Below are 53,903 nucleotides of genomic sequence, written 5' to 3'. Positions count from 1 at the left end.
CGGCAGTGAGATGCAAGCGCTCAGTGACGACGAGCTGGCACTGCGTGTGAAAAGTGCGACCGTGTTCGCGCGCATCATGCCCGAACAGAAACTTCGCATCGTCAGCGCGCTGAAGTCGAGCGGTGAAATCGTCGCCATGACTGGGGACGGGGTCAATGACGCGCCGTCCCTCAAGGCAGCCAATATCGGGATTGCCATGGGTGGCCGCGGCACCGACGTCGCGCGCGAGGCGTCGTCGATCGTGCTGCTCGACGACGATTTCGGTTCGATCGTCAAAGCCGTTCGGCTTGGCCGCCGCATCTTCGACAATCTGCGCAAGGCCATGGGGTTCATCTTCGCGGTCCATGTGCCGATCGCGGGTCTCTCGCTGCTGCCGTTGCTGTTTGGCCTGCCGATCCTGTTCGGGCCGATACATATCGCCTTTCTGGAGATGGTGATCGATCCGGTGTGCTCGCTGGTCTTCGAGGCTGAAAGCGAAGAAGACGATGTCATGCGCCGTCCGCCTCGCAATCCGGACTCGCCACTGTTCTCCGGGGCGTTGATCGGGTGGGGACTGATCCAGGGGGCGCTCGCCTTCGCGCTTCTCGCGGCCATTTACCTTGTCGCCCTGAGACAGGGCATGGCTGAGAACGAAGTCCGCGCCCTGATTTTTTTCTCGCTGGTGCTGACAATCGTGGGGCTGATTTTTGTCAACCGCTCCTTCAGCGCGTCGCTCTTGACCGCGCTCATCAGGCCGAACCGGTCGCTCATGATCGTTGTCGTGGCCGTTGCTTCAATGCTGGGCGGTACCCTTCTGTGGCCGTTTGCCACCAGTCTCTTCCGCTTCGGACCGCTACACCTCGACGATCTGGTGGTAACGCTTGCCGCGGGATCCGCCGTGCTGGCATGCTTGGAGTTGCTGAAGCCATTCTGGGGGGAGCGGCTGAAGGCCTAGCCGCGGATTCAATGAGCCGATCCACGAGTCGTCGGTTGGAGAAGAGTTGGATGTCAACAAGGGTTGGATACGTGAAGGAAATCCCCGGACGAACCGTTTCGGTGCTGGCAAGATGAACGCCGACAATCCACGAGTTCGTGGAAGCCATGTGGGCACACTTGTACTGGCCGCCGCCGCGATCGGCGGGATTGTCGTCTGCGTGCTTTTGGCCGAGCCATTCTTGGGCGCGATCACATGGGCGTTGGCCCTGGCAATCCTCTTTGTCCGTTTCCATGCCTGGATCGAGACGAAGTTGAAACACCCCAACGTTGCGGCGATGGTTTCGGTCTTGACGATAGTACTGCTCGTCGTTGTCCCGGCGGCTTTCCTGGTAGAGCGCTTGGTGGAGGAAGCTGCTTCCGGGGCAGCCTCCGTCCGAACCCGGGTGGCCGATGGAGAGCTCCAACGTCTCCTGGACGCCCATCCCGGCATCGCACCCATTGGAAGGTGGATCAATCAACAGATCGATCTGCCGTCGATTATGGCGAGCCTCGCAACATGGCTGAGCAACGCCGGTGCGACGTTCGTCAAGGGTTCCGTGTTGCAGGTGGCGGAAGTCCTCCTGACGTTCTACATGCTGTTCTATTTCTTGCGTGATCGGAACGCAATCGCGCGCCTGTTTCGCGATTGGATACCGCTGGAGAACGCAGACACCGAGCGACTGTTTCAGCGGGTGTTCGATACCGTCCATGCCACGGTATACGGGACGCTCGCCGTGGCGGCAGTTCAGGGTTCCTTGGGCGGGCTGATGTTCTGGATCCTCGGGTTGCCGACGCCCCTTCTTTGGGGCGTGGTGATGAGTCTGCTTTCCGTCGTGCCAGTGTTGGGTTCGTTCGTCGTGTGGATACCGGCAGCAATCCTCCTCTTGCTTGATGGTGATTGGGGCAAGGCCCTAATCCTCTCGGGCTGGGGCGGTATTGTTGTAGGCGGCATCGACAACGTCCTTCGTCCGATGTTGGTCGGAAACCAGCTGAGGCTTCACACAATTCCCGCTTTCATATCGATGATAGGTGGGCTCGCCCTGTTCGGGGCTCCAGGATTCATACTGGGACCCCTGGCTGTCACGGTGACGATGCTGCTCATCGAGGTATGGGCCGCGCGCGATAAGATCAGCAGCGGCAAGAAACAGGAATGACCTCTGGATCTTGGGGTCGGGCGTCTACACCGCGGTGCCGACCAGCGCGCCGATGCCCGCGGTGAGCGCCATGGCGAAGGCGCCCCAGAAGGTGACGCGCAGCGTTGCGCGAAGGATGTTGGCGCCGCCCGCCCTGGCGCCGATGGCGCCCAGCAAGGCAAGGAAGAGCAGGGACGCAAGCGAGACCGCCAGCACCAGCATGGAGGCCGGCGCGACCAGCACCATGAGCAGCGGCATCGCCGCGCCCACGCTGAAGGTCGCCGCGGAGGTCAGCGCCGCCTGGATCGGCCGCGCCGTGGTCATTTCCGAAATGCCGAGTTCGTCATGGGCATGCGCGGCCAGCGCGTCCCTGGCCATCAGCTGATCGGCGACCTGCCGCGCCAGGCCCTTATCGAGCCCGCGCTTGACGTAGATGTTGGCGAGTTCCTCGCGCTCGAATTCCGGCTGCGTCCTGAGTTCCTCGCGCTCCCGGGCGAGGTCGGCATTCTCGGTGTCCGATTGGGAGCTGACCGAGACATATTCGCCGGCAGCCATCGACATGGCGCCGGCGACCAGCCCGGCTATCCCGGCGACCAGAACCTGCGAAGTCGGCGCGGCGGCCGACGCCACGCCGACGATCAGGCTCGCGGTCGAGACGATCCCGTCATTGGCTCCCAGCACGGCGGCGCGCAGCCAGCCGATGCGCGACACGAGGTGGTTTTCGACATGCAGGCGGCTCATGCTTTTCTCCTGATCGTGCCTTCGAGTTTGGTGGCGGCGGCGACTGTGTTGGAAATCGTGCCGTACTTGCGGACGTTCTTGTGCAGCAGCTCCAGCCGCTGGTCGGTTTCATCGGTGTCTACGACAAGCTCGTAGTCGATCGAGGCAATCCCCGGCGGGCTGTCGCGCCGAACGGCATGCAACGCGACCCTGACGCCGCGCAGCTTGAAACCGAGCATCGGGGTGACGCGCTCGATGCCCTTGATCATGCAGGCGGCGATCGCCGCCAGAAGCAGTTCGGCCGGATTGAAGGCATCGGCCCGGCCCTCGAGACAGGTGTCGAGAACAAGCGTGGCGTTCTTGGTGGTGGCCACGCTGCCTCGTGCATCGGTCCGTCTGGCTTCAACGCTGTATTCGAACATGGTGCTGCTTGCCTTGTCTGCCCTGTCACCTCGTTGAAGTGAACCCTTTTAGCACCGCATCGGGAGTATGATCTTGATCCACGTCAGGTCCGGATTGGATGTTAAAGCGCTGACGAGGGCCAGCCATGATCCTGCGGCGGCGAAATGGCGTGCGGCTGATTGCCCTTACTGGAGCTTGACCTTGCGCCCCTCCGCAAGGCTAGCAGGTGGATAGACGACGACGATCTCGCCAGGGTGCAAGCCCTGCGCAACGGCGGCGATGCGAGCCGATAGGCGCGCAACCTGGATTTCTCGGAGATGAACGCGGTCGGCCTCGACAACGAAGACGCTCCAGGCATCGCCGCGCCGGAACAGGGCTCCGATCGGCACGACGATTGCCTGGTCGTTCTCGTCGACCACGATCTTGACCTCGACGCGGTAGCCATCCCCCAAGCTGGCCCACGTCTCTCGTGGCGAGGTTATGTCGACGATGACCCAGACGCGCTGTTCCTCGACGCCGAGCGCCGATATTTTGGTGAAGCCGGAGGGCTCGACACGCCGCACGGCCCCATGCAAATCCGTGGGGCCGCCCCAGCGCTCGATGATCACCTTGTCGCCCTCCCTTATTCGGGCGGCATCGGTCGTCAAAACGTCGACGGCAATTTCGAGATCGCCAGGATCACCCAACTCGAGCAACGGGGCTGCCTGCGCGACAATGGTCTCGCTCTCCTGCATGACCCTGAGAACGCGGCCGTCGATGGGGGAGGATACCGGGAAACTCTCGCTGGCCTCGGAATTGTCGGCGGAGTTCAGTGCCGCGCGCGCCTGTTCCAGAAGATGGGTGGCCGCGTGCCAGCGCCGCTCGGCGGCATCGGTTTGTCGCTGCGTGGAGCGGAACAGGAATTCCTCGCGCTCCAGTTGAGCCGCCGCCGCCACCTTGCGCTTGACGAGCTCTCTCGTGCGTTCGAGATCGGCACTGGCTTGGGCCAGCAGCACCTTGGCCTGCTCGTGAAGCGATGCCGTCTCCTCGACTGCCGCCTCGGCGGCTCCGACCTGGGCCTCGAGCTCCAGCCGCACGCGGGGGTCGAGAAGCGGCGAAACTGGCGGCGTAATGGTCGCCAGCTTTTGTCCCGTCCGCACGGTATCGCCGGCCTTGAGTGCCAACCTCTGGATCCGCCCGGACAAAGGCGCCGAAACCAGGTAGCGATCCCGCACGCGCGTGCGTCCGTCCTCTTCAACAATGTCCTGGAAGCGCGAGGTCATCACCTCGGCGGTTTCGACAAGGATCGGTTGCGGCATCAGGAGCCAGTAGAAACCCAGTGCCGCAAGCGCCAGCCCCAGTGCGCCCACGATCGAAATTGTTCGACGCTTCATGTTCAGTCCCTCGTTTTCAGGACAGCCACGAGATCGAGCCTGTCGATCCTGCGGCGGATTGTGATGAAACTGGCGATGGCCGCGCCGATGACCAGGAGCGCGGCGATGGCATAACTGCTGCGATCGATCACAGCGGGGATCTGAAACGACTCGCTCGCACGCGCCGACGCGATCAACTCGATCAGGTACCGTCCGATCAGGAGCCCTGCGGGGATGGCCACAATCAGCTCCACGGCAAGCTCGCTGATAATGACGGCGGATACCTCACGCCGCGTCAGTCCGATGATGCGCAGGCTGGCCAATTCCCAGGCGCGCTCCTGCAGGGCGATGCGGGCACTGTTGTAGACCACGCCTATGGCGATCAGCATTCCAAACCCCGAGAGGACCAGCGCGCCGATAACCACCATTCCGCCGATCGTTTCGTTGAACAAGGCAAACCACAGGACCTTGACCGAGCTTCCCTCGATCTTCGGCATTGACCTTATCCTGGACCAGAGCAGTTCAGATTGACCCGGATCGATCCTGAAGGTCGCGACATTCGCAACGGAACCCTCCCGCATCAGGCGATTGAGTGCGGTGCGCTCCATCGTCACGGACGCCCCCAAAATATCGTCCGAAATCCTGCGGACGGTGACTTCTCTCACGGCTCGGCTGCCTTCGAGCACCTCGATCGTGACACTGTCACCGACATTGAGATCGAGCTGCCTCGCGATCGTCCGGCTGAGCATGATGCCATCGGAGGGTACGGCAATCGGCCGTAGCGCGCTGTCTCTCAGCACCTTGAGCTCGGAACCGGAATCCAGACCAGTCGCCGAGGTGCGATAGGCGCGATGCCCAGCTCGCAATGTGATCGGCACGACTCGCTGGACTTCAGCCTCAAGCACGCCAGGTATCGCCCGCAACTCGTAGAGTGCATCCGCCGAGACCGGTTCCGTGAAAGTAACAAACGCGTCACCGCGCTCGATGCGTCCAAAACTTACATCGATCATGTAGTCGATGGCGTCGAACCAGTAGAGCCCGAACAGAATGAGCGGAATGGCCAGCGCGATTCCGACGGTCGTCAACAGCGTCCTCACGGGCCGTCCGAGAATCGTGCGCGCCGCTATCACGTACTGGAGCGGAATTCGCTGGCTTCCAATCGTCTGCAGCCAGCTGAATGTGTGCAACGCGGGCGGCGTCTCGGGACGCATGGCTTCGGCGGGAGCAAGCATGGCAATCCGGTATACCGCCGATGCCGCGGCAAGGTTCGCCGCGCCGACGCTGACAAGGGTCGCCGCAACGAGCAGCCATGGCTCCAGTGGCGCCTCCAGCGATGGAAACCGGAAGAAGGCGGCATAGCTCCCGACAACCCCGATCGCGAACCAGCACCCCATGACCAGACCCATCGCCGATCCCAGCAATGCGATGGCGGTGACCAGCTTGAAGTAGTGGAAGGCGATGGTGCGGTTCGCAAACCCCAACGCCTTCAGCGAAGCGATCTGCCCCCTTTGTGCCTCCACCATCCTGCCGATGACGACGTTGAGCAGCAACGCCGCGATGCCGAAGAAGACCGATGGCATGACGATGCTCAGGGTTTCCTGCTCCGCCAGTTCGTCCTTGAGAAAACGGTGCGACGGCTGATCGCTCCGGCCATAGGCTCCGGTGCCGCCGTATGGCGCCAGCAACCGATCGACCTCTTCCAGGACATGTTGTGACCCCGCGCCGGGCGCCAGAAGTCATCAGCGCGTCGTTGAAGGCGCCTTTCATGTCGAATGCGCTTGCCACCGCATCCTCGTTTGCCCACACCACCACGAAATTCCGATCGTCCGGAAGCGGCACCGCGGCGCGGGTGGCAAAGATGAATTCGGGTGACAGGGCGGTGCCCACGACGCGGAAGCCTTGCAGCCGGCCGTTGAGTACCACCTCGATGGTTTCTCCGCTCCGCACGGCGCGCGCCTCGGCATACGCCGCGTTGATGATGACTTCTTCCGGATGCAGCGGATCGGGCCAGCGTCCCTGCACGAGATGCAGGCGGTTGAGCAACGGCTGACCCGCGGCAGGGAGCGAGATGACGCGCCCCGAGATCGGGAGGTTGGTGTCCTCGCGGATCACGCGCACTGGCTCGGCGACGCGCGGCTCCACGATGCCAATGCCGTTGATTTCGCGCAGCCGATCCACGATCGAGAGCGGCGCGCGCGTCATGCCCACGAAGATGTCGGCGAAACGTTCGTTGCGGTAGTGTGCCTCCATGGCGCCGATCAGCGCCTGGTAGTTCGACACCGACATCACGAAGACGGCCACGCCGGCCGCGACGAGCAGCGCGATGCTGAGGACCTGAAGCCGCATCGACCAGAGGTCGCGCGCCACCTTGATGTCCAGGACGTTCACCACGTCACATCCTCGGCCCGTATGCGCCGCGGATTGGGTTCTTCCTCGACGATGCGCCCGCCGCTCAGCCGCAACACGCGATGAGCCATCCCCGCGATTGCCGAGTTGTGAGTGATCACGGCGGTCGTCGTGTTCAGCTCCGCATTGACCTTGGCGATTGCCGCAAGAACCAGCCTGCCAGTGTCGACGTCGAGCGCGCCGGTCGGCTCGTCGCAGAGCAGGATATCCGGCCGTTTCACGATTGCGCGTGCCACCGCGACGCGCTGCTGTTCTCCACCGGACAATTGTGAAGGAAAGTGACCAGCGCGATGTGACAGTCCGACGAGTTCGAGCGCTTCGGCTGGTGTCATCGGATTGCTGGCGATCTGCGCGACCAGCCGCACGTTCTCCTCGACAGTGAGGCTCGGTATCAGGTTGTAGAATTGAAATACGAAGCCGACATGCTCGCGCCTGTATGTCGTCAGCTGCTCGTCGCTGGCTCCGGTCAGTTCGTGATCTCGCCAGGTCGCCGTGCCTGACGTTGGCGCGTCCAATCCGCCGAGGATGTTGAGCAGGGTCGATTTGCCTGACCCGGAAGGGCCGAGAAGTACGATGAATTCGCCTTGTCGGATATCGAGGTCGACGTCCTTCAGCGCCACGACACGTGAATCGCCCGCGCCATAGACCTTGGTCAATCCCCGGGCGACGAATACCGGGGCCAGGGGCTGCATGGCTGAACTCTCTACGTCTGGTCTCTGGACTGGCATGCGGACTCCGGTTCCGGCCCACGCCGGACAGGTCCTAAAGCCTCGACGGCCTGATCACCTTGACTCTTGTCAAGTTCGGAACCGTGGTGCGCAAACCGCAAATCCCCGATGCCGAGCGCGGCATCCCATTTTCCGCGTCGACCAGGCTCTGTTTGTGAACCTGGTGTTGATCCAGATCAGAATCCGGTCGCTTGGTCCCTGTGCATGTATGGCCAAGCCCTGTCTGGACCTTATGTTGCCACAATCGGACAATGCGATGGAGCAGGTATCAGCGATGGGGCCGCTAAAGTGAAGAGCGCCGTATTTCCTGCCGCCGTGCTGCTCGCCGGCATGACGGTGCCGGCATGGGCCGATGCGGTATGCATGGCCAACACGGGACGTTTTGAGCCCGGGCAGTATGCCTGCCTGAGGGCCGGCGAGACGAGCCATCTGGCCCGTTGCGAGATGAACCTCAACATCTTGTCCTGGAACGAGGTTCTTGACCATTGCCCGGGCGATCCGGCGCCGGGGCCCGCGCCGGCTACATCCGTCTGTCGTGCCAATGGCCAGTTCATCCCGGAGGGCGGGTTTGCCTGCCTCGTCGTGGCCGGCGGCGCGCACCTCGCGCGCTGCGACACCGTGCTCAATGCTCCGTCCTGGACCAAGGTTCAGGACGGCTGCCCCGGCCCGCCGATGCCTGAAGTCATCCCGGATGCCCAGGTGCCTCCATTGCTCGAGCATCCGTTGTCTGGTCCTCGACGCCTGATTGAACGATTGCGTGACGCGCTTTGATGTCGGTAAGCGGCGAGATTGGCGTCGACATCAAGGTGAAGGACTTTGCCTGAAGTTGACCTTATGGTCGAAACCGCCCTGCATCGCGTCCCTGCTTGCACTCGGGTTCGCGCCGCCGGTGTACGGGCGGAAACCTGTGTGGAGTTCTGGAAGAAGCGGTCGTCCGCGGGAATCAAATCGTGTCACGCCTTCGGCGCCAGGCGATTTCACGATAAAGCGCCTCGGGACTGACACCTACTTCACGGGCCAACGTTGACCAGTGTCCCCTGGCGGGAAGGCTCCCATGCCAGGACACCCACGCATCGAGGCGGGCCGCGACTGTCTTGAGGGACAAGATCTCCGACTGCAATCGCGCCTGCTGGACCTCGTGGGCGAGATGGCGCGCCCACGCGCTCGCCAGCTCCGTGTCTTCCTCGATCCGGGTGAGCAGGCCGGCGCGCGGAATGGCCCAGGTCACGGCTGCAACCTCTGTTCGGGCCGCGCAATGGTAAGAGGCTGAATACAACGAGGCTTCGGCCAGGATGGAATTTGGACCCGCACGTTGAAGGATCAGGGCCGTTCCATTGTCCTGATGCCTGACCAGATGAACGACGCCCGAACGCACGACGTGAATGAACCGGACGGGATCACCCAGATGAAACACCGGTGCTCCCGCCGCGAACTCGATCTCGCGGCCTTCCAAACGGTCGAGCAAGGCAATTAGCGGTGGCGACATGATTTCTATCATGTAGCGTTGCTCGAGGCTGTGGCAAGCATGGCTGGTCAACGGAGCAATTGCCATGATACGCGCCCTCGCGGTCGCCGCCTGCCTGGTTTCTTCCACGGCCTGTGCCCAGCAAGCCCAGTCAGGCGGAATGGACCATAAGATGCATATGCGGATGATGAGCGGGCAAGCCACAGGTGCCGAGGTTCCGACGGAGCCCGGCCAAGGTGCGTTCGCGGCGATCCAGGAGATCGTGGCGATCCTTGAGGCTGATCCTCACACGGATTGGTCCAAAGTGGACATCGACGCCCTGCGCGCGCATCTCGTCGACATGAACGCGGTTACTTTGGCCGCCGATGTGAAGAGCGAGCCGGTCGTGGGCGGAACCCGCTTCCTGGTCACGGGTTCGGGAGCCGTTCGGGATTCCGTGCGCCGGATGGTGAAGGCCCATGCGGCGACGATGAACGGGGTAGACGGTTGGCGTTTCGACGCTTCCGATATCGACGGCGGCGCATCCCTGACGGTGTGGCCCCCGGCGGCGGATGCCGCCAAACTGCGCGGCCTCGGGTTCTTCGGGCTCATGGCTCAGGGGATGCACCATCAGCGCCATCACATGATGATCGCGCGAGGCGAAGACCCTCATCCCTGAAACGGGAGCTGGAAAATTCTTCACCTGAATATTTTCGCGTGATCCAGGTCATAATCCGGCCCTCCGGCACCTTCACGTGCGCAGCACCCGGTAGATCGCGGGGATGACCAGCACCGTCAGCAGCGTCGAGGAGGCGAGGCCGAACAGCAGCGAAATCGCCAGGCCCTGGAAGATCGGATCGGTCAGGATCACCGCGGCGCCGATCATGGCGGCAAGTGCGGTGAGCAGGATCGGCTTGAACCGGATCGCGCCGGCCTCGATCAGGACCTCGCGCAACGGCCTGTCGGGCGAGGCGGCGTGACGGATGAAATCGACCAGCAGGATCGAATTGCGCACGATGATGCCGGCCAGCGCGATGAAGCCGATCATCGAGGTGGCGGTGAACGGCGCTCCGAACAGCCAGTGTCCGCCGAGGATACCGATGAAGGTCAGCGGGATCGGCGTCAGGATCACCAGCGGCACCTTGAACGAGCCGAACTGGGCGACGACCAGGATGTAGATGCCGAGCAGGGCGACGCCGAAGGCCGCCCCCATATCGCGGAAGGTCACCCAGGTGACTTCCCATTCGCCGTCCCACAGAAGCGCCGGCCGGCTTTCATCCTCCGGCTGGCCATGCAGCGAGATCGCGGGCTTTTGCAATCCGGTCCAGTCCTGCGCGTCGATGGCCTTGCTGACGGCGAGCATGCCGTAAAGTGGCGCCTCGAAGCTGCCGGCAAGCTCGGCCGTCACCATTTCGGCGGCGCGGCCATTGTGCCTGAACACCGGGAATGAGGCGCGCTCCGGCGTCACCCGCACAACATCTCCGAGTTCGACCACGCCGCGGTCGCCGGGCAGGACATTGGTCGGAATGGGCGTGGTCAGGAAGCGCTCGTCGAGCGTCCTTTCGCCCTTCGGCCGCTCGATGCGGATCGGGATCGGCTGGCGGCCACCGCCGCGATGCGAATAACCGACGGTCTTGCCGCCATTGAGGATGGCGAGCGTGTCGAAGACGTCGCTTTCCTCGACATGGAAGAACTCCGCATCGTCGGTGGAAATCGTGGCGCGCAGCCGGCGCGCCGGCTGTCCCCAGGAATTGTCGACGTCGACGATGAAGGGCACGGAGCGGAATGCCGTCTCGATCTTTTCGGCGACCTTGCGGCGCGTCTCGCCGTCGGGTCCGTAGACCTCCGCCAGCAGGGTTGCCATCACGGGCGGACCGGGCGGCGGCTCGACCACCTTCAGGCTGGTGCCTTGCGGCACCGGGATCGTGGCGATGCGCTGGCGCACGTCGAGCGCGATCTCGTGGCTGGAGCGGGTACGGCTCGCTTTCGGCAGCAGGTTGAGCGCCACGTCTCCCTGCTGCGGCTCGGTGCGCAGGACGGCATGGCGCACGAGGCCGTTGAAATTGAAGGGCGCCGCTGTTGCGGCATGTGTCTGGACCGATCGAACCTCCTTCAGCTCGAGAACCCTGGCGGCGACGGCCTGTGCAACCGCATCGGTCGCCTCGACGGAAGACCCTTCCGGCAGGTCGATGGTGACCGACAATTCGGACTTGTTGTCGAAGGGCAGGAGCTTGACCGTGACATGCTCGGTGTAGAACAGCGCGAGCGAGCCGAGCGTCAGCAGGCCGACGGCGAGCAGGAAGGCCCAGCTCGCCTTCTTCGAGGCCAGGATAGGCCGGGCGACGGCTGTGTAGGCGCGGCCGAGCGGACCGCCATTGCCATGGTCCCCATGGGCATGCACCGGCGCGCGCCCGGCGAGTTTGAGCATCAGCCACGGCGTCACCATCACCGCGACGAAGAAGGAGAAGATCATCGCCGCCGAGGCGTTGGCCGGGATCGGGCTCATATAAGGCCCCATCATTCCCGAGACGAACAGCATCGGCAGCAGTGCGGCGACCACGGTCAAGGTGGCCACGATGGTCGGGTTGCCGACTTCGGCCACCGCCTCGATCGCCGCCTGCCGGCGGTCGCGCCCGCCGCCCATGGCCCAGTGGCGCGAGATGTTCTCGATCACCACGATAGCATCGTCGACGAGGATGCCGATGGAAAAGATCAGCGCGAACAGCGAGACGCGGTTCAGCGTGTAGCCCATGACGCGCGAGGCAAACAGCGTGAGCAGGATGGTCACCGGAATGACGACGGCCACGACCATGGCTTCGCGGCGGCCGATGGCGACCCAGACCAGCAGGATGATCGAGATCGTCGCCAGGCCGAGATGATAAAGAAGCTCGTTGGCCTTGTCGTTGGCGGTCTCGCCGTAGTTGCGCGTCACGTCGATCGCGATATCGCCCGGGATCAGTCCGCCCTGGAGCAGGGCGACCCGGTGCAGGATGGCGTCGGCGACCGCGACCGCGTTCGATCCGGCGCGCTTGGCGATGGCGAGCGTGACCGACGGCACGCGCTCCACGCCGGCGCCAGCCCTGGTGACCGTGGACACCAGCGCATCACCGGTGTCGGTGGCGAAGGCGACGTCGGCGACGTCGCGAACATAGACGGGGCGGTTGTCGCGCGAGGTCAGGAGCAGGTTGCCGATCTGGTCCGGCGAGGCCAGCGTTTCGCCGGCGACGATGTCGATCTGCTCGCCCCGGTCGCGCACGCGTCCGGCCGGAAAGGCCTTGTTGGCGCCTGACACCTTGGCGGCGAGCTGCTGCAAGGTGACGCCGTAAAGGGCGAGCTTTTCCGGGTTCGGATCGACGCGGATGATCTCTCCGGTGTCGCCGACCAGGTAGGTCAGGCCGACATTGTCGATCTTGGCGATCTCGGTGCGCAGTTCGCGCGCGATGCGGGTTAGGTCGTTCGGCGTCATGCGCGCGGCCGCCTCCGGCTTCGGCGACAGTGTCAGCGTGACGATCGCGACGTCGTCGATGCCGCGGCCGACGATCAGCGGCTCGGGCACGCCGACGGGAATGCGATCCATGTTGGCGCGCACCTTGTCGTGGACGCGCAGCAAGGCAGCGTCCGACGAGGTGCCGACGACGAAGCGGGCGGTGACCATCACCTGGTCGTCGCGCGTCTGCGAATAGACATGCTCGACGCCGTCGATGCCCTTGACGATCGTCTCCAGCGGCTCGGTGATGAGCTTGACGGCATCGTCGGCCTTCAGCCCGTCGGCGCGCACGAAGATGTCGACCATCGGCACCGAGATCTGCGGTTCCTCCTCGCGCGGCAGCGTGAGCAGCGCCACCAGCCCGAAGACGAAGGCGGCGACCAGGAACAGCGGCGTCAGCGGCGACGCGATGAAAGCCCGCGTCAGCGCGCCGGCGATACCGAACGAGGCAGGACCCTTCATGGCGTGACCACGACATCGCCGGCCGCGAGGCCCGTCAGGATCTCGACATAGTCGCCGTCGGCGCGCTTGGTCCGCTCGCCGGTGACCACCGCTCGTTCGGCCTGTGCGCCGCCGGCGGTGACGCGGACGAAATCGATGCCCGAGCGGGTTGCGATCGCCGACGCCGGCACCAGCAACGCGGAGCGCTCGGCGACCGGCAGCTCGACCAGGACTCGCGCATCGATGAAATTGGTATCGAGATTGTCGACCTCGACGTCGGCGATGACGCGGCCGTTGTCGATCTGCGGATAGATCTTGGCGAGGCGGCCGGCGGCTCCCTTGCCGCCGGCATTGATGCGGATGGCGGCTCCCTCCCTCAGGGACGCAGCGTAACGCTCCGGAACGGCCAGCCGCAGGAACACGCCGCCGCCGCCGATGGTGGCGACCACTTCACCGGCCATGATGACGGCGCCGCGCGTCACCGGAACGGTCAGCACGCGGCCGTCGCCGGGAGCAAAGACATCGCCTTCGGCGCCCTGCTGCACGATGACCGATCGCTGCGCCTCGGTCGCGGCAAGCTGGTTGCGCGCGACGTCGACCTCGGTGCGCAGCTGGTCAAGACGCTGCGCGGTCATGACACCCTTGTCGACCAGCGTCTGGCCGCGGGTGAGTTCTGATTGCGCGGTGTCCAGCTGTGCCTGCAGCGCGCGCAACTGGGCGTCCAGCGCCGCGACCTGGAAGGCGATCTTGTCGTCCTGAACGGTGGCGATCTTCTGCCCAGCCTTGACCAGTTCGCCCTCGGTGACGGCGAGGTCGACGATCAGCCCGCCGATGCGGGCGCGCGCCGGAACGGTGTCGCGCGCCTCGACACGGCCATAGACCGCCTTCCATTCGGTCACGGTCGTCGGCGCCAGCGTCAGCGTGCCGGCAAGCGCTGGAGAGGTTGCCAGCAACGCGGCGACCAAAAGGGGCATGCGCATGCGGGTCATCCTTAGAATGCGCATCCCGGCTTGACGCCGAGCTTGCGGAAGACCATCGCCGCCGGACAGAAGCCGGTGAACGCCGATTGCAGCATGTTCAAGCCGACGAAGACCGTCAGCCAGACAAACAGCGGCGAGACAAAGGCGGTAAGCACCACGGACAAAAGCACCATGGTGCCGGCGAAGGCGAGAACGGAACGGTCGAGGGACATCGTCATCTCCATTTGTATGTGATCATATTTAGATATATGAATGTTATCGTTGGCTGCAAGGGGTGGCGCCGACTTTGCCGCCGGCGGTTGCGGGCCTTCGATCGGGCCGCCAGCCGCTGTCCGCCCGAGGGCCAGCCGCGGTGGCTTGCCCCGGTCAGGCAACCGGTACATCCGGCGGCGCCTCGACCTTGATCTGCTTGAGCTTGTCGATGCCCAGCGCCTGCAGCGCGAGGCGCTCGTAGAAGGGCTCGGACTTGCCGGTCCTGATCTTGTGCAGGAAATACTTCTCGAAGCCGACCTTGGCGGTGTGCACCCATTTGCCGGAGGACGACCAGTTGACGTTGCGCGGCGGGATCTGCGGCTGCGCCACGAAGGCGACGCCGGAATCGCCGAAATCGGCGAGGCAGACCGCATTCCACGTGCCCTGGGCATCGGGCTCCTCGCCCTTCACCAGCCGGCCGATGTTGCGCGCCGTCGCCGTGACCATGGATTCGATCATGAAGCCGGTCTTGGGCACGCCCACAGGAACCGGTGTCTTGCCGATCGGCGGGATGGCGACGCAGACGCCGACCGCGAATATTTCGGGGAAGGCCGGGTTGCGCTGGTGCTTGTCGACGACGATGAAGCCGCGCGGATTGGTGAGCCCCTCGATGCCGAGCACCGCCGCCACGCCACGGAAGGCCGGCAGCATCATCGCAAAGGCGTGCGGCAATTCATGCGCCTGCCTGACCGACCCATCGTCGGCGATTTCCTGGACGAACATCTTGCCCGGCTCGACCTTGTCGACCCTGGCGTTGCAGATCCACTTGATGTGATGCTGGCGCATCTCGCTCTCGAGCAGGCCCTTGGTGTCGCCGACGCCGTCGAGGCCGAGATGGCCGATATAGGGTTCCGAGGTGACGAAGGTCATGGGCACGCGGTCGCGCACCCTGGCGTCGCGCAACGCCTTGTCGAGGATGAAGGTGAATTCGTAGGCCGGTCCGAAGCAGGACGCGCCCTGGACCGCGCCGATGACGACCGGACCCGGCTTGGCGACGAGCGCGTCGAAGGCCGTCTTGGCCTTGAGGGCGTGATCGATGTGGCAGACCGACTGGGTGTTGTGCTCCGGCCCGAGCCCCTCGATCTCGTCGAAAGCGAGTTCGGGGCCGGTGGCGATCACCAGATAGTCATAGGAGAGGGACGAGCCGTCGTTGAGTTCCACCGTGCGTTCGGCCGGGTGGACGCGCTTGGCTCCTTGCGGATGAAAACCGATGTTGCGCCGAGCGAGCACCGGAGCAAGGTCGATCTCGACCGCCTGCCTGTCGCGCCAGCCCACGGCGACCCAAGGGTTGGATGGCACGAATGAATAGTGGCTGCCATTGTTGATTACAGAGACCTTGTGTTCCCCGGCCAGTTCGTCGCGAAGCTCATAGGCCATGATGGTGCCCCCCAGTCCGGCACCAAGGACGACAACATGCGCCATGCTCTTTCCTCCTTCGCGGCGCGGCCTTTGGCGCAACGCCGACATTGCGATTCCCACGTAGGGAGCGGCATTGGCTGATCCTGCGCCATTATGGCCGGCCGCGACTTGATGCGGATCAAACGAGCGCGCTGGCGTGAATCTCCAGCGTATCGATCCATCGGCTTGACAGGCGCCGGCGTCAGGCTAATATTATTTGTAACTCTTAATATGATAATGTGTTCATATGCGCAACATAAAAATAGCCGAACTGGACAAGCGAGCGCGCGAAGCGTCCGAACTGCTCGCCGCGATGGCAAATGAAAAACGGCTGATGATCCTGTGCCATCTGCTGGACGGCGAGACGAGTGTGAACGAACTGGCCGAACTGGTTGCGATGAACCAGTCGGCGCTGTCGCAGCAACTTTCAAAGTTGCGCGCGCTCAAGCTCGTGGACACGAGGCGCGACGCCCAGCAGGTCTACTACCGGTTGGCTTCGGTGGAGGTCGAGCGAATCCTGCAGACGCTCTACGGCATCTATTGCGATCCGCGGACAAGGATCGCCAAGATCGGCAGCCGGTAGGCTGCCGATCGGCAGCAGGAACCGCCTTATGCCGCTTGCTCGGCTTCACTGCCGATCCCGTTCAGCACATCGATCGCCTCGCGCGGCAGGTCGAGTTCGGCCGCCGCCAGGTTCTCGCGGAGATGGCCGACCGAGGAGGTGCCGGGGATGAGCAGGATGTTGGGCGAGCGCTGCAACAGCCAGGCGAGCGCCACCTGCATGGGGGTCGCGCCAAGTTTGCGGGCGACATTGGCCAGCGTGTCCGACTGCAGCGGCGTGAAGCCGCCGAGCGGGAAGAAGGGCACATAGGCGATGCCGTCGGCGGCCAGCTCGTCGATCAGCGCGTCATCCTCGCGATGCGCGATGTTGTACTGGTTCTGCACGCAGACGATATCGGCGATGCCGCGCCCCTGAGCGATCTGGGCGCGGGTGACATTGCTCATGCCGATATGGCGCACCAGGCCCTGGCGCTGCAATTCGGCGAGCGTGTTCAATTGCGGCTCCAGCGACCCTTCGGCGGGGCCGTGGATGCCATGCATGGAGCGCAGGTTCACCACCTCGATCACGTCCAGGCCAAGATTGCGCAGATTGTCATGCACGGCCTGCGTCAGCTCCGGCGGCGACATTGCGGGGAGCCACGATGCATCGGCGCCGCGCCGGGCACTGATCTTGGTGACGATGGTGAGGTTGGCGGGGTAGGGGTGCAGCGCCTCACGGATGATCTGGTTGGTGACATGCGGGCCATAGAAATCCGATGTGTCGATATGGTCGACGCCGCTGGCGATCGCCTCGCGCAGCACGGCGAGGGCGCCATCGTGGTCTTTCGGCGGACCGAAGACGCCCGGTCCCGCCAGTTGCATGGCGCCGTAGCCGAGGCGCTTCACGGTGCGGTCGCCGAGTTTGAAGGTTCCGGCCTTGCTGATGTCTGTCATTGTCTCATCTCCTTTGGATCGGCCCAATGTAGACAAAGCGTGCCTGCACGATAATATGGTGCAATCAGCACACCCTGTGCGGAAAGGCGAACAATGGCGACGGATCTCGGCGACCTCCAGGCGTTCATGGCGGTGGCGCGCGCCGGCGGCTTTCGCGAAGCGGCACGGGTGGGCGGCGTCAGCGCCTCCAGCCTCAGCGAAACGGTGCGGCGGCTGGAGAGCGGGCTCGGCGTGCGGCTGTTCAACCGCACCACGCGCAGTGTGGCGCCCACCGAGGCCGGGGCCCGGCTGCTCGAGCGGCTCGGCCCCGCGCTCGGCGAGGTCGAGGCCGCGCTCGACGTGGTCAACGGCTTTCGCGGACGCCCGGCCGGCACACTGCGGCTCAACGTGCCCGTCGTCGCGGCGAAACTGGTGCTGCCGCGCCTGTTGCCGCCGTTCCTCGCCGCCTATCCCGAGATCCGCATGGAAGTGACCGCCGAGGACAGTTTCGTCGACATACTGGCGAGCGGCTGCGACGCCGGCATCCGCTATGACGAGCGGCTGGAGCAGGACATGATCGCCGTGCCGATCGGTCCGCGCCGGCAGCGCTTCGCCACCGCCGCCGCTCCGGCCTATCTCGACAGGCACGGCCGGCCCGGGCACCCGCGCGACCTGCTCGACCATGCCTGCCTGCGCGGCCGCTTCACCAGCGGCCTGACGCCGGCCTGGGAATTCGAACGCGACGGCGAGGTGGTGAGCGTCGAACCGACCGGGCCGCTGCTGGTCAGCACCGGCACGGCAATGGCCCTTGCGCTTGAAGTGTCGGTTGCCGGCGGCGGCATCGTCTCGCTGTTCGAGGACTGGCTGCGGCCCTATTTCGACGATGGCCGGCTGGAGCCTGTGCTGGAGCCCTGGTGGCAGGAATTTTCCGGGCCGTTCCTCTACTATCCCGGCCGCCGCCTCACGCCGGCACCGCTGCGCGCCTTCATCGATTTCGTCGGCACGATGCGCTGGGGGTGAGGCCCGCGCCCATGCAACTTGCTGGCACATCCGGACAATCCAAACGCGAACCGTAACACTTTGTTTCCTTGCCCGCCGTATCCACGGGGGCAGCGTCCCCAATGGCGGACGCACCCTCGACGCATGAAAGAAGGGGGACGCGCAGGAAAATGGGTTCGCCCTGGTCCGAACTGCTGGCCAATCTCGCGGTCGTTGCGATGTTCGTTTCGGTCTGGATCCACACGCATGTGTGGCTGGATCGCAGCCCGGCCGCGATAAAGGCGGCGGCCTTCGGCCTGCTGATGGGCGCCGGCGCCATCATCCTGATGCTGACGCCCATGCAGTTGCAGCCGGGCGTCCTGGTCGATCTCAGGGCGACGATGATTGCCGTTGCCGGCTTCTTCGGCGGTCCTGTCGCCGGTATCGTCGCGGGGGTAATGGCCGGGGCCTTCCGCTCTTTCGAGGGCGGTGTCGGCGCCTTGGCGGGCGCGGTCGGCATCGCGGCCACCATGCTGGTCGGTATTGCCGGTAACCTTGCGCTCAGGGGCCGTTCGCCCGGCATGGGCGATATCATGATCCTGGGTGCTGCCACCGCATGCGGATCGCTGCTTGGCCTCAGCGTCCTGCCGCAGCCTGTCGTGCAGACGGTTCTGCCGAAAGTGGTGTTTCCCTCCACATTGCTCATCTTTGTCTCCGTGGCGATGTCCGGGCTTGCGATCTACCAGGAGCGGCGGCGCCTCGAAGCGCTGCAGTCGAGGCGCATCTTCAAGGCGGTGGTCGAGACCTTGCCCGACTGCCTCAATGTCAAGGACCTCGATGGACGGTTCATCGCCGCCAATCCCGCAACGGCCGAACTGATGCAGGCGGCTGATGCCAAGGCACTCATCGGCAAGACGGATTTCGACTTCTATCCGGCTGAAACGGCGCAGGAATTCCGCGAGGACGAGCTTGCGGTGCTGGCGTCCGGCGTCTCCTCCACCATCGAACAGCGCCTGCACCATGAGGATGGCACCGATGCCTGGCTGGCGACGCTGAAGGCGCCGTTTCGCGACAGGACGGGCGCCATCATCGGCCTGATCACGCACAATCGCGACATCACCCAGCGCAAGCAGCTGGAGACCGAACTGGCGGAAAGCCAGGCCAGGCTCGGAGACGCGCTGACGCAAATGGCCGACGGCCTGGTGATGTTCGACCCCGAGGACAGGCTGGTGCTGTGCAACGCCCAGTACCGCGCCCTGTTTCCGAAGACGGCCGATATCAGGGTGCCGGGCGCCAACCACCGCGACATACTGCGCGCCTCGGCGGCGCGCGGCGAAAGTGTCACGCCGCCCGATGCGGTCGAGGAGTGGATCGCCGACGTCATGGCCATGCAGACGGTTGCCAATCATCGCCAGGTCCGGTTCGCCGACGGCCGCTGGCTCGACGTGCGGACCCGGCCGACTGGCGATGGCGGCAGCCTGAGTGTGTTTTCCGACATCACGGAGGCCAAGCAGGTCGAGGCCGAACTGCTGGCGGCCAACGAGAAGCTGAACCTTCTGGCGCACCGCGACGGGCTGACCGAACTGTTGACGCGGCGGGCCTTCGACGACGCGCTGGCGCGCGAATTCGGCCGCGGCCGGCGCACCATGGCGCCGCTCAGCCTGCTCATCATCGATGTCGACCGGTTCAAGCGGTTCAACGACCAATATGGCCATCCGGCGGGCGATGAATGCCTGCGCGCCGTCAGCCGCTGCATCGACGCCACGGCCCGTCGGCCGGGGGACTCGGCGGCCCGCTATGGCGGCGAGGAGTTCGCGCTCATCCTGCCCGAAACCGACGCGCGAGGCGCCTTTATCATCGCCGAAACGCTGCGGGGCAAGGTGCGCGACCTCGGGCTCGCGCATGCCGGCAGCGAAAAGGGCATTGTTACCGTCAGCATCGGGGTCGGTACGTTCGACGGCAGCGCGGATATCGAGATCGCCGATCTCCTTCGGCGCGCCGACGAGGCGCTCTACGGCGCCAAGGCGGCCGGTCGCGACCGCGTGCATGGCTGGCGCCCGCATCTCAGCGAACCACGCGCAACGGGTTCCTAGCGCAAAGCGTGAGTGGTGGCTGTCATATCGATGTCATCGTCGGTTGCTATTGATCCATGAATCCAGACATATGGATTCATGGACAAGACAACAGCATTGCTGGCGCTCGCCGCGCTCGGTCAGGAAACAAGGCTGGAGGTGTTCCGGCTGTTGGTTCGGGCCGGGGCCGAGGGGGTGCCGGCAGGCGAGCGGGGGGCCGCCGTCCGCCACGCCGCATCCAGCGAGAGGACCCCGCAATGACCATCACCATCTATCACAACCCGGCCTGTGGCACCTCGCGCAACACGCTGGCGATCATCCGCCAGTCCGGCGAGGAGCCGGAGGTGATCGAGTATCTGAAGAACCCGCCGTCGCGCGAAAAGCTTGTCGAGCTGATCGCGGCAATGGGAATGACGCCGCGCGCGCTGCTGCGCGAGAAGGGCACGCCCTATGCGGAACTCGGCCTTGGCGATCCCAAATGGAGCGACGACGAGATCCTCGATTTCATGCTGGCGCATCCGATCCTGATCAACCGGCCGATCGTGGTGAGCCCGCTCGGCGTCGTACTGGCCCGGCCGTCCGAAAAGGTGCTCGATATCCTGCCCAATCCCGACATCGGCCCGTTCACCAAGGAGGACGGCGAGGTCGTCGTCGATGCCGGCGGCAAGCGGGTCGTCTGATTGCTGTTTCGATATTTTTCGAAATAGGACTTGACGGTTTTCGTCGCTGGCCTCATGCTATTTCCATGAAACTCGAACAAGCAGCGAAGCAACTGGAAGCGCTCGGCAATCCGACGCGGCTGAACCTCTATCGCATCCTGGTGAGGGCCGGCGAGGCGGGCCGGCCGGTGGGCTTCCTGCAGGAAAGCCTCGGCATTGCCGCCTCGACGCTGTCGCACCATCTGCACCGGCTGATCCTGACTGGGCTGGTCAGCCAGGAGCGGCAGGCGACGACGCTGATCTGCCGCGCCAACTATCCCATGATGAACGATCTCATCGGCTTCCTGGCCGATGAATGCTGCGCCGATGCGGCTTGCAATCCGGCGGCGGATGACGCGGCCGCCTGATTTTTTTGCCTTTTATTTCGATAGTACCGGAAGGATGGAAACTATGGCCACGCGCAACGATTTGCCAATCGCCGTCATCGGCGCCGGTCCGGTTGGGCTGGCGGCCGCCGTGCATCTCATGGCCCGGGGCCTGCCGGTGAAGCTCTACGAAGCCGGCGGCGATGTCGCGGCCAGCCTGCGCGATTGGGGCCATGTCCGGGTGTTCACGCCGTGGCGCTATTGCGTCGATGAGGCGGCCGGCCGGCTGCTCGAAAGCCATGGCTGGCGGATGCCTGACCCGGAAGCCTTTCCCACCGCCGATGACCTCGTCGCGCGCTATCTCGAGCCGCTCGCCAGGCTTCCGGAACTTGCGCCGGCGATCGAGACCAATGCGCGTGTCGTGGCCATATCACGCTGGGGCGCCGACAAGGTACGCGGCAGCGAGCGCGGGACACGGCCCTTCATGCTCGTCGTCGAGACCGCCGATGGCACCAGGCGCGACAGCGCGCGGGCCGTCATCGACGCCTCCGGAACATGGCGCACGCCCAATCCCCTCGGTGCCGGCGGCATCGAGGCGGAGGGCGAGGCGGAGTTTGCCGACCGCATCGCCTACGGCATCCCCGATATTCTCGACCGCGACCGCGCGCTCTATGCCGGCCGCACGACGCTGGTTGCCGGTTCTGGCCACTCGGCGGCCAACGCCTTGCTTGACCTTGCCAGGCTTGCGGATGCCGAGCCCGGCACGGCTTTCATCTGGGCGGTGCGGGGAACCGACCTCGTGCGCATCTATGGCGGCGGCGATGCCGACCAGTTGCCGGCGCGCGGCGAACTCGGCGCCGATGTGCGCGAGTTGGCCGAAAGCGGCCGCGTCCAGCTGGTGACCGGCTTTGCGACGCTTGCGATCCGCGAGCATGCCGGTCGGCTGGTGGTCGAGGGGCAAGGCGAGGAAGGCCTGGTGCAACTCGGCCCCGTCGACCGCATCATCGCCGCGACGGGACAGCGCCCGGACCTGTCGCTGACCAGGGAGCTCAGGCTCGATCTCGATCCTTGGCTGGAAAGCGTCAAGGCGCTCGGTCCGCTCATCGATCCCAACGAGCATTCCTGCGGCGACGTGCCGCCGCACGGCCACCGTGAGCTCAGCCATCCCGAGCCCGGTTTCTACACGGTCGGCATCAAGAGCTATGGCCGCGCGCCGACCTTCCTGCTGTTGACCGGCTACGAGCAGGTCCGCTCCGTCACGGCGGCGATCGCCGGCGACATGGCGGCGGCCGACGCGGTGCAACTGGTGCTGCCCGAAACCGGCGTCTGCACCGTGCCGGCGGGCCGCGCGTCGCAGGGCTGTTGCGGCGGACCGGCACCGGCCGAGGTCGATGCCTGCTGCGTGGCGGATGCCGACGCCAAGGCGACCGGCAAAGGCGGTTGCGGCTGTGCCGGCAAGATGGAAGCGGCCGAGTGAGCGATAGCAAGATCCCTGCCTCGGCCATCTGGGCGCTGGGTGCCACCCAGATCATCGGCTATGGCACGCTCTATTACAGCTACAGCATCCTGGCGCCGGCGGTGGCGGTGGAGCTCGCCTGGTCGCAGCAATGGGTGTTCGCCGTGCTGTCGGTGTCGCTGCTGGCGAGCGCCATCCTGTCGCCGTTCGCGGGCAGCCTTGCGGACAGGGTCGGGGCAGGGCGTCTGATGGTGCCGGGATCGCTGGCGGCGGCGGGCGCATTGCTGTTGTGCGCGCTGGCGCCGGGGCGCGCCGGCTTTGCGCTTGGCGTGCTGGCCATGGAACTCGCCTCCTGCTTCGTCCTCTACAGCACGGCCTTCGTCGCGATCGTGCAGCTCGGCGGCGCGGGGCGCGGCATCACCCATCTCACCTTGATCGCCGGCTTCGCCTCGACCTTGTTCTGGCCCTTGACGACGCTGCTGCACCAGCATCTCGGCTGGCGCGAGGTGCTGGTTCTCTTTGCCGCGCTCAACGCCTTTGTCTGCCTGCCGATCCATTGGTGGCTGGCCCGGCTTCCGGGCGGTGCGGGCAAGGCGCGGGAGAGGATCGTCCCAGTGTTATCAGGCCTGTCGGCGCCTGTGCCCGGCCGGCGATGGTCGCCTCTGTTCGTCCTGGTGCTGGCCGGATTTGCCATGGAGGGGTTCGTGCTTTCGGCCGTTCTCGTGCAGATGGTGCCGCTGCTCACACTGGTCGGGCTCGGCGGGGCCTCGGTGCTGGTCGCAAGCCTGTTTGGGCCGTCGCAAGTGGCGAGCCGGCTGGTCAACATGCTGTTCGGCCGGGGCCTGTCGCAGACATCGCTGGCGCTCGGCGCGACCGCCGCGCTGGCCGGCGGCCTCGCGGTGCTGCTGCTGGTGGCGCCCTCCGTTCCCGGCGCCATGCTGTTTGCCGTGCTTTTCGGCTTCGGCTCGGGCCTGATGAGCATTGTCGGCGGCACGCTGCCGCTCGAATTGTTCGGCCAGGAGCGCTACGGCTCCTATGTCGGCTGGATCACGGCGGCGCGCCAGTTCAGTTCCGCCTTCGCCCCGTTCGGCCTCACCTTGATGATATCGGGCCTCGGCGTTTTCCCGGCCTTGTGGCTCAACGTCGCGGTCGGCCTGTTCGGCATCGCCGTCTTCGCCGCCGTCGCGCTGATCAGCCGGCAGTCGCGCGGCCCTCAAAAGAGTGGCACGGCCGAACCGGCAGCACCCGACGCGGATGGCTACCAACAGCGTCACATCGCTGGTGCTCGTCTGAAAACGCTGAACTGAAAGGACTGAGAAGAGCCCCATGGCGTCAGATGTAGATGGTCGAGTGTGCGAACAAATGCAAAGCCAGGTCCGAGGGCTTGGGCGAGGCTGTTTGCATCGTATCGTTGAACGGGCAAGCCGCTGCATTTTTCTGGCCCGTCGAGCGCGAAAGTAGCGATAATCGCGTAGCCATCTGGTGCGAGTGCCTGCCTAAGTGTGAAGAGGTAAGCGTCACGATCCGCTTTTTCGACCATGAAATGAAAGGCGGCCCTGTCATGCCAGACATCGTAAAGCCGCGTCGGCGACCACGTGCGAATGTCAGCCACGATCCAATCGACTTGCTCGCCTGCCTCAGCCAGTCGACTGCGAGCAGCCGCGATCGCGGCCGCGGACAGATCCAGGACGGCGACATCCTCAAAGTGCTGTTCTTGAAGATTGTCCACCAGTCGCGAAGCGCCGCCCCCTACATCAACGATCGCCGATCCGGGATGTGCAATCTCGTTGATCAACGAAAGGGAGGGCTCGGGACTATCTTGGAACCAACTGACGCCGTCCTCCCGTTTCAATTCATATGTGGCATTCCAGTGCAACCGCGATGCCTCTTTCTCCATCGGCTCGGCTTTCGTCTCAGGTTTCTCCATTCACCATATCAGTCGCAGGCGATAAGCCCGTGGTCAATTTTTGGGGAGCACGACTGCTTCCGGTCAAGAAGGATCGAACCGACGGGGCGGGTGGCCCGCCTCAGAACTTGCGCGGGTCGATGCCCTTGGTGCCCGGGCCGTAGGGGCTGGGATAGATCTCGCCGATGGTCATCAGTTCGATCTCGCCGTCGAGCGTCGAACCGATGATCTTCACCTCGGGATCGTCGCAGCAGAACTCCCAGATCACTTGCCGGCATTCGGCGCAGGGCACGCCCGAATAGGGACCGTGGCAGACGATGGCCTCGATCTGGCGCTCGCCCGCCGCCGCCATCTGCATCACGGCGTTGCGCTCGGCATGGACCGATTGCTGGAGGGTGACGACCTCGACATTGCAGGCGGCGAAAAGCCGGCCCGATGCGGTGCGCACGGCCGAGCCGACCTTGTGGTTGGAGTAGGGCGTGTAGGCCTTGTCGCGCGCTTGCGCGGCGGCGGTGACGAGCGCCTGGTCGGCACTCGAAAGCCTGTCGAAAGTGGTCTTCAGCATTGGTTTCTCCGCATCCGGGCTCCATCCCGCACTGATTCAGGATGGAGCTTTATCTCATTGCTTTACCGGGTCTTTCGCTGGCTCAGGCCGGCTGCCGTTCCGATCGCGTGACAAGTCCCGCGACGAAAGGAATGACCGAGAGGATGAAGCCGACCAGCGAGGCTGGAATGCCGCCCGGTTCGCCCAGCAGCACCAGGATCGCGGTCGAGCCGGAGCCGATGACGATGGTCGCCAGCATCGACCAGGACGGAATGCGCCAGCCGAAGGTGGCCGACAGCACCGGCAGCAGCAGGCCCGGAACATAGACCGAGAAGCCGAGCATCAGGATGGTGACGATGCCGGGCACGCTGAGCGCCACGACCAGGGCGACGAGGCCGAGCACGAGCAGCAGGATGCGGCTGGTCCACAGCCTCTCCCGGTCGCTGGCATCGGGGCGCAGCCGCGAGATCACGTCGCGCTGCAGCGTGGTGGCTGTCACCAGCAGCGTCGTGCTCGCCGTCGACATCGCCACCGCCAGGAAGGCGGCGACCAGCACGCCGATGACGCCATGCGGCAGAAGCTGCACCATCAGGTCGGGCATGGCGTTGACCGGGTTGGTGTCGGCCGGCAGCAGCGCCTTGGCGGCGACGCCGAGGAAGGTGAGGATGACGCCGAACACGGCCATGACGAGGAAGCCGTTGATCATGCCCCGGCGCGCCGTTTCGGGCGAGTTGGCGGAAAAGACGCGCTGGAAGCCGATCGTGTCGATGAAGCCGGCGGGCAGGAGCAGGAACCAGACGAACAGCGTCGCCGGCGGCACGTTGGCGAACAGGTTGTAGAAGCCGGGAATGTCCTTGGTCGCTTCATAGATGTGCGGCACGCCGGGTCCGAAGATGACGAACAACGGCGCCACCACGCCGATGACGATGAGGAAGATGACGGCCTGCAGCACGTCGGTCGCCACCACGGCGAGGAAGCCGCCGAGCATGGTGTAGACGATGACGACGAGGAAGGCGACGATGGCGCCGGTCCTCGGATCCATGCCGGAGAACAGGGTGAACACCATGGAGATGCCGAACACTTGAGCCGCCGCCCAGGCGAGATAGTTCCAGCTCGTCACCAGCGAGGCGGCGACGCGCACTGAATCGGGATAATCCTGAGCGACGATGTCGGGCGTCGTCACATGCATGCGCTGGCGCACGATCTTGGCCAGGAAGATGCCCATCAACAGCAGGCCGATCGGGAAGGTGAACCACCACCAGGTTCCCGATATGCCGTAGCGCACGACCATTTCGGGCGTGCCGAACAGGCCGGCCAGGCCCGTCCAGGAGGCGAAGGCGGAGATGGTCAGCCATAGCGGCCCCATGCGCCGGCCGGCGACGATGTAGTCTTCCTCGGTTTTGATCGAGCGGGCGAAGAACAGCCCGATGCCGGTGACCGCCACGAGATAGATGGCGACGACAGCTATATCCAGATTTCCCATTTCGTACCCCTTCACATGCAAAGCCGATGGCGCGCCGTACGCCTTGGGGCGCGCCGCGCTGCTGTCCGTTGCCCCGTCTCGTGGGGGCTTGACGACCCTCTGCAAGATTTGTCACATGCAAAAAACTTTTTTGCAAGTGCTGAATCTGGATCGTGATCGGAGACTTCGAATGACCCAAGCCCAGGCCAATCCGGCGCCCCCCGAGCTGGTCGAGCGCGGTGGCGCCCGCATTGCCTGGATCCGTTCGCGCATGGCGTTGCTGGCCGGACTGCGCGGGGAATTCCGCCGAACGCGGCCCTTTGCCGGCCGGCGCATCGGCGTGTCGCTGCATGTCGAGCCCAAGACGGCGGTGCTGCTCGAGGTGCTGGCCGAAGGCGGCGCCGAGATCGTCGGCACCGGCAATCATGGCTCGACGCAGGATGATGTCGTCGCCTTCCTGCAGAGCCAGGGCATCGGCATTTTCGGCCGCCGCGCCAACTCACTCGCCGACCATCACGCCAATCTGGCGCGGGTGCTGGACGCGCAGCCCGACATGCTGCTCGACAATGGCGCCGACCTTGCCGCCGGCATCGTCGAGCGGGGCAGGGCGGCGTCCATACTGGGCGGCACCGAGGAGACGACCTCGGGTGGCGACCGGCTGCGCGGCGAACTGGCTGGCAAGGTGCCGTTCCCCTCCATCGTCATCAATGACAGCCCACTGAAGGCGATCGGCGAGAACAAGCACGCGGTCGGCCAGTCCGTGGTGGAAAGCTTCATGCGCATCACCAATCTGATGATCCCCGGCCGGCGCTTCTGCGTCATCGGCTATGGCTGGTGCGGGCGCGGCATCGCGCAATATTTGCGGGCACTGGGCGGCCGCGTGGCCATCATCGAAATCGACGAGATCAAGGCGCTGGAGGCGGCACTCGACGGCTACCGCGTGGCGCCGCTCGCCGACCTCGCGCCGTGGGCGGAAGTGTTCATCACCGCCACCGGCCGCGCCGGCGTGCTGCCGGCGCAAGCGATCGCCGTCATGCAGGATGGCGCGGTGCTGGCCAATTCCGGGCATTTCCCGTGGGAGATCGACACCGAAGGTCTCAAGGCCATGACCACGTCCGCCACGGACCTGGACGGCACGTTGCGGCGCATCGACCTTGCCAATGGACGCCATGTCATCCTCGTTGCCGAAGGGCGCATGTTCAACCTTGCCGGCGTCGAGCCGAAGGGCAATTCGATCGAATCCATGGATATCGGTTTCATGCTGCAGGCGCTGTCGCTGGAGCGGGTGGTCAGGGGGGAGGGATTGGCGGGGGGCGCGCAGCCGGTGCCCGACGACATCAACCGGCGCATCGCCCGGCTGATGGTGGCTACGATGGGGGCTGCCTTGTAACTATAGTAGGCCCCTGATTCTGGATGATCCGGGAAGGGTTGTGGGGCATGGCTGGCAAGACCGCGGAAGCGCCGGATTATTCGGTACCGGCCCTGGAAAAGGCGTTCGACATCATCGAACTGCTGGCCGAGCAGAAGGACGGGCTGAACCAGGGGCAGATTTCCGAAGCGGTCGGCCGCTCCATCCACCAGATCTACCGCGTGCTGCAGGCGCTGGAGCGGCGCGGCTACATCTTCCGCGACCGCCCGGCCGGGCTCTATTTCCTGTCGCCGCGCCTCTTCGAACTGGCGCACCGGCACGAGCCGTTGCGTGGTCTCGTCCAGGCGGCGCTGCCGTCGATGCGGCGGCTTTCCGACGCCATCCAGCAATCCTGCAATCTCGGCGTCCACAATGCCGGAAGGGTGCTGATCCTGGCGCAGGTGGAAAGCCCGGCGGCGTTCGGCTTCCGTGTCCGTGTCGGCGCCGAGTTTCCGCTGTTCGGCACCGCGACAGGCCGCACGCTGATGGCGTTCCAGCCGCAAGACAAAGTCAGCCAATGGCTGCAAGCCTCGGGTATTCCTGACGAAAAGGCCGAAATGCGCGATGCGCTTGCCCGCATCCGTGCCGCCGGCCATGAGGAGGTGGCTGACGGGCTGCAGCCGGGCGTCATCGATCTTGCCTTTCCGGTCATCGGGCCGTTCGGCCAGTCGGTCGCGGCGCTCACCGTGCCCTATGTGGCGACCACCTACAGCATGCTCGACCTTGCCACCGTGCGCCGCCACGCCGCGCAGGCGGCGCGGGAGATCGCGCTGGTGCTGGCGCCCGAGCCGGCAGGCCCAGGCGTGCCGTGACCGATCCCTCCGCGCCGGTCGTCAAGACCATCGCCATCGATGCCGAGCCGGCTGAGGTCTGGCGGGTGCTGACGACGCCTCGAATGATCCGGCAATGGATGTCGGACGAGGATCTGACCGTCAGCCTGGAGGGACATGAAGGCGGTACGATCGTGATACGCGGCGTGCTGCATGGAATGCCGTTCGAAAACCACGGCACAGTGCGGGCGTTCGAGCCGGAGAGGCGGTTCGCCTACAGCTACTGGAGCACGCTGTCGGCCCCGCGCCTGGCGGACTTGCCTGAGAACCACACCGTGGTCAGTTTCGCCCTGGCGCCGGCGAATGGCGGAACGCTGCTGACGCTGACGCTCAGCAACTTCGCCGAACCGGCGATCCGTCCGCACGCCAATCTCTATTGGGGGCCGACCTTGCAGATCCTGAAGGCGGTCTGCGAGCGGCGCTCATGACGGCGGTCAGTCAGTCGGGATGAAGCGCAGGGTGCCTGCTCGGCGCGTCGGCCTGCCGGTGTCGTTCGTATGATTGACGCCATCCATGACAGGTACCTCCGGGAAATCGAATGGGCTTACCCCGTCCAGGCAAGCCACGTTCACGGCATACAGGTTCTGGTTCGAGCGTCGTTGATGATGTGTGTATATTCCGCAGCGGGAACAGAAGAAGTGCTGCGCCGATCCGGTATGGAAGCGATATGTCGTCAGGGCATCCTCCCCCTGCAGGATCTTGACCCCGCCCATTTCAGCCATCACGACGACGGCGCCTCGCATCCGGCAGTAGGAACAGGTGCAGCGGCGGATCGAATTGAAGCCGTCGCTGAGCGTGGCCTCGAAACGCACCGCGCCGCAATGGCACTGGCCAGCCCGAAGGTTCGTGTCACCCACCATGTTGCCTGTGTCTCCTGTTCGGTCACTTCTACGTCCCCCTATATCAAATACTGGAGCACGCCAAAGCGCGCGGCCCGCGTCATAACCAAGGCCTTGCTCAATCCATCAGGGGTGACCGGCGTCTATTACGATGAGGTCGGTGAGCCCATGCTCGCCTCGACGCTTGCCCGTGCCCCGCAATTCCTGGATCGCGTTGCCGAGACCCGAGATTTTCTTGCCAAGGTAATAGCTTAGGCGATGAAGTTAGAGCTTCAAACCGCCGCAGGGTGCCGGGCCAGCGCGCGGATGCGGTCGGCGACCTTGCTGTCGATCGGGTTGTAGACGGTCAGGTTCAAATCCGGCCTGCCGTCGACCGCGAAGGACGAGTATTCCAGTTCGATGTCCCCCAGTTCCAGGTGCTTCAGGCGCTTTGTTCCGTCGCCATGGGCGAGCACGTCGTTCTCCCGCCACAGGGTGGCGAATTCGGGGCTGCCCTTGCACAGTTCGTCCACCAGCTGGGTGACCTCGGAGACCGCGCCGGCACGCGCCGCGTCGGCCCGGAACGCTCCCACCACGAAACGGGCGAGGTCTTGCCAATCATGCTGCTTGGCGCGGATGTGGGGCGTGAGGAACATGAAGCGCAGGATGTTGCGCCGGCCGGCGGGGATGGTGCTGTAGTCGGTCAGCACGACCTCCGCGGCGCGGTTCCAGGCAACGACGTCCCAGGTCGCGGTCTTGACCAGAGCCGGGCTGGCATCGAGCGTGTCGATGAGGCGCTGCAGCCGGGGGCTGACGCCCTCGTCGCCCCGGTAGCGGACCTCGGGCGGGCGGCCGAGCCCGAGCATGAAGAGATGTTCGCGCTCCGCCTCGGTCAAAAGCAGCCCCTTGGCGATGCGGTTCAGCACATCGGCCGAGGGCGCGCCGCCGCGGCCCTGTTCCAGCCATGTGTACCAGGTGGGGCTGATGTTGGCGCGCTGGGCGACCTCTTCGCGGCGCAGCCCCGGCGTGCGCCTGCGGCCGGAAAAGCCGAACGAGGCGGGGTCGAGCCGGGTGCGCCGGTCTTTCAGGAAGGCTGCGAGCGAACCGGGGGAAGGCATTTTGTCAGGCACCCTGTTAGCAATTATACCATGATAAGATCACTACTTTAATGGAATAATAGACCGCCGATATTACGCAGGCAACCGCAGGAGATTTTGCATGCGTATCTTTTTGACCGGCGCGACCGGCTTCATCGGCTCCGCCATCGTTCCCGAACTCATCCAGGCCGGCCATCAGGTCGTCGGCGTGACCCGCTCCGACGCCGGTGCCGAGGCACTCACCGCCGCGGGAGCCGAGGTGCATCGCGGGACGCTTGAAGACCCCGAGAGCCTGCGCAGTGGCGCGGCCAAGGCGGACGCCGTGATCCACACCGCCTTCGACCATGATTTCTCGCGCTTTGTCGAGAATTGCGAAAAGGACAGCCATGTGATCGCCGCCCTCGGCGAAGCTCTTGCCGGATCCGACCGGCCGCTGGTGATCACCTCTGGCGTCGGCATGGGCAGCCCGGGACATGGCCAGCTGGCGGTCGAGGATGTCTTCAATCCCAGCCATCCCAATCCGCGCATCGCCTCGGAACTCGCCGGCAATGCCTTGCTGGAGGCTGGCGTCAACGTGTCGGTGGTGCGCCTGCCGCAGGTCCACAATCCGGTCAAGCAGGGGCTCATCTCGCCGCTCATCGAGATCGCGCGGCAGAAAGGCGTCTCGGCCTATGTCGGCGAAGGCCGCAACCGCTTTTCGGCGGGCCATGTTCTCGACGCGGCGCGGCTCTACCGGTTCGCGGTGGAAAAGCGCCAGCCGGGCGCGCGCTATCACGCCGTCGGCGAAGAAGGCGTCGAGGTGCGCGCCATCGCCGAAGCGCTTGGCCGGGGTCTGAAATTGCCGGTCGTTTCGATCGCGCCGGAAAAGGCGGCGGAGCATTTCGGCTGGATGGCAATGTTCGCGCCGATGGACCTGCCGGCTTCGAGCGCGCTGACCCAGGCTCGGCTCGGCTGGCATCCGACCGGCCCGACGCTCATCGCCGATCTGGACGCCATGCGGTACTGAGGGGCGTAGCACCGTTAGAGGTTGGCGGAAGCCTCCCCGACTTCGTCATCCACGGACGGAGCAGCCGCGTAGCGGCGTCGTGGAGACCCGAGGATCCATTCCGTGACGTTGAACGAATGTGCAGCGGAGCAGAATTCTGCACCGTGGCGGGGCTCAGGAGTCCCGGCATGGATCCCTTGGGCTGCGGAGCAGCTCCAGGGGTCTGCGCTGCGTCGCTTCGCTCCTTGCTTCGCCATAGGATGACGAAATGATGGAGGCCTGCGGTTCGTCAATGCAGGCACACCCGGCCATTAGACTTCTGTGCCAAGCTACTGGCGGAAAACCGGTTCCTTCTTTCCGGGATCACGCAGGGCTGACGGCATAGCGCAAATGAACAAGCCCATGCGCCAGGGCTTCGCAGCTTGTCAGCGACAGTTGCGTCTTGCCGGCGAGGCCGCTTTCACCGAACTCGACAAAGCCCTGGTTTGCCGCCCGCGCATCGAGCGCGGGGGCGATGAGAAGGCTGAGCTCATCGACAAGCCCGGCCGCGAAGAAGGAGCCGTTGATGCCGGCGCCGCCTTCGAGCAGCAGCCGGCGGATGCCGAGTTCACGCCCGAGCACGTCGAGCATGGCGGCGAGATCGATGTCGGCCGTTTCCGACACGATGTAGGAGACGCCGTCGGCGGCAAGTTCCGCCAGATGGCTGTCGGCGACGCCGTGCCCGAGCAGCACCACGACATGGTCGCCGCCGACATTCGGCTTGGCGAAGTGGAGCTTGCCCGAGGCATCGAGCGCAACCGCATAGGTTCCCGCGTCGCGTCGCGCGAAATGGTGCGGCCGCTCGACTTCGCCGGCATGCGCCGGCGGGTGCGCTCCGGCCTTGCTCATCTCGGCCATGGTGACGCGACCGACGATCCAGGCGTCGCCTTCGAGGTCGCCGTGGATCTGTTCATACAGGCCTGACCACTCCGCCCGGGTCCCGTCCGGGCTGGCGGTGTAGCGGCTGGGATGAAGGCCGCCGTCGAGCGAGGCGAGCATATGGCAGATGATGTGCGGCTTCATGCAATTCTCCAGGGATGGGCTTGGGCGTGGTTCAAACTAGGGTCGTGGCCGGAGAATGGAAGCCAGGCAGCCCGGCTCGGCCAAAAATCCGACAATTCCGATAATTCGTCGCCCGGCACTGTTATATCGATGTTGCACAAATGGTTGACCCTGGGTTAGCATCCATTTGCTGATGCCGATGGGAGGCAGTTTTGCAACGGCGATCAGCTGGAGCGGCATGCGCCACCCGGCGCAAGGAGGATGCTCCAACACTTTGAACCGACGCATGATCCCTTCCCAGGACCGATCCCGGTCTTGGGGATTATGCGTCTCTGTGGAGGAGGATCAACCATGAACAGACGTGAATTCCTGATGACGTCCGTGGCCGCGGGCGCCATGGTGCTGGCCGCACGTTCGGCGTTCGCCGAGGAAAAGCTCACCATACTGGGCTCGGTGCCCAATCTCGGTTTTCCGTTCTTCGTGCACATGCTGAACGAGATCAAGGCCGAGGCGCAGGCTCAAGGGGTCAACCTGACCGAGAGCGACGGCCAGAACTCGGCCACCAAGCAGACCGCCGACATCGAGGCGGCCCTGGTGCAGAAGGTCAACGCCATCGTCATCTCGCCGCTCGACGTCAACGCGCTGGCGCCGGCGATCGAGGAAGCGGTCAAGGCCGGCGTTCCCGTGGTGACGATCGACCGCCGCGTCGACGGTGTCGAGGGCATACTGGCCCATGTCGGCGCCGACAATGTGAAGGGCGGCGAGGCGGAAGCGCAGGCGGTCGTGGCGGCGTTCCCCAATGGCGCCAAGCTGTTCCACCTGCAGGGCCAGCCAGGCGCCGGCCCGGCCATCGACCGCAACAAGGGCGTCCACAACGTGCTCGATCCCTTGAAGGACAAGTACCAGATCGTCTTCGAGCAGACCGCCAACTTCGCCCGCGCCGAAGCGCTGTCGGTGACGGAAGCCGGCCTTGCCGCCAATGGCAAGCCGGACGCCATCATCTGCGCCAATGACGACATGGCGCTCGGCGCGCTCGAGGCGTGCGCGGCGCGCAACTTCACCGACGTCAAGATCTACGGCTTCGACGCGCTGCCGGAAGCGCTGGTCGCGGTCCGCGACGGCAAGCTCGCCGGCACGGTCGAACAGTTCCCCGGCCAGCAGTCGCGCACCGCCGTGCAGATCGCGGTCGCCTACGCCAAGGACAAGACCGAGCCGAAGGAGAAGCTGGTGCTGTTGACGCCGATCGTCATCGGCAAGGACAATCTCGACAAGGCCGAGAGGCTGAACGAGACGAAGTAGGGTTGTGATCAGCGCTGGTGTGACGTTGTTCCGCCAGCAAGGATCGATCGCCGAAGTTGGCGCCGCCCCTCATCCGCCTGCCGGCATCTTCTCCCCGTATAGTGACGGGGAGAAGGGACTCGCTCCAACGCTGGCGCCTCCCTCTCCCTGTCTCTATACGGGGAGGGGGTAAGGGTGAGGGGCAGCGCAGACGTCTCGTGTCTCAGGGAGCCACCCTTGCCAGCTGAAGCCGCACCTGTCCTGCTCGCCGTCGAGGGTGTCACCAAGCATTTCGCCGGCGTCACCGCGCTGAGCGACGTCTCGCTCGACATCCGCGCCGGCGAAATCCTCGGCCTGCTCGGCGAAAACGGCGCCGGCAAATCGACGCTGCTCAAAATCCTGTCGGGCGTCATGCCGCCCTCCAGCGGCCGCATCACTTTCGACGGCGCCGACTACGCACCGTCCAGCCCGCAGGATGCCAAGCGGCTCGGCATCGTTACCATCTACCAGGAACTCAGCCTGATCCCGACGCTGACGGTCGCGGAGAACATTTTCATCGGCCGCGCGCCGGTTGGGCCGCTCGGGCTGGTGAGCTGGCGCAAGATGGAGGATGACTCGCGCGCGATCATCGCCCGCGTCGGGCTTTCCATCGATCCGATGACGCCGGTTTCGGCCCTGTCGGTGGCCGAACAGCAACTGGTCGAGATTGCCCGCGCGCTGTCGCTGAAGAGCCGGCTGATCATCATGGACGAGCCGACCTCGGCGCTGACCGAGACCGAGGTGCAGCGGCTTTTGTCGATCATGGACCGGCTGCGCCAGGACAAGGTCGCCATCATGTTCGTCACCCACCGGCTGGAGGAAGCGTCCGCCATCTGCGACCGCATGACGGTGCTGCGCGACGGCAGGCTGGCAGGGCATCTCGACCGCGACAAGGGACGGCCGATCCAGTTGCCGCGGATCATCGAGAAAATGGTCGGCCGCGCGGCTTCCGAACTTTACGCGCGACCCGCGCAGCGCGCGGTGGCGGGCGATGTCGTGTTGTCGGTGCGCGGCCTGCGCACCGTACGCGATCCCGAAGCGCCGCATGCCATCGTGCTCGACGGTGTCGACATCGACCTCAAGGCGGGCGAGATCCTCGGCGTCGCCGGGCTTGTCGGCTCCGGCCGCACGGAGCTGGCGCGGGCCATCTTCGGCGCCGACCGCATCGCGGCGGGAACGATCACGCTTGATGGCAGGCCGATCGCACCGGCATCGCCGGCCGACGCCATCGCGCTCGGCATCGGCCTGGTGCCGGAGGACCGCAAGCACCAGGCGATCTTTGCCGCCTTGGGCATCCTGCCGAATTTTTCCGTCGCTTCGCTCGGTACATTCAGCAACGGATTCGGCTTCATGGCCGAGCGGCGCGAGCGCGATGCGCTGTCGGGTTTCAGAAAAATGCTGTCGATCCGCATGGCCTCGGCCGAACAGGCGATCGAGGGCCTGTCGGGCGGCAACCAGCAGAAGGTGATCCTGGCGCGCTGGCTGGCGCGCGATCCCAAAGTGCTGATCGTCGACGAGCCGACGCGCGGCGTCGATGTCGGCGCCAAGGCGGAGGTCCACCAGATCCTGGTGCAATTGGCAGCGCGCGGCATAGCGGTGATGATGATCTCGTCCGAACTGCCCGAGGTTCTGGCGGTGTCGGACCGCATCGTCACCATGCGCCGGGGGCGCATCACCGGCGAAATGCCGGGCGTCGAGGCAAACGAGGAAAAACTGATGGAACTGATGGCGCTCGACAAGTTGGATACGCTTGGGCAGGACGCGCAGGGACAGCCAGCGGAGGGACAGGCACGATGAGCATCGCCGAAGAGCAGAGCCAGCGCGGCGGCGTGACGATCGCGCGGCTGTTGATGAGTTTCGGGCCGTTGCTGTTCCTGGCGGCGCTGGTCATCGTCTTCACCGTGCTGAAGCCGAGCTTCATCGACCCGATCAACCTGTTCAACATCACCCGGCAGATCTCGATCACCGGGCTGATCGCGCTCGGCATGACCTTCGTCATCCTCACCGCCGGCATCGACCTGTCGGTCGGCTCGCTGCTCGCCTTCTGCGGCATGGTGGCCGCCGTCGTCGCCAAGGGCGGGGCGGCCAACACGCTGTCGCTGTCGACATCAGGCACGCAGGGCTATGGCTGGTTCGCCGCACTTCTCGCCGCCGTCATCGTCGGTGCCGCCGCCGGCGGCGTGCAGGGGCTTGCCATCACCAGGCTGAAAGTGCCGCCCTTCGTCGTCACGCTGGGCGGGCTGACGGTGTTTCGCGGGCTGACGCTGACCATTTCCAATGGCGGCCCGATCTCGGGCTTCGACGCCTCGATGCGCTGGTTCGGCACCGGCCTGATCGGCCCGGTGCCGGTGCCGGCGATCATCTTCGCCATTGCCGCCATCCTGTGCCACATCGTGCTGCGCTACACGCGCTATGGCCGCGCCGTCTATGCGGTGGGCGGCAATGCGGAGGCGGCGCGGCTGTCCGGCCTGCGCGTCGACCGCATCCTGGTCTCGGTCTATGTCATTGTCGGCTTCTTCGCCGGGCTGGCGGCCTTCGTTTTGTCGGCACGGCTCAACTCCTCGGAAGCGGTCGCCGGCATCGGCTATGAGCTGACGGTGATTTCGGCCGTGGTCATCGGCGGCACCTCGCTGTTCGGCGGCATCGGCTCGGTCGGCGGCACGGTGGTGGGCGCGGCGCTGATCGGCGTGCTGCAGAACGGGCTGCAGTTCAACAATGTGTCGTCCTACACGCAAAGCATCGTCATCGGGCTGATCCTGATCCTGGCGGTGGCGTTCGACCGGTGGCTGAAATCGCGGGTGCGAAGGTGAGGGCTGCCATGAGGATAGCTTTAGCCGGAGCGTACCGAAGCATTGCAGTGGTGGCGATGCTGATGTCTCAAGCCCAAGCTGCGGACGCGCCGTATGATTGGAGCGACGAAGCGGGGGCGGAGTCCGCCAAGCGGATTATCGTGAAGTGCTTGGACGAGTTTGACGAGAGCAGGCAGATCGAACCGTGTGAATACAAGCCAAGCGACATTTGCGTCACGCAATTTGACAATGGGAGCGGAAACCAGCGTGCCCAGAACCAGTGTGCTTACTATTCGGGTATTGCCTGGGGCCAGGTTGTCGACGATGTCTATGCCCGCCTTGTGAAATCGGCAGGGGCTCCGAAGGACATAGCCAAATCGCAATCGATGTGGAGTGCGTGGAACGAGTTCGATTGCCACGCCATTTCAGACTATGACGGCACGAGGGCCTCAATGGACTATGGCGCGTGCAAGACCAGACATGCAGCGGCAAGAGTTTTTGAATTGTTGGAGTTGATCCCGCATCAGTGATGGCTGCGCGAGCGCTCCTTTGCGGGGACGCCCAACCAGCCATCCTCAACAGGTTTGGGCGCCTACGCCGCCTCCCTTGCCCACAACTGATGGCGGTACCGACGGAAGAAGCGCGCCACGAGGCGCTGCTGCCTGGCCCTGGTAAGGTCGGGCAGGCGCCGCTCCTGGCGCCAGCGCGGCATGTTGCGCCAGCAGGCTATGAAGCGGGTGGTATCCTCGATGGCTTCTTCCGCCGACAGGGCCGGGCCGATCGCGGCCAGGAACAGGGGCTCTGACTGCTTCAGCTCGTCGATGACGGCCTTGCGCCGAAAATGGTCCTGGCGGGCCTGCGCGATGCCGTTGCGGCGAATCGCCTCGAAGGCTTCGAGCAAAGCAGGGCTGTCGCCGGTGTAACCGCAGGCGCGGGCGAAATCGGCGGCATCCATCGTTGCTCCCGGGTCTGTGGCAGGCGACTCATATTTATTCAGATATATAAGCATAACTCAAAAAATTATAGAAGAGAAACTTTTGGCGAAGTGTTAAAACTGCGACTCAACTCCGGGCTGAAAAGGCAGGAATATACGAACAAATCAGGAACAAATGGGGTGGAGAGGCAATGGCATTGCCGGGCAGGAAACCAGTCATCGCGCATGTCGTCTCGATATCGGTCGAGTGCGCCGATTGCGGCCGCAACAGATGGTGGAAACCCGATGAACTCCGGCGCTTCGGGGTCACGGGCAGCACGCCGCTGGCGGAGCTTTCGGGCCGCATCGTCTGCTCGGCCTGCCGCGCCGACGGGCTGCCGGGCACGGCGGTGTCGATCCAGGCCGCGTTCATCGACGAGCGCCAGCGGGTGCGCAGCGAGGCGCAGATGCTGAGCGAGCGCGAGGTGCTGGTGGAGGCGAGGCGGGCTTGAGGGGGCGGGGCAGGCGCTGGTTCTTCCTTCTCCCGCAAGGGGAGAAGGAAAAACCGCCCAGCCCCTAATATCCCAGCAATTCCTTCAGCGGTATAACCCGCCAGACATGCTTGATCGCGTAGCGGTTGAAGGTCAGGGTCTTGGGCGGATTGTACTGCTCGACCACCAGCTCGCCCGCCGTGCGCTTGACCAGCTTCTTGATGAAGGCCTTGCCGTTGCGCTCGTTTTCTTCCGGAAATGTCTCGATCACCACATGGTCGCCGGGCACGGCGTCGCGGCCGCCGCAATAGATGAGGTCGCCGGGTTCGTAGCGCGGGACCATGGAATCGGAGAGCACGTGCAGCGCGAAGACCTTCGGCAGGTTGCGCACGCCCGGCGGGCGCTGCACGTAGCCGGCGGGCTCGCCGTTGAAGGTGAAGTCGCCGTCATCGCCGCCAACCGCGGCGCCCAGCACCTCGATATCCATTGATCCCGCGGGCATCGGGCCGGCATCGGTGACGATCTCGGCGTCGGCCACCGGGCCGGCATCGTCGAGGAAGACGACCTGCCCCTGGCCCAGCGCCACCGGGTCGACGCGCAGGAAGGCGGCGGTCTTCAGCAGGTTCTCGGTCTTGGGCAGGTTGCGCCCGGTTTCCCAATTGCCGACGGCGGCGACATCGGTGTCGTTGTGCTCGGCAATGTGGCGCATGACCAGGCCGCGCTGCTTGCGTGCCTGGCGTATCGCCGCCCCGACCTTGATCGACAGTTCCGTTTTTGCCATGGCGCCCATGTGAGCGATGAAAGCGGCTCTCGTCTATGAAAGAATGGCTTGCATCTATTTTTGAGTTATGCTTATATCTGGCCATGCAGAACCTGTCCAGCTTTGATGGCGCGGTAGCGCCGGCCTCCCGTGAGGCGCATCCGGCGACCGAAGTCGCCAGCCATTCCCTTCCGTCCCGGCCGTCCTCCTCCCCGGCCGGGGCGAAGCCCGAGCGCTCTGATGCCTCGGGTCCGGCCCGCCCGTCACCGGCGGCCGGAACGGCCGGAGCCGCCGATCCCCTCGGCTCCGGCCCCCCATTCGACCGGCACGCCGCCGGTCCCTATGCCCGCTCCTGCATCCGCACGCAGGACGGCACCGTCATCCTGTTCGAGCCGATGACGGGCAGGGCGGTTTCCGCTCCCGACAGAAAGACAGCGGAGGCGCGGCTGGCGCGCCTCACCGCCGGGCACTCGATCCGCTCGGGCTGATCCGCCTCCCGACTGATACCGGCGGCGAGCCGGCTTTCGCACCGAACACCCTGACCGTGGCCCTGACCGGGCCCGCACCCTGATGCCTGGCCGACGGCGCGCGCTTCCACGTGCTGCCGAAGGCAGACCCTTGGATGGAGCCTGGACATGGCAAGCTACAGCGACGCCGAATTGCAAGAGATCGCCCGCTGGCTGAAGGATGGGCTTTCGGCCTCGCGGATCGCGGCGGCGTTCAGCGCGCTGCGCGGCAGTCCGGTCTCGCGCAACGCCATCATCGGCATCGTGCACCGCAACGCCATGCTGGGCGCGATCGGCTTTGCCAATGGCCGGCCGCAAGGTGCCGAACGGGCAATGCGAAAGCCGGCGCCCGCAAGGCCGGCGAAGGGCAAAACCAATGGCAAGACGGCCGCCGGGGCGGACGCCGACAAGGCCGCCGTCGCGCGCAAGAACAAGGTCCGGGCGAGGCACGATCCGTCGCCGGCCTGGTTGCCGCCGCGCCTGTTCGTGCGCGAGGTGGGCGTGCTGATCGCCGATGGCGAAGCTTACCGCTTCAAGGTGCCGGCGCCGCAGCGCGGACCCATCGGCCGCCAGCCGCATGGCGTGGCGATGCGCTTCATCGATTGCCTGTTTTCCCGCTGCCGGGCGCCACTCGACCTGACATTGGAGGAGGATCCGCAAAACGATGCGCCGGGCGGCCGGCCGGGCGCCGAGATGCTGTGCTGCGGCATGCGCACGAAGGCATTGAAGAGCTATTGCGGCTACCACCAGGCCCGATTTCAGCGCCGGGTCTGCGCGTGAGCCTATTTCGGCATCTGGCGGCCCTGTTTGGGCATGCGGCTCTGCACCGTGCGTGCCTCCAGCCTCATGGCCGGGCCGCTGTCGGCAAGCAGAATGCCGGTGACGCGGGCGAAGCCGGTGAACACTTTTATGGCGTCGGATTCGGAGATCTGCGCCGCGATCGCGGCGCTGCAGGCGTTGAGCGCGCTGCGGTAGACATGGCCGCGCCGCTCGATCGGCCAGCGCTGCAGGAAATCAGCGGCGTCGCTGACGCTGTCGATCTCTTCGACATGCCCGTCCAGCGACACTTTAAGCGGTACTCCGGTTTTCATCGTACCCATGGCATTCACCTTCGTTCTGGGCGCGGCTTTCAAGCCAGCGCTTATAAACGCGCGAGGCCGTCAGGCGGTTGCATTACCTTCGTGCCTGCTTCAGGGGTTGGCTGCGGCGTCGAGCCAGTCATGCGCGCGACTTCGCGGCTTGACCACCAGTATGCCTTGTTGCCCGGCGGCGCCAGTGAAGGCTTCGAAGGCGGTGCGCGGGCAGCAATTGCCCTCGACCGCCTGCCTGACCAGCCGCGCGGCGTCGAGAAAGGCGGGGGCTGTCTTGTCGGGCCACTGGTGCTGCAACGCCGTCTCGGCTTCGGCCACCGACCCAACCAGCATGGTCTTGTTGTCGCAAAAGCGCAGCGTAACCGGTATGAAAGCTGTCATCGGCAAACCTCCCCTTGGCGTGGACGCGTCATAACGTGCGGGCCGGCGGCTGGTTCCATCAGTATGCGTGCAGATATGGGGCCGGCATGAGCGAGCGGCCCTTCATGCAGCTCTATGTCTCCGATTTCGTCGGCGACACGCTGCAACTCTCCACCGAGCAGATCGGCGCCTACATGCTCATCCTGATGGCGATGTGGAATGCTGGCGGCCGGCTGCCCGATGATGACGCCAAACTGGCGCGCGTGGCGCGCCTGTCGCTCAAGAGATGGCGTGCCATCAGCGCCGATCTGTTGACCTTCTTCGAGCGCGAGGCGGGCGAGATCGGCCACAAAAGGCTGACGAAGGAGCTGCGCAAGGCGCTGGTCAAAAGCGAGGCGAGGGCCGCCGCCGGCGCACGCGGCGGGGCCGCCACCGCCTTGAAAACAAAGGTGCATGCGGGACCAAATGCCGGCGCGTTGCCGCGGCATTCTCCAGACTCCAGAAACCAGAATGAAAAAGCTTCGGCTTTTTCCCCTGAAAATGCGGAAGCTCTTTCGGCTCAAGGAGCACAAGCGGCGGCGGTGTTCTCCCGGGAGAAGGCGGAGCCTTTGTCCCGCGCGGGCAAGACAGCTCCCGTTTTTCCGGGGAAGAAACCCGGCTGGGTCAGGCCGAAAACCCACACCGACGCCGCCAACGCCATCATCGAGGAGATCCGCAGCCATGACCGCAGCCGAACTGCAGCAGGCGACGAAGGCGCTGGCCGCGATGTTCTCCTGCTTCCCGCAATCCGCCCTGACTGATGTCGAGATGCAGATGCGCGGCTATCTCGGCGCGGTGCGCGACGCCGAGCTTGCCGATCTGCAGGCCGCCATCCAGCGCTTCGTGCGCGGCGAGGTGAGGAGCGGCAACGCCCAGTTCTGCCCGTCGAGCGCCCAGCTCTGCATCGAAGTGCGGGAGAGGAAAACGATGCGCGAGCTGATGGCAAGAAGGGCGGCGCAGGCGCCCATGAAGCAGGTGACGGGATGAGGTCGGCGGGACAAGCGACCTCTCCACCAAAACACCATACCTCAAACCCAAGGAGCCTCCCCATGCCCAGGAAAACCAAAGCCGCCAAACCGCAGGCGCCGAAACTGCCGAAGGGCGAGGCCGAGCAGGTGCGCATCCGCCGCGAGATCGGCCATGATTTCGCGCTGAGCGACGACGCCTTCGGCCGCAAGCGGCTGGCCGCCGGCACGGCTGAAGCACGGCGCGTCTACGAGGTGTCGAATGACGGTCACACCTCGACCGGCGGCATCGTGCGGGTCCGCACTGTCGATCCGCTCATCGGCATCACCTCGCTGTCGCGCCAGCAGCGCGAGGCCGGCCAGCGCTACCGCGAGGATTTCCAGTGCAGCCAGCAGGCGAGCGTCAAACCGATGCGTTGGAGCGAACGCGTCGACGGCGGCCGCAAGGGCGGCGGCATCGCCGACGGCGTGCTCGACGCCGGCCGCGCCCACGCCGCCGCCACACGGGCGCTGGGTCATTGGGAGGTTGCCGTCGTGGTGCAAAAAGTCTGCTGCGCGGGGGAGTCGGTGAAAGGCGTGGCCGAGCAGACCGGCGAGGGCCGCGACGTGGTGACGAAGCTGCTGAAGGTCGGGCTGGACCTCCTGGCGGTGCACTATGGGATGATGATGGGGCGGCGGGCGGAGACGCGTTTTTAGCTTGCTCGAGTGCTTTTCCTACGCCTTCGAAACCGCGACTACCTCCGCTTGAGGGTACTCGCGTTCCTCTTTGTAGAGAATGATGTAGCCGGGAAGGGCGGTTGCCTGCCATCCTTGAGGTAGGGGCTCTACGATATGTCTGATCGCAGATCGCGGGGTCAGAGGGCCGCCCAAGCTCACCAATGTGGTCTTATCGAAATCCGCGTCCGCTCTCTGATAGCGAAACGTATAAGGCAAGGCCTCTTTGAGTCGGGCAAGAGCGCTTGCCGCTGTCTCGCCATGGTCGATCGCGAACGCCATCTCCCGATCGATGTCGATCGGAAACTTGGCGTCATAGTTCTTGGGGTCGACTCTCGTGGTGTCGCGTTGCCGACCAGGATCGTTGGAGCCGAACCCGCTGCCATTCCAATCGATAGCCTTTACGCCGCCATAATGGCGGATGAGGTCCGATTCTAGATCCACCGCCGTGAACACAAAGATGCGCACCGCCTTAAAGCTTACACGCGCTGGGTCGAGGCCCACCCGGTGCATGATCTTGCGTGCATGGCGCGACAAGCGCTTCTGCAGTCCGGCCTCGGCGTCGGTTTTGCCGACATAGACGACGCGATCGTCGAGCAGAAGTTGATAGACACCCTGCTCCTCGGGAACCTCGTGCAAACTCGTGCTGTTGAGCGGAGCGGTATCAAGACCATCAAGCACCTCTATAAGCCGTGCCAACAGTGCGCCTGGAAGGTCGAACTCGAATTCGACGTAACCCTTCATTTAAGGAAGTCCGATCCCCCAAAAGTGAGATGACGTTTCACGCTACGCGCGACGATGTTCGCCAGTTCCACCGGCACGGCATTGCCGAGTTGGCGCATGGTTTCCGACCATGCTCCATGGAAACGGAAATTGTCTGGGAAGGTCTGCAAACGAGCGCTTTCGCGGACGGTGAAGTAGCGCACGCTGCCATCTGGCCGCAGCAGCATGTTCTCCCCACCCGGTACACCGTGAACGCCAGCTTTCAAGGTCTTGGCGGGTTCGTCGAGAGGGCTCCCTGTGTGGCCAGGGTAGGATCGCGCACCAGGCTGGAACCGATGGTTGTTGTGGTTCGCGGCCTTGCGCCACTCATGCTCGGGATCGGGCAGATCGCCAATCGCATCTCGTGTTGTCCGCCATGGTTCGGTTGTTGGTTTGGCGTCAAGTCGAGCCGCGCGTTCAGAATGTCGCTCTCCAACTTTGCGATCAGCGTTGCGAACCTTGTGTCGGTCCCAATAGTCGCCCTGGGTTTGGTCCCACAACAAGGTGTCCAGGGAATGCGTTTCCAGTGGAAAAGCCCACTTGATGTCGAGGTCGGCGCGGAAGCCGACAAAAACCACACGCTCCCGGCGTTGCGGGATTCCATAGTTGGCCGCGTTCAACACACGATGGACGACCCGATATTCCAGGCCCGCCGGACCGCGACGGCCGGTGTGATGCTTTTCAAGTCGACGAAGGTGGCTTTCCCAACCCTCCCCATGTTCCGCCGCGAGTTCCGGATAGGTCATCTGCAGGAGGATGTGCGAAAAGTAGGTGGCGAAGGTTTCGCGGGTTAGGCCCTTCACATTCTCGAAGATGAAGGCGCGAGGCTTGGTTTCTCGCAGTGCCCGGACCGCTTCTGGCCACATGTCACGGGAATCGGCGTGGGCTCGATGCTTGCCGCCCAGCGAGAACGGCTGGCAGGGCGGGCCGCCGGTCACCAAGTCCACCTTGCCTTCGTGCTCTCGAAAATCCACGTCGCGGACATCGCCCTCGATCGGCTCGGGCCAATCTCCAACCAGGCCAAGCCCATCCGCCCGGTTTTCGCGAATGGTGTCGCAGCACCACCGGTCCCATTCAACCACGGCCTGTGGCGTGAAACCGGCGCGGCTTACACCCATGCCAAGCCCGCCTGCGCCCGCGAAGAGCTCGATCGATTTCATGCTATTCCCCCACGAACTGGCGCAGTGTGTTCTCTAATTGTTCACTCTGCCGCAATTCGCACTCCCAGACAACCAGTACGTTCCAGCCAAGTCGTTTCAAGGCTTCTTGTTTTAGGACATCGCGCTCCGCGTTCGCCGATAGTTTCGGCCCCCAGAACTCCAGCCGTGACTTTGGAAGGCGGGCGAGTCGACACGCGGGATCATCGTGACGATGCCAAAAGCACCCGTGGATGAAAATCGCCTTTTTGCGTTTTCCAAAAACAATATCCGGTTTCCCCGGCAGGTCGCCACGATGGAGTCGGTAGCGATATCCCATCCGATGGAGAAGCCGACGCACTAGCATTTCCGGCTTCGTATCCCTGCCATGAATACGCGCCATCCGTTCGCTGCGTTCGGTGGTCGAAAGGGTGTCCACTTTTCCGTAGTCTCGATGATTCGCTATGATGGTGTTGTGTTTTGCCTCGAAAGTGAAGCCTCACCCCCTAAAACAGCGCCTTTTCCAGCGGCCCCTCCAGCGTCTCGGCGAACGCCGTCGCCAGGTGGTGCCGGTCGCGAAACGCCAGTTTGCCGCCGATGTAGACGTGGCACTCGGTCGGGCCGCAGAAGCGGTCGGTGAGGTCGACATAGAGCGTGTCGGGCACGCTTTTCACCACGGCGCGTTCTTGCGCCGCGCTGCCGTCATTGGCGGCTTGCGCCCTCGGCGTGTCGCAGCGCGAGGGGGCTTCGCGCCACCACAGCGCGCGGGCCACGCAGGAATCGGCGAAGCTGTCGCCGATCGGCGTGTCGCGGATGACCGCCGTCTCGACGCCGGCCTGGCTGAAGGCCTGCAAGGTGGAGCGCAGGCCGGCCTGCCAGCGCGCGGTTTCTTGTTTGCGGCCGGCGGCGCTCATGTCGCGCGTCAGATTGCCGATCGAGAATTCCGAGATCACCACCAGGCGCGGCTTGCGGCGGATGATTTCCGCTATCGCCTGTTCGCGCCAGGCGTCGCATTCGGTGTAGTCGCGCTTCAGCACCGTGTTGAAGGTCGAGAGCCGCGAGGCGCGGCACGAGGATTTGAGATAGGTGACCACTTTTGTGTCGTTGCGACTCGCCGCCTCGACCAGCGGTGTCGACCAGTGATCGGCATGCGAGTCGCCGAACAGCACGATGGTGTGGGCGGCGTCGGCCGGGCCGAACGTGCAGGGTTTGGGCTTCACCGTGTGGAAGTCGAGCAGGCAGTTCTTGTCGGTGGCGCGCGCGATGGAGGGCTGTTCGGCGGCCTCTTCGATGCCGCGCTGGGCCGGGTCGATGTTGCGCGTGGCCAGATGCGCGTTGGCATAGGCCACGGCCACGCCGACGCCGGTCAGCGCCAGGGCGGGGGCGAGCGCTCGAGCGCCGGCCATCAGCCCGCCGCCAAGGCGCGCCGGGTTCTCGATCAGGTGGTAGGTGAGGAACGCCAACGCCAGCGCCAGCGCGGCGCAGCCGAGGCGCTGCGGGGTGGTGAGGTCCGGCGCCAGCATCCCGGCATAGACGATGACAGGCCAATGCCAGAGATAGAGCGAATAGGAGAGCGTGCCGATCCATTGCAGGGGCGGCAGCGAAAGCACGGTGGCCGGCGCCAGGGCCTGCCAACCGGTCGGGCTGGCTCTGTGGCCGACGCGTTCCTCGCCCGCGCCGCTCAAAAGCACCAGCACCGTGCCGGCAACCGGGAGAACCGCGTACCAGCCGGGGAAGGGCAGGTCTTCGCTCAAGGTGAGATAGGCCGCCGCGATCAGCGCCAGGCCGAGCCAGCCCTGCGCCGCGCGCAGCCCTGGCCGGCGCTGCCACAAGGCCGCGGGCGCCAGCGTCGCCAGGCCGCCGGCGGCGAACTCCCAGGCGCGCAGCGGCGAGAAGTAGAAGGCCCAGGCCGGCGAAAGGCTGGTGAGCCACAGGCAGGCGGCAAAGGAGGCGAGGCCGGCGACGCCGATCACCACGACCGCCATGCGCTTGCCCCGATGCAGCCAGGCGGCGAAGAGCAGCAGCGCCGGCCAGACGAGATAGAACTGCTCCTCCACCGACAGCGACCAGAAATGGATGAAGGGATTGCTCAAGGCATCGGCGGCGAAATAGTCGAACGACCAGCGCAGCAGCCACAGATTGATGGCGTAGGCCGAGGCGAACATGGCGCCGCGCGAATAGAGCGCCTGCTCCTGCGGCGCGAGGATGAAATAGCCCGCGCCAAGCGTCGCCAGGATGACGAACAGGGCCGCCGGCAGAAGCCGCCGGGCGCGCCGGGCATAAAAGCGCCAGAGGTCGAGCCGGCCGGTCCTGGTGATCTCGCCCATCAGATGCGTCGTGATCAGCCAGCCGGAAATGACGAAGAAGATGTCGACGCCGGCAAAGCCGCCGGGCAAGGCCGTGAGGCCGAAATGATAGGCGACGACGCCGCCGACCGCCAGCGCGCGCAACCCCTGTATGTCTGGCCGGAACGATGCCGTCACGAGGCCTCCTTCGTGCGCCCAAGCCCAACAACCCTGCCCAAGCCCAGCGCTTGCCGATCTCGGCCGGGCAGGTCGCTATCGCAATGCAGCAAGTTTTTCGCAGTGCAACATGGCCAGAACAAGGAGACGAGGGAGAGACTCAAGGCGTGCCACGGCCGCGCGGCCGGCGATCACGGAACCGTGTCTGGCCCTTGCTTGACGCGACGCGGCGGCGATGCGATCTCGGCTCGTCATTTTGGCAAGGGGATATCATGAAGAAGACCTACGAAAAGCCGGTGCTCGTGAAGCGCGAGCAGCTTTCCCGCGTCACCGCGGCCAGTGTGGCATCGGGAAAGCCCGTCTAAGCCGGCTGGTTTCGCCGCTCGCAGGCGGGCGGCGAGGCGGACCGTTGTCGGGCACCTCGACTGTTCGACAGCCCACCATCAAAAAACAGCCCCGCGAACGGGGCTGTTTTTTTAACGGAGGGCAAACGCTATCAGCTGCCGCCGTTCAATTTCACGCTGCTGCAGAATTCCGGATGGGAGTTGGCGGGAGTGGCGTTCTTGGCCTCGTCCGCACAAGCCGTCTTCATCGAAGCCTGGTCGTCCGGCGTCAGCGCCTTCCAGGCTTTGACGAAATCGTCATTGCCGCGCAGGGTCTTCATGCTGGAATCGGTGTAGAAGGGCTGCATCTTGGCCGGATCGTCGAGAGCGGATGTGCCGGTGCTGCCGCCCGCGAGAGCGGAGCCGGCGGCCATTGAAAGCGCCACGGCGCCAAGACAGATCATCTTGATATTCATGATAGGATCCTTCCCTGTTGCTTTGTGACCGTCGAAGCAACGATCAAGGTTATAACGGAAGGATTTGGGTAAAAGTTCCGGTTTCCAGCGCGAAATGGCGCTCGATTTTCCAAAATATATCTGAAAAATCTTGAAACTTTTCTGGATTTTATCGTAATCCCGGACGAAAGCTCCTTTGTTGCATTATGATCGCGCAACAATCCCACTGCCGACGCGAAACGCGGGCGGCGCGGGCGGGCCGGACGCGGCAGCATCCGGCCATTTCAGAATTTCCCGGCCCCGTGATTGTTCCGTGCCGGCCGCCGAAAAAGGCCCCACCGGCAGGGCCAGCGGGGCATTGATCGGAGGTCTGCGATCGCCCGGGGGCGATCCCTGGAGCAACGAGAACGGCTTGCGAAAAGTTTCACGACCCTGGGCGCGGCTGTTGCCGTGGGTGGCCGGGATCGACCGGCTCCCGACCCGCCCCTGAGGCCGGCCTGTCGCGCGGCGCCGCGCTGCGATATTCTCTGGCGATGAAACTCGGCCAGAGCATAGGGTTCTGTACCTCCGCCGACGGCACGCGCATCGCCGTCGCCTCATGCGGGAAGGGCGAGGTGATCGTGCGGGCAGCGCACTGGATGAGCCATGTCGACTATGATCTGGAAAGCCCCATCTGGCGGCCATGGCTGCAGGCGCTATCGGCCCGCAACCGGTTCGTGCGCTACGACCCGCGCGGCTGCGGCCTGTCGGACCGCCATGTCGCCGATCTCTCGATCGAAGCGTGGCACGCCGACCTCGACGCGGTGACGGCAACCATCGAGGAGCCAAGATTCGTCCTGCTTGGCCTTTCGCAGGGCGGCGCGCTCAGCATTGCGTACGCGCTGAGGCATCCCGAACGTGTGTCGCATCTTGTACTTTTGAACGCTTACGGCCAGGGCGGGCGGGTGCGGGCCAAGACCGAGGCCGAACGGTTGGAAGCGGAAACGCTGGTCAATTTTGTCCGCATCGGCTGGGGACGCGAAAACCCGGCGTTCTGCCGGTTCTTCACCAATTTGTTCATCCCCGACGGGACGCCCGAACAGCATCGCTGGTGGGGTGACCTCGAACGCGTGACGGCAACCGCCGACGTCGCCGCGCAGCTGCTCTCGCACATGCAGGGGATCGACGTGCTGGACCTTGCGGCCCGGCTGCGCGTCCCGACGCTGATCGCGCATAGCCGAGGCGACATGCGGGTGCCGTTCGACGAAGGCTGCAAGCTTGCCGCGGCGATCCCCGGCGCACGCTTCGTGCCGCTTGAAAGCAAGAATCACGTGCTCCTGCCGGACGAACCGGCCTGGGCCGTGTTCCAGGACGAACTGGCCGCCTTCCTCGGGCGAGAGCGGCCCAAGCAGCCACAAATCATCCGCGAGGCCGGCCTGACAGCCGCCGAGACGGCGCTGCTGGAGCTGGTCGCGGAGGGGCTCGACAACCGAGCGATCGCCGAACGCCTCGGCAAGAGCGTCAAGACCGTGCGCAACCAGCTGTCGGCGATCTTCAGCAAGCTTGGCGTGCACAGCCGATCGCAGGCGATCGTCATGGCCCTGTCGGGCATGGGCCGGACGCCATCGTGACATTGTCCGGCAAGGGCCGGACATTTGGGGCGGATCGACAGCGCATCGGTCGCCGAGGCGGGGGCGAAGGCGGGACATCTGTCCCTCGATGGCCGCGATTTTCCTGGCCGCGCGGGACCGCCGTATCATGCCAAGGGCCATTGCGGGGTCTATCCCCTCGATCGACGGCGCGACAAGGCGCCGTTCGACAGGGGAAACCGACATGACGCAACTCAATGAAGCAACGCTCAACGAACTGGTTGGCCGCATCCTTGGCGACCTTGGCGGCGCGGTCAGCGTGCCGCTGGTGCGCATCGGCGACGCGCTCGGCCTGTACAAGACGCTGAAGGAGATCGGCCCGGCAAGTGCCGACCAGCTCGCCGACGCGGCGGGCTGCTCGCCCCGCTATGTCAGGGAATGGCTCTCGGCGCAGGCGGCCTCCGGCTACGTGCATTATGAGCAGGGGCGGTTCTCGCTGACGCCGGAGCAGTCCTTCGTTTTTGCCGAGCCCGACAGCCCGGTCAATCTGATCGGCGGGTTCGATACCGCGGCCGCGATGGTCGAGAACCAGCCCAAGGTGCAGGCGGCCTTCAAGACCGGGCGCGGCGTTGCCTGGGGCGATCAGGCAGGCTGCCTGTTCTGCGCGGTCGCACGCCTGTTCCGGCCGGGTTACGTCAATGCCCTCGTGCAGGATTGGCTGCCGGCGCTGGACGGGGTGGTCGACAGGCTGAAGGCGGGGGCTGTCGTGGCCGATGTCGGCTGCGGGCACGGGCTGTCGACGATCCTGATGGCGCAGGCGTTCCCGGCCTCGCGGTTCACCGGTTATGACTTCCATCCGGCCTCGATTGCCGCCGCGACCGCGCATGCCCGCTCGCACGGGCTGGCCAACCTCACTTTCGAGGTCGGCCGGGCGCAGGATTTCGGCGGCAGCGGCTTCGACCTCATCACCTGTTTCGACTGCCTGCACGATATGGGCGATCCGAAGGCCGCGGCGGCGCATATCCGCCAGGCGCTGAAGCAAGGCGGCACTTGGATGGTGGTCGAGCCGATGGCCGGCAACACGCTGGAGGAAAACATCAATCCGGTCGGAAGGCTCTATTACGCGGCCTCGACGATGATCTGCGTGCCGACCTCGCTGGCGCAGGAGACGGGGCTCGCGCTTGGCGCGCAGGCCGGAGAGACCCGCCTTGCGGAGGTCATCCGGTCAGGTGGCTTTTCGCGTGTCCGGCGCGCCGCCCAGACGCCGCTCAACATGGTGCTCGAAGCGACCTGACAGACCGATATCCGCAGCCTCTCGCGGCGAGGGGTAAAGGCTGGCTCGAGCTGTTGTTCGAGCCGGCCTGGCCGCGCTTTTCCCGGGAAAACCGTCTCACACTTTTCCTGGAATTGGCCTAGCCGGCGTTGCCGCCCGCCGGCGCCGTCTCGATCTCCTGGAGATAAAAAACCTTGCTCGGCTGCAGATGGTCGACGCAGAGCTGCGCCAGCACCCAATTGTCCCTGCGTTTCAGTGCCTCGATCATCATCGTGTGGTGCTGGCGCGAGACGTCGAGCTTTTCCCGGTCGGCCAGCGAATTGGCCCGCACGGGCAGGCTGAGCCGCATGTAATGCTCGATCGAGGAGACGAGATAGGCGTTGCCGCAGGCCGAGAACATTGTGAGATGGAAACGGTCATTGGCCTCGTGGATGCCTCTGAGATAGCCGTTGTCGACATGGCTGCTGTAAGTGCGGTGGATGTCGGTCAATTGCGCGATCAGTTCATCGCTGACCGGCAGCGGGATCATCAGCGCCGCCTGGCGCTGCAGCATTTCGCGCACTTCATAGATCTGGCGCACCTCGTCTGGCGCGAGCCGGCGCACCATGGCGCCCTTGTTGCGCTCGCGCGTGACGATGCCGAGTTTTTCCAGCTGATAGAGCGCCTGGCGGATGGTGTGGCGTGAAACCGGGAAGCGGGCGAGGAGCACATCCTCGACCAGGCGCGTGCCGGGCGCCAGCCTGCCGAAGATGATGTCTTCCTCCAGCGCGTGTACCGTGTCGGCTTCCTTGCCGCCATAGTCGAAGCCGTTGAGCATCGCGAATCCTTGTCGTTCCCGGCGCCTTGTCTGGCGGGGATGTCATTCTAGGCGGTTCATCGTTTTACGGAAACGCCGAACCGATCTGTCTTGCTTGACGCGATTTCCCTGGGGAAGCGCACGCTTTCCCGGGAAACCGCTTCACACTTCTTCAGGAATTGCGTTCGCGCACAAGGCTGACCACGAGCCTGTCAAGCAGCGGGTCGTCCAGGCTGACAGGCTGGCACATCCGCAGCGCCTGCCTGAGGCTGAGCCCGCCGACTGCCTGGCGCATTATGACCGAGACGCAGGCCGGTCCGGATCCGGTCAGAACGAAGGCATTGCCGATCAGGACCGGTTCCGAGAACGGCGCCCATTGCACGGCCATCACCGACGGCTCCCTGGTCTGGCGCCGGTTGATGCCGGCGAAATAGATCCAGTTCAGCCGCGAGATCGCCACGCCATAGTGCCAGCCGGGCACGCGCGCTCCGCCCTGGCGGTGGCCTTCGGCCCATCGGGTCACGCGCCTGAAAGTCACGCGCTCGGCCTCGCGCCGCACGAAGGTGACCGACCGCATGACAAGGTCGGGGCGGTCCGGAACCGCGAAGTAGGTGAAATAGGCGCCGCTGGCGATGGCGGGGGACGGGCCGCGCACCATGTTCTCGTAAAGGATCTGGTGGATGGGTGACAGGCCCGCGTCCGCGGGCGCCTCCGGCGCGCGGTACAATTCATCCTCATCGATCCGGAAATAGTCGCAGATCAGCTTGGCCGTCGCCCGGTTGGGCATGCTCTTGCCTTGCAAATAGCGCTCGAACTGCGTGCGGTTCATGTTCAGTCCGCGGCATACGGCGGCCACCGACGCATGGCTGCTCACCAGCCGTCGGAGATTCCTGGCAAGATTCCCGCGGATTGGCACGACACCGCCTCTCGACAGCTGTCCGGATCGCTATCCAAGAAATTGCTTATATTTCGTCAATCTCTCACACCATCGCGCTGACGCGAATGGGACCTTTGGCCAATAAGGCCCTTGCACTGTTCGACGGCTGCCCTGGCCCGGCCACTGTCAAATGAGGCCCGCGCCGTGCCCTCGGGGATCGCGCGCGGCACCTATTTCTCTGACGCTGCCCGTTCGAGGACGGCAATGCGTCTGTCGGTCTCAACCTGCGCGACCTGCATCAGCGTATCGATCTCGATCATGGCTTCGACATGGTGCGCATCGATGACCGCCTTTCGCGCGAGGGTCAAAAATCCCCTGACGATCCGCAAGGTCTCGACAACGCTGGGTTGGTTTGACACGGGCATCCCTCCTCAGGCTACAACCACCAAGTGGTTGCAACGTTCCCCATGATGAATTGACTCGCCATTGCTGCATGGAGGCGTACAGTCCCCCGGTCGTCCGCCTTTCACGGCATCCGGACGCTTGGAAGCCAACTCAGGTGCTCCCGCCACCAATGCGGAGGCTAAAATGGCTGACTACCATTCAAGCAAGAATATATCCGCCCGGGACTGCGAGATTATTCGCGGTGCCTTCAGGAAATCGGTCGTGGAAAATCGCATTGCCGAACAGGAATGGCGAATGCACGCCGAGGAGCTGGCGCGCGAATTGACCGACATTGACGAGATCGACCCGGACGTTCTGGACTGGATTGTGGCCAAGTAGGCTTTACCGTCCGCCGAAGAGGACCCGCACGGCGTCAGTCGACGTCGCTGACTTTCGGTGTGGCCTTGCGGGCGGCGGTCCTGGGCTTGGAGCCAGCGGATTCGGCTGGAGTTGGTTCGTCGGAAGAGAGCCGCTGTGCCCGCAGCCGAGCGGTCTTGGCCTCACGCGCCTGACGTTCTCCGGCAATGATGGATCGAGACTCGCGGGTGGCGCGTTCAATCCGGTTCTTGTCCTGCGGCATTCGGCCCAAGGAATTCTCCTTCGATTGGCAGCAGAATGCGCGCCAGGAGAAAATGTTCCGACGGGGATGGGACGAAAACGAACTCATTGCCCGGAACCGGGAGTCGACGGGGAAGTTGTGGCAAAGCTCCTTCAACCCTTTCGAAAGCCGCTCCATGGAAAAAACGTTCAACCGCATGGCCGGCGCGGTCGCCCGCGCCACCGGCAGACCTTCGGCCTTCGCCCTGTGCCTGACATCGGTGTTGATCTGGGCGGCGACCGGTCCGGTCTTTCACTATTCCGAGACCTGGCAGCTCATCATCAACACCGGAACCACGATCATCACTTTCCTGATGGTCTTTCTCATCCAGAACACACAGAACCGGGATGGTGCGGCCATCCAGGCCAAGCTGGACGAACTCATCCGGTCCGGTCTGGGCAAGAATGACTTTATCGGGATCGAGCATCTCACGGAGAGGGAGGTGGAGGAATTTCGCTCCGCCTGCGAGCGGG

At 64.8% G+C, this 53,903-nt stretch carries 61 protein-coding genes and 1 pseudogene (2 of these 62 cut by a window edge); 32 read left to right on the top strand and 30 right to left on the bottom strand.

Features of this window, described 5'->3' with window-relative positions; genetic code table 11:
* Both AC1VON_RS27980 and AC1VON_RS27975 read left to right on the top strand, forming a co-directional pair.
* Positions 1–934: the end of a cation-translocating P-type ATPase gene (locus tag AC1VON_RS27980; protein ID WP_483125583.1), read on the top strand. 1,628 nt of this gene lie to the left of the window's left edge; 934 of the gene's 2,562 nt are visible here — the last part of the coding sequence; the start codon falls outside the window, past its left edge; the stop codon is at positions 932–934.
* Positions 935–980: 46 nt separating this feature from the next.
* Positions 981–2,108, top strand: coding sequence for an AI-2E family transporter (locus AC1VON_RS27975; protein WP_483125582.1), 1,128 nt, complete (start codon positions 981–983; stop codon positions 2,106–2,108).
* Between the two features lie 24 nt (positions 2,109–2,132).
* Here AC1VON_RS27975 and AC1VON_RS27970 read toward each other — a convergent pair whose 3' ends face one another.
* The 4 genes from AC1VON_RS27970 to AC1VON_RS27955 all read right to left on the bottom strand — a co-directional run bounded on the left by AC1VON_RS27970 (position 2,133) and on the right by AC1VON_RS27955 (position 6,246).
* On the bottom strand, positions 2,133–2,828 hold the full coding sequence (locus tag AC1VON_RS27970) for a VIT1/CCC1 transporter family protein (protein WP_172349372.1): 696 nt from the start codon (positions 2,826–2,828) through the stop codon (positions 2,133–2,135).
* Positions 2,825–3,229, bottom strand: coding sequence for an OsmC family protein (locus tag AC1VON_RS27965; RefSeq protein WP_091584909.1), 405 nt, complete (start codon positions 3,227–3,229; stop codon positions 2,825–2,827). The genes AC1VON_RS27970 and AC1VON_RS27965 overlap by 4 nt, the downstream gene beginning before the upstream one ends.
* A 165-nt stretch (positions 3,230–3,394) precedes the next feature.
* Positions 3,395–4,582, bottom strand: a complete 1,188-nt coding sequence (locus AC1VON_RS27960; RefSeq protein ID WP_483125581.1) for an efflux RND transporter periplasmic adaptor subunit — start codon at positions 4,580–4,582, stop codon at positions 3,395–3,397.
* Positions 4,583–4,584: 2 nt separating this feature from the next.
* Entirely contained in the window at positions 4,585–6,246 is a 1,662-nt protein-coding gene (locus AC1VON_RS27955; protein WP_483125580.1) for an ABC transporter permease, read from the bottom strand.
* Between the two features lie 214 nt (positions 6,247–6,460).
* Here AC1VON_RS27955 and AC1VON_RS27950 point away from each other — a divergent pair, with 214 nt between their 5' ends.
* Entirely contained in the window at positions 6,461–7,033 is a 573-nt protein-coding gene (locus AC1VON_RS27950) for a hypothetical protein (protein WP_483125579.1), read from the top strand.
* On the opposite strand, the gene AC1VON_RS27945 is transcribed toward AC1VON_RS27950, so the two are convergent.
* Entirely contained in the window at positions 6,946–7,659 is a 714-nt protein-coding gene (locus tag AC1VON_RS27945) for an ABC transporter ATP-binding protein (RefSeq protein WP_483125578.1), read from the bottom strand. The genes AC1VON_RS27950 and AC1VON_RS27945 overlap by 88 nt on opposite strands.
* A gap of 324 nt (positions 7,660–7,983) precedes the next feature.
* Here AC1VON_RS27945 and AC1VON_RS27940 point away from each other — a divergent pair, with 324 nt between their 5' ends.
* Positions 7,984–8,466, top strand: coding sequence for a hypothetical protein (locus tag AC1VON_RS27940; RefSeq protein WP_483125577.1), 483 nt, complete (start codon positions 7,984–7,986; stop codon positions 8,464–8,466).
* Between the two features lie 172 nt (positions 8,467–8,638).
* Here AC1VON_RS27940 and AC1VON_RS27935 read toward each other — a convergent pair whose 3' ends face one another.
* Positions 8,639–9,247 carry a Crp/Fnr family transcriptional regulator gene (locus AC1VON_RS27935; protein ID WP_483125576.1) on the bottom strand — a complete coding sequence of 203 codons (609 nt, stop codon included), beginning with the start codon at positions 9,245–9,247 and terminating at the stop codon, positions 8,639–8,641.
* Here AC1VON_RS27935 and AC1VON_RS27930 point away from each other — a divergent pair.
* Positions 9,246–9,818, top strand: coding sequence for a hypothetical protein (locus AC1VON_RS27930; protein WP_483125575.1), 573 nt, complete (start codon positions 9,246–9,248; stop codon positions 9,816–9,818). The genes AC1VON_RS27935 and AC1VON_RS27930 overlap by 2 nt on opposite strands.
* 72 nt (positions 9,819–9,890) lie before the next feature.
* On the opposite strand, the gene AC1VON_RS27925 is transcribed toward AC1VON_RS27930, so the two are convergent.
* The 4 genes from AC1VON_RS27925 to AC1VON_RS27910 form a co-directional block, all read right to left on the bottom strand.
* Entirely contained in the window at positions 9,891–13,088 is a 3,198-nt protein-coding gene (locus AC1VON_RS27925; RefSeq protein WP_483125574.1) for an efflux RND transporter permease subunit, read from the bottom strand.
* Positions 13,085–14,047 carry an efflux RND transporter periplasmic adaptor subunit gene (locus AC1VON_RS27920; RefSeq protein ID WP_483125573.1) on the bottom strand — a complete coding sequence of 321 codons (963 nt, stop codon included), beginning with the start codon at positions 14,045–14,047 and terminating at the stop codon, positions 13,085–13,087. Before AC1VON_RS27920 ends, AC1VON_RS27925 begins: the two co-directional genes overlap by 4 nt.
* A gap of 11 nt (positions 14,048–14,058) precedes the next feature.
* On the bottom strand, positions 14,059–14,259 hold the full coding sequence (locus tag AC1VON_RS27915) for a YgaP family membrane protein (RefSeq protein ID WP_140685429.1): 201 nt from the start codon (positions 14,257–14,259) through the stop codon (positions 14,059–14,061).
* A 154-nt stretch (positions 14,260–14,413) separates the two neighbouring features.
* Positions 14,414–15,721 carry an NAD(P)/FAD-dependent oxidoreductase gene (locus AC1VON_RS27910; protein ID WP_483125572.1) on the bottom strand — a complete coding sequence of 436 codons (1,308 nt, stop codon included), beginning with the start codon at positions 15,719–15,721 and terminating at the stop codon, positions 14,414–14,416.
* A 223-nt stretch (positions 15,722–15,944) separates the two neighbouring features.
* On the opposite strand from AC1VON_RS27910, the gene AC1VON_RS27905 reads away from it, so the two are divergent.
* Positions 15,945–16,280: an ArsR/SmtB family transcription factor gene (locus tag AC1VON_RS27905; protein ID WP_172349381.1), complete on the top strand. Its 336-nt coding sequence runs from the start codon at positions 15,945–15,947 to the stop codon at positions 16,278–16,280.
* 26 nt (positions 16,281–16,306) lie between these two features.
* Here the strand turns inward: AC1VON_RS27905 and AC1VON_RS27900 are convergent, their stop codons facing one another.
* The gene (locus tag AC1VON_RS27900; protein ID WP_483125571.1) at positions 16,307–17,191 is read right to left on the bottom strand and encodes an aldo/keto reductase family oxidoreductase; all 885 of its coding nucleotides are present in this window, start codon (positions 17,189–17,191) and stop codon (positions 16,307–16,309) included.
* A gap of 93 nt (positions 17,192–17,284) precedes the next feature.
* On the opposite strand from AC1VON_RS27900, the gene AC1VON_RS27895 reads away from it, so the two are divergent.
* The 7 genes and pseudogenes from AC1VON_RS27895 (at position 17,285) to arsK (ending at position 24,007) form a co-directional block, all read left to right on the top strand.
* A complete protein-coding gene (locus AC1VON_RS27895; protein WP_172349383.1) occupies positions 17,285–18,190 on the top strand; it encodes a LysR family transcriptional regulator in 906 nt (301 codons plus the stop codon).
* A 149-nt stretch (positions 18,191–18,339) separates the two neighbouring features.
* Positions 18,340–20,241, top strand: coding sequence for a diguanylate cyclase (locus AC1VON_RS27890; protein ID WP_172349384.1), 1,902 nt, complete (start codon positions 18,340–18,342; stop codon positions 20,239–20,241).
* A gap of 78 nt (positions 20,242–20,319) precedes the next feature.
* Positions 20,320–20,430: pseudogene (locus tag AC1VON_RS27885) on the top strand (transcriptional regulator); the annotation flags it as partial.
* 47 nt (positions 20,431–20,477) lie between these two features.
* Entirely contained in the window at positions 20,478–20,900 is a 423-nt protein-coding gene (arsC, locus tag AC1VON_RS27880) for an arsenate reductase (glutaredoxin) (RefSeq protein WP_172349385.1), read from the top strand.
* 65 nt (positions 20,901–20,965) lie between these two features.
* Positions 20,966–21,286: an ArsR/SmtB family transcription factor gene (locus AC1VON_RS27875; RefSeq protein ID WP_202326610.1), complete on the top strand. Its 321-nt coding sequence runs from the start codon at positions 20,966–20,968 to the stop codon at positions 21,284–21,286.
* Between the two features lie 43 nt (positions 21,287–21,329).
* Positions 21,330–22,721 carry an FAD-dependent oxidoreductase gene (locus AC1VON_RS27870; protein WP_483125570.1) on the top strand — a complete coding sequence of 464 codons (1,392 nt, stop codon included), beginning with the start codon at positions 21,330–21,332 and terminating at the stop codon, positions 22,719–22,721.
* On the top strand, positions 22,718–24,007 hold the full coding sequence (gene arsK / locus AC1VON_RS27865) for an arsenite efflux MFS transporter ArsK (protein WP_483125569.1): 1,290 nt from the start codon (positions 22,718–22,720) through the stop codon (positions 24,005–24,007). Before AC1VON_RS27870 ends, arsK begins: the two co-directional genes overlap by 4 nt.
* Here the strand turns inward: arsK and AC1VON_RS27860 are convergent.
* The 3 genes from AC1VON_RS27860 to AC1VON_RS27850 all read right to left on the bottom strand — a co-directional run bounded on the left by AC1VON_RS27860 (position 23,971) and on the right by AC1VON_RS27850 (position 26,633).
* The gene (locus tag AC1VON_RS27860) at positions 23,971–24,627 is read right to left on the bottom strand and encodes a class I SAM-dependent methyltransferase (RefSeq protein WP_483125568.1); all 657 of its coding nucleotides are present in this window, start codon (positions 24,625–24,627) and stop codon (positions 23,971–23,973) included. The two genes, arsK and AC1VON_RS27860, sit on opposite strands and share 37 nt — an antisense overlap.
* A 100-nt stretch (positions 24,628–24,727) precedes the next feature.
* Positions 24,728–25,171, bottom strand: coding sequence for a cytidine deaminase (locus AC1VON_RS27855; protein WP_056571043.1), 444 nt, complete (start codon positions 25,169–25,171; stop codon positions 24,728–24,730).
* 82 nt (positions 25,172–25,253) lie between these two features.
* Positions 25,254–26,633, bottom strand: a complete 1,380-nt coding sequence (locus AC1VON_RS27850; protein WP_483125567.1) for a sodium:solute symporter family protein — start codon at positions 26,631–26,633, stop codon at positions 25,254–25,256.
* A gap of 169 nt (positions 26,634–26,802) precedes the next feature.
* Between AC1VON_RS27850 and AC1VON_RS27845 the strand changes: the two genes are divergently transcribed.
* Genes AC1VON_RS27845 through AC1VON_RS27835 form a run of 3 tightly spaced genes read left to right on the top strand, consistent with a single transcriptional unit; the run spans position 26,803 to position 29,278 of the window.
* Positions 26,803–28,002 carry an adenosylhomocysteinase gene (locus tag AC1VON_RS27845; protein WP_483125566.1) on the top strand — a complete coding sequence of 400 codons (1,200 nt, stop codon included), beginning with the start codon at positions 26,803–26,805 and terminating at the stop codon, positions 28,000–28,002.
* Positions 28,003–28,049: 47 nt separating this feature from the next.
* Positions 28,050–28,832, top strand: a complete 783-nt coding sequence (locus tag AC1VON_RS27840; protein WP_483125565.1) for an IclR family transcriptional regulator — start codon at positions 28,050–28,052, stop codon at positions 28,830–28,832.
* Complete coding sequence (locus AC1VON_RS27835; RefSeq protein WP_483125564.1) at positions 28,829–29,278, top strand: SRPBCC family protein; 450 nt, start codon at positions 28,829–28,831, stop codon at positions 29,276–29,278. Before AC1VON_RS27840 ends, AC1VON_RS27835 begins: the two co-directional genes overlap by 4 nt.
* 6 nt (positions 29,279–29,284) lie before the next feature.
* Here the strand turns inward: AC1VON_RS27835 and AC1VON_RS27830 are convergent, their stop codons facing one another.
* Positions 29,285–29,710, bottom strand: a complete 426-nt coding sequence (locus tag AC1VON_RS27830; protein ID WP_172349392.1) for a GFA family protein — start codon at positions 29,708–29,710, stop codon at positions 29,285–29,287.
* Positions 29,711–29,961: 251 nt separating this feature from the next.
* Positions 29,962–30,786: a helix-turn-helix transcriptional regulator gene (locus AC1VON_RS27825; protein WP_483125563.1), complete on the bottom strand. Its 825-nt coding sequence runs from the start codon at positions 30,784–30,786 to the stop codon at positions 29,962–29,964.
* 100 nt (positions 30,787–30,886) lie between these two features.
* Here AC1VON_RS27825 and AC1VON_RS27820 point away from each other — a divergent pair, with 100 nt between their 5' ends.
* A complete protein-coding gene (locus AC1VON_RS27820) occupies positions 30,887–31,771 on the top strand; it encodes an SDR family oxidoreductase (protein WP_483125562.1) in 885 nt (294 codons plus the stop codon).
* Positions 31,772–32,113: 342 nt separating this feature from the next.
* Here the strand turns inward: AC1VON_RS27820 and AC1VON_RS27815 are convergent, their stop codons facing one another.
* The gene (locus AC1VON_RS27815) at positions 32,114–32,812 is read right to left on the bottom strand and encodes a RibD family protein (protein WP_483125561.1); all 699 of its coding nucleotides are present in this window, start codon (positions 32,810–32,812) and stop codon (positions 32,114–32,116) included.
* Positions 32,813–33,142: 330 nt separating this feature from the next.
* Between AC1VON_RS27815 and AC1VON_RS27810 the strand changes: the two genes are divergently transcribed.
* The 4 genes from AC1VON_RS27810 (at position 33,143) to AC1VON_RS27795 (ending at position 37,427) form a co-directional block, all read left to right on the top strand.
* Positions 33,143–34,090: a substrate-binding domain-containing protein gene (locus AC1VON_RS27810; RefSeq protein WP_172349396.1), complete on the top strand. Its 948-nt coding sequence runs from the start codon at positions 33,143–33,145 to the stop codon at positions 34,088–34,090.
* 216 nt (positions 34,091–34,306) lie between these two features.
* The gene (locus tag AC1VON_RS27805) at positions 34,307–35,905 is read left to right on the top strand and encodes a sugar ABC transporter ATP-binding protein (RefSeq protein ID WP_483125560.1); all 1,599 of its coding nucleotides are present in this window, start codon (positions 34,307–34,309) and stop codon (positions 35,903–35,905) included.
* Positions 35,902–36,918: an ABC transporter permease gene (locus tag AC1VON_RS27800; protein WP_140774098.1), complete on the top strand. Its 1,017-nt coding sequence runs from the start codon at positions 35,902–35,904 to the stop codon at positions 36,916–36,918. Before AC1VON_RS27805 ends, AC1VON_RS27800 begins: the two co-directional genes overlap by 4 nt.
* A complete protein-coding gene (locus AC1VON_RS27795; RefSeq protein WP_483125559.1) occupies positions 36,891–37,427 on the top strand; it encodes a lysozyme inhibitor LprI family protein in 537 nt (178 codons plus the stop codon). Before AC1VON_RS27800 ends, AC1VON_RS27795 begins: the two co-directional genes overlap by 28 nt.
* A gap of 62 nt (positions 37,428–37,489) precedes the next feature.
* On the opposite strand, the gene AC1VON_RS27790 is transcribed toward AC1VON_RS27795, so the two are convergent.
* On the bottom strand, positions 37,490–37,852 hold the full coding sequence (locus AC1VON_RS27790) for a hypothetical protein (RefSeq protein ID WP_483125558.1): 363 nt from the start codon (positions 37,850–37,852) through the stop codon (positions 37,490–37,492).
* A gap of 170 nt (positions 37,853–38,022) precedes the next feature.
* Between AC1VON_RS27790 and AC1VON_RS27785 the strand changes: the two genes are divergently transcribed.
* Positions 38,023–38,322 carry a hypothetical protein gene (locus tag AC1VON_RS27785; protein WP_140774096.1) on the top strand — a complete coding sequence of 100 codons (300 nt, stop codon included), beginning with the start codon at positions 38,023–38,025 and terminating at the stop codon, positions 38,320–38,322.
* A gap of 64 nt (positions 38,323–38,386) precedes the next feature.
* On the opposite strand, the gene AC1VON_RS27780 is transcribed toward AC1VON_RS27785, so the two are convergent.
* Positions 38,387–39,091 (bottom strand): XRE family transcriptional regulator, encoded by a 705-nt coding sequence (locus AC1VON_RS27780; RefSeq protein ID WP_483125557.1) that lies wholly within the window; start codon positions 39,089–39,091, stop codon positions 38,387–38,389.
* Between the two features lie 74 nt (positions 39,092–39,165).
* On the opposite strand from AC1VON_RS27780, the gene AC1VON_RS27775 reads away from it, so the two are divergent.
* Both AC1VON_RS27775 and AC1VON_RS27770 read left to right on the top strand, forming a co-directional pair.
* Positions 39,166–39,549, top strand: a complete 384-nt coding sequence (locus AC1VON_RS27775; RefSeq protein ID WP_483125556.1) for a hypothetical protein — start codon at positions 39,166–39,168, stop codon at positions 39,547–39,549.
* Positions 39,550–39,696: 147 nt separating this feature from the next.
* A complete protein-coding gene (locus AC1VON_RS27770; protein ID WP_483125555.1) occupies positions 39,697–40,347 on the top strand; it encodes a GcrA cell cycle regulator in 651 nt (216 codons plus the stop codon).
* A gap of 2 nt (positions 40,348–40,349) precedes the next feature.
* Here the strand turns inward: AC1VON_RS27770 and AC1VON_RS27765 are convergent, their stop codons facing one another.
* Together AC1VON_RS27765 and AC1VON_RS27760 are read right to left on the bottom strand one after the other, a co-directional pair.
* Positions 40,350–40,667, bottom strand: coding sequence for a DUF982 domain-containing protein (locus AC1VON_RS27765; RefSeq protein ID WP_172349402.1), 318 nt, complete (start codon positions 40,665–40,667; stop codon positions 40,350–40,352).
* A 90-nt stretch (positions 40,668–40,757) separates the two neighbouring features.
* Positions 40,758–41,039: a DUF982 domain-containing protein gene (locus tag AC1VON_RS27760; RefSeq protein WP_172349403.1), complete on the bottom strand. Its 282-nt coding sequence runs from the start codon at positions 41,037–41,039 to the stop codon at positions 40,758–40,760.
* A gap of 86 nt (positions 41,040–41,125) precedes the next feature.
* Here AC1VON_RS27760 and AC1VON_RS27755 point away from each other — a divergent pair, with 86 nt between their 5' ends.
* The 3 genes from AC1VON_RS27755 to AC1VON_RS27745 all read left to right on the top strand — a co-directional run bounded on the left by AC1VON_RS27755 (position 41,126) and on the right by AC1VON_RS27745 (position 42,718).
* Complete coding sequence (locus tag AC1VON_RS27755) at positions 41,126–41,818, top strand: YdaU family protein (RefSeq protein ID WP_483125554.1); 693 nt, start codon at positions 41,126–41,128, stop codon at positions 41,816–41,818.
* Positions 41,739–42,044, top strand: a complete 306-nt coding sequence (locus AC1VON_RS27750) for a hypothetical protein (RefSeq protein WP_483125553.1) — start codon at positions 41,739–41,741, stop codon at positions 42,042–42,044. Before AC1VON_RS27755 ends, AC1VON_RS27750 begins: the two co-directional genes overlap by 80 nt.
* A gap of 62 nt (positions 42,045–42,106) precedes the next feature.
* Complete coding sequence (locus AC1VON_RS27745) at positions 42,107–42,718, top strand: DUF6456 domain-containing protein (protein ID WP_483125552.1); 612 nt, start codon at positions 42,107–42,109, stop codon at positions 42,716–42,718.
* An 18-nt stretch (positions 42,719–42,736) separates the two neighbouring features.
* Here the strand turns inward: AC1VON_RS27745 and AC1VON_RS27740 are convergent, their stop codons facing one another.
* The 4 genes from AC1VON_RS27740 to AC1VON_RS27725 form a co-directional block, all read right to left on the bottom strand.
* Positions 42,737–43,480, bottom strand: a complete 744-nt coding sequence (locus tag AC1VON_RS27740; protein ID WP_483125551.1) for a GIY-YIG nuclease family protein — start codon at positions 43,478–43,480, stop codon at positions 42,737–42,739.
* Positions 43,477–44,658, bottom strand: coding sequence for a DNA cytosine methyltransferase (locus tag AC1VON_RS27735; protein ID WP_483125550.1), 1,182 nt, complete (start codon positions 44,656–44,658; stop codon positions 43,477–43,479). Before AC1VON_RS27735 ends, AC1VON_RS27740 begins: the two co-directional genes overlap by 4 nt.
* A gap of 1 nt (position 44,659) precedes the next feature.
* The gene (locus tag AC1VON_RS27730) at positions 44,660–45,073 is read right to left on the bottom strand and encodes a very short patch repair endonuclease (RefSeq protein WP_483125549.1); all 414 of its coding nucleotides are present in this window, start codon (positions 45,071–45,073) and stop codon (positions 44,660–44,662) included.
* Positions 45,074–45,140: 67 nt separating this feature from the next.
* A complete protein-coding gene (locus tag AC1VON_RS27725) occupies positions 45,141–47,117 on the bottom strand; it encodes an acyltransferase family protein (RefSeq protein WP_483125548.1) in 1,977 nt (658 codons plus the stop codon).
* Positions 47,118–47,368: 251 nt separating this feature from the next.
* On the opposite strand from AC1VON_RS27725, the gene AC1VON_RS27720 reads away from it, so the two are divergent.
* Positions 47,369–47,461 (top strand): putative RiPP precursor, encoded by a 93-nt coding sequence (locus AC1VON_RS27720; protein WP_206681920.1) that lies wholly within the window; start codon positions 47,369–47,371, stop codon positions 47,459–47,461.
* A gap of 131 nt (positions 47,462–47,592) precedes the next feature.
* On the opposite strand, the gene AC1VON_RS27715 is transcribed toward AC1VON_RS27720, so the two are convergent.
* Positions 47,593–47,895 carry a hypothetical protein gene (locus tag AC1VON_RS27715; RefSeq protein ID WP_172349413.1) on the bottom strand — a complete coding sequence of 101 codons (303 nt, stop codon included), beginning with the start codon at positions 47,893–47,895 and terminating at the stop codon, positions 47,593–47,595.
* Between the two features lie 512 nt (positions 47,896–48,407).
* On the opposite strand from AC1VON_RS27715, the gene AC1VON_RS27710 reads away from it, so the two are divergent.
* Both AC1VON_RS27710 and AC1VON_RS27705 read left to right on the top strand, forming a co-directional pair.
* Entirely contained in the window at positions 48,408–49,484 is a 1,077-nt protein-coding gene (locus AC1VON_RS27710; RefSeq protein ID WP_172349414.1) for an alpha/beta fold hydrolase, read from the top strand.
* A gap of 202 nt (positions 49,485–49,686) precedes the next feature.
* Positions 49,687–50,736 carry a class I SAM-dependent methyltransferase gene (locus AC1VON_RS27705; RefSeq protein WP_172349415.1) on the top strand — a complete coding sequence of 350 codons (1,050 nt, stop codon included), beginning with the start codon at positions 49,687–49,689 and terminating at the stop codon, positions 50,734–50,736.
* A 118-nt stretch (positions 50,737–50,854) separates the two neighbouring features.
* Here the strand turns inward: AC1VON_RS27705 and AC1VON_RS27700 are convergent, their stop codons facing one another.
* From AC1VON_RS27700 to AC1VON_RS27690, 3 genes are all read right to left on the bottom strand, one after another.
* Positions 50,855–51,532, bottom strand: a complete 678-nt coding sequence (locus AC1VON_RS27700) for a GntR family transcriptional regulator (RefSeq protein WP_483125547.1) — start codon at positions 51,530–51,532, stop codon at positions 50,855–50,857.
* A gap of 151 nt (positions 51,533–51,683) precedes the next feature.
* Positions 51,684–52,427, bottom strand: a complete 744-nt coding sequence (locus AC1VON_RS27695) for a helix-turn-helix domain-containing protein (protein ID WP_483125546.1) — start codon at positions 52,425–52,427, stop codon at positions 51,684–51,686.
* A gap of 191 nt (positions 52,428–52,618) precedes the next feature.
* Positions 52,619–52,807, bottom strand: coding sequence for a hypothetical protein (locus tag AC1VON_RS27690; protein ID WP_172349418.1), 189 nt, complete (start codon positions 52,805–52,807; stop codon positions 52,619–52,621).
* A 169-nt stretch (positions 52,808–52,976) separates the two neighbouring features.
* Between AC1VON_RS27690 and AC1VON_RS27685 the strand changes: the two genes are divergently transcribed.
* Complete coding sequence (locus AC1VON_RS27685) at positions 52,977–53,171, top strand: hypothetical protein (RefSeq protein WP_483125545.1); 195 nt, start codon at positions 52,977–52,979, stop codon at positions 53,169–53,171.
* A 34-nt stretch (positions 53,172–53,205) separates the two neighbouring features.
* Here AC1VON_RS27685 and AC1VON_RS27680 read toward each other — a convergent pair whose 3' ends face one another.
* Positions 53,206–53,412, bottom strand: a complete 207-nt coding sequence (locus AC1VON_RS27680; protein WP_172347036.1) for a hypothetical protein — start codon at positions 53,410–53,412, stop codon at positions 53,206–53,208.
* Between the two features lie 154 nt (positions 53,413–53,566).
* On the opposite strand from AC1VON_RS27680, the gene AC1VON_RS27675 reads away from it, so the two are divergent.
* A protein-coding gene (locus AC1VON_RS27675; protein WP_483125544.1) for a low affinity iron permease family protein crosses the window boundary here: on the top strand, positions 53,567–53,903 show its 5' portion. 47 nt of this gene lie beyond the right edge of the window; 337 of the gene's 384 nt are visible here — the first part of the coding sequence; it begins with the start codon at positions 53,567–53,569; its stop codon lies off the right edge, out of view.

It is taken from the genome of Mesorhizobium sp. HAY1-8B, assembly GCF_056868045.1.
Note: the sequence above shows the minus strand (reverse complement) of the source record. Positions and strands in the feature narration are given on the sequence as shown.

Bases quoted from the DNA above. Each gene is read 5' to 3' on its own strand.
- AC1VON_RS27970 (WP_172349372.1), bottom strand. From the start codon at position 2,828: ATGAGCCGCCTGCATGTCGAAAACCACCTCGTGTCGCGCATCGGCTGG.
- AC1VON_RS27965 (WP_091584909.1), bottom strand. From the start codon at position 3,229: ATGTTCGAATACAGCGTTGAAGCCAGACGGACCGATGCACGAGGCAGC.
- AC1VON_RS27960 (WP_483125581.1), bottom strand. From the start codon at position 4,582: ATGAAGCGTCGAACAATTTCGATCGTGGGCGCACTGGGGCTGGCGCTT.
- AC1VON_RS27945 (WP_483125578.1), bottom strand. From the start codon at position 7,659: ATGCAGCCCCTGGCCCCGGTATTCGTCGCCCGGGGATTGACCAAGGTC.
- AC1VON_RS27930 (WP_483125575.1), top strand. From the start codon at position 9,246: ATGATACGCGCCCTCGCGGTCGCCGCCTGCCTGGTTTCTTCCACGGCC.
- AC1VON_RS27935 (WP_483125576.1), bottom strand. From the start codon at position 9,247: ATGGCAATTGCTCCGTTGACCAGCCATGCTTGCCACAGCCTCGAGCAA.
- AC1VON_RS27925 (WP_483125574.1), bottom strand. From the start codon at position 13,088: ATGAAGGGTCCTGCCTCGTTCGGTATCGCCGGCGCGCTGACGCGGGCT.
- AC1VON_RS27920 (WP_483125573.1), bottom strand. From the start codon at position 14,047: ATGCGCATGCCCCTTTTGGTCGCCGCGTTGCTGGCAACCTCTCCAGCG.
- AC1VON_RS27915 (WP_140685429.1), bottom strand. From the start codon at position 14,259: ATGTCCCTCGACCGTTCCGTTCTCGCCTTCGCCGGCACCATGGTGCTT.
- AC1VON_RS27910 (WP_483125572.1), bottom strand. From the start codon at position 15,721: ATGGCGCATGTTGTCGTCCTTGGTGCCGGACTGGGGGGCACCATCATG.
- AC1VON_RS27905 (WP_172349381.1), top strand. From the start codon at position 15,945: ATGCGCAACATAAAAATAGCCGAACTGGACAAGCGAGCGCGCGAAGCG.
- AC1VON_RS27900 (WP_483125571.1), bottom strand. From the start codon at position 17,191: ATGACAGACATCAGCAAGGCCGGAACCTTCAAACTCGGCGACCGCACC.
- AC1VON_RS27895 (WP_172349383.1), top strand. From the start codon at position 17,285: ATGGCGACGGATCTCGGCGACCTCCAGGCGTTCATGGCGGTGGCGCGC.
- AC1VON_RS27890 (WP_172349384.1), top strand. From the start codon at position 18,340: ATGGGTTCGCCCTGGTCCGAACTGCTGGCCAATCTCGCGGTCGTTGCG.
- arsC (WP_172349385.1), top strand. From the start codon at position 20,478: ATGACCATCACCATCTATCACAACCCGGCCTGTGGCACCTCGCGCAAC.
- AC1VON_RS27875 (WP_202326610.1), top strand. From the start codon at position 20,966: ATGAAACTCGAACAAGCAGCGAAGCAACTGGAAGCGCTCGGCAATCCG.
- AC1VON_RS27870 (WP_483125570.1), top strand. From the start codon at position 21,330: ATGGCCACGCGCAACGATTTGCCAATCGCCGTCATCGGCGCCGGTCCG.
- AC1VON_RS27860 (WP_483125568.1), bottom strand. From the start codon at position 24,627: ATGGAGAAACCTGAGACGAAAGCCGAGCCGATGGAGAAAGAGGCATCG.
- AC1VON_RS27855 (WP_056571043.1), bottom strand. From the start codon at position 25,171: ATGCTGAAGACCACTTTCGACAGGCTTTCGAGTGCCGACCAGGCGCTC.
- AC1VON_RS27850 (WP_483125567.1), bottom strand. From the start codon at position 26,633: ATGGGAAATCTGGATATAGCTGTCGTCGCCATCTATCTCGTGGCGGTC.
- AC1VON_RS27845 (WP_483125566.1), top strand. From the start codon at position 26,803: ATGACCCAAGCCCAGGCCAATCCGGCGCCCCCCGAGCTGGTCGAGCGC.
- AC1VON_RS27840 (WP_483125565.1), top strand. From the start codon at position 28,050: ATGGCTGGCAAGACCGCGGAAGCGCCGGATTATTCGGTACCGGCCCTG.
- AC1VON_RS27830 (WP_172349392.1), bottom strand. From the start codon at position 29,710: ATGGTGGGTGACACGAACCTTCGGGCTGGCCAGTGCCATTGCGGCGCG.
- AC1VON_RS27825 (WP_483125563.1), bottom strand. From the start codon at position 30,786: ATGCCTTCCCCCGGTTCGCTCGCAGCCTTCCTGAAAGACCGGCGCACC.
- AC1VON_RS27820 (WP_483125562.1), top strand. From the start codon at position 30,887: ATGCGTATCTTTTTGACCGGCGCGACCGGCTTCATCGGCTCCGCCATC.
- AC1VON_RS27815 (WP_483125561.1), bottom strand. From the start codon at position 32,812: ATGAAGCCGCACATCATCTGCCATATGCTCGCCTCGCTCGACGGCGGC.
- AC1VON_RS27810 (WP_172349396.1), top strand. From the start codon at position 33,143: ATGAACAGACGTGAATTCCTGATGACGTCCGTGGCCGCGGGCGCCATG.
- AC1VON_RS27800 (WP_140774098.1), top strand. From the start codon at position 35,902: ATGAGCATCGCCGAAGAGCAGAGCCAGCGCGGCGGCGTGACGATCGCG.
- AC1VON_RS27790 (WP_483125558.1), bottom strand. From the start codon at position 37,852: ATGGATGCCGCCGATTTCGCCCGCGCCTGCGGTTACACCGGCGACAGC.
- AC1VON_RS27785 (WP_140774096.1), top strand. From the start codon at position 38,023: ATGGCATTGCCGGGCAGGAAACCAGTCATCGCGCATGTCGTCTCGATA.
- AC1VON_RS27780 (WP_483125557.1), bottom strand. From the start codon at position 39,091: ATGGGCGCCATGGCAAAAACGGAACTGTCGATCAAGGTCGGGGCGGCG.
- AC1VON_RS27775 (WP_483125556.1), top strand. From the start codon at position 39,166: ATGCAGAACCTGTCCAGCTTTGATGGCGCGGTAGCGCCGGCCTCCCGT.
- AC1VON_RS27770 (WP_483125555.1), top strand. From the start codon at position 39,697: ATGGCAAGCTACAGCGACGCCGAATTGCAAGAGATCGCCCGCTGGCTG.
- AC1VON_RS27765 (WP_172349402.1), bottom strand. From the start codon at position 40,667: ATGGGTACGATGAAAACCGGAGTACCGCTTAAAGTGTCGCTGGACGGG.
- AC1VON_RS27760 (WP_172349403.1), bottom strand. From the start codon at position 41,039: ATGACAGCTTTCATACCGGTTACGCTGCGCTTTTGCGACAACAAGACC.
- AC1VON_RS27755 (WP_483125554.1), top strand. From the start codon at position 41,126: ATGAGCGAGCGGCCCTTCATGCAGCTCTATGTCTCCGATTTCGTCGGC.
- AC1VON_RS27750 (WP_483125553.1), top strand. From the start codon at position 41,739: ATGACCGCAGCCGAACTGCAGCAGGCGACGAAGGCGCTGGCCGCGATG.
- AC1VON_RS27745 (WP_483125552.1), top strand. From the start codon at position 42,107: ATGCCCAGGAAAACCAAAGCCGCCAAACCGCAGGCGCCGAAACTGCCG.
- AC1VON_RS27740 (WP_483125551.1), bottom strand. From the start codon at position 43,480: ATGAAGGGTTACGTCGAATTCGAGTTCGACCTTCCAGGCGCACTGTTG.
- AC1VON_RS27735 (WP_483125550.1), bottom strand. From the start codon at position 44,658: ATGAAATCGATCGAGCTCTTCGCGGGCGCAGGCGGGCTTGGCATGGGT.
- AC1VON_RS27720 (WP_206681920.1), top strand. From the start codon at position 47,369: ATGAAGAAGACCTACGAAAAGCCGGTGCTCGTGAAGCGCGAGCAGCTT.
- AC1VON_RS27715 (WP_172349413.1), bottom strand. From the start codon at position 47,895: ATGAATATCAAGATGATCTGTCTTGGCGCCGTGGCGCTTTCAATGGCC.
- AC1VON_RS27710 (WP_172349414.1), top strand. From the start codon at position 48,408: ATGAAACTCGGCCAGAGCATAGGGTTCTGTACCTCCGCCGACGGCACG.
- AC1VON_RS27705 (WP_172349415.1), top strand. From the start codon at position 49,687: ATGACGCAACTCAATGAAGCAACGCTCAACGAACTGGTTGGCCGCATC.
- AC1VON_RS27700 (WP_483125547.1), bottom strand. From the start codon at position 51,532: ATGCTCAACGGCTTCGACTATGGCGGCAAGGAAGCCGACACGGTACAC.
- AC1VON_RS27685 (WP_483125545.1), top strand. From the start codon at position 52,977: ATGGCTGACTACCATTCAAGCAAGAATATATCCGCCCGGGACTGCGAG.
- AC1VON_RS27680 (WP_172347036.1), bottom strand. From the start codon at position 53,412: ATGCCGCAGGACAAGAACCGGATTGAACGCGCCACCCGCGAGTCTCGA.